The following is a 57,288-nucleotide window of genomic DNA, read 5'->3' as shown; positions in this document are numbered from 1 at the left end:
AATTCGGATTCCCCACAACCAGCCCCATTTGGAAGGCGTCAAATTCGAATACGTTAGTAATTTCCCGTAACTCCGGCCTGGCCAGTGTGGTATTATATGCCGTACGGAAATTCATGTTTTTGTTCAACGTGTACGTCGCATTCACAGAGTAGAAAGGTTTATAATCTGTTTTATACACAGAATTTGGATTGATTGGATTCAAAGGGATGCTGCCGCCATCAACAGTTAGTGAAGGGTCTAAAAACACACCGGCGGTATCAACTGAGGAGCCAATATTTGTCATTTCAAAACGCACTCCACCTGTAAAACGCAGATTTTCGGTAAGTTTTAAATCAGCCATGCCGTAAAAAGCATTCGTTTCGAAATAGCCTTTATAATTATTAGGCGATTTTTTACTGTTATATAGGAAACCACCAACCGGCATCATTCCCTCACCTTGGTTGGCCGATGGAGACTTAACACCTATGATCTGGCTGCTTACCAAACGGTCCAGGTCTCCTTCCACATCATATAGTGGAATTGCTTTATTGCCGGCAAAATTAGATCCAGGCAGAAATAATTGGTTTTCAGTAAAGGTTCTGTCTCTAAACAGGTAATTCACTCCTGTTTTAAACTGCTGTGTTTGCCCCAAGAATTTAAATGGAATATTTAAGTCAGCTTTATAGTTGTAGTTTTGTTCGTCCAGATTGCGCCATCTTCGTCCGTTTGGCTCTGCCTGCATAATGCCATAGGTACCGAAACCATTCACGTAGCCAGAAGTAAGGGCATAAAGATGCTTAGTGTAGGTAGGCTCAGGGGGTAAATTACCGGCACCTACAGTTGGCCTGTTGTACCAACCGCCACCTCTTGGCATATAATCAGCTAAACTGGCAAAACGAAAATCCGGATCATTCTGCTTAGACCGGGAGCTGGCTACATTATAGCTTAAACGGGGTGAAAGTTCTTTGCTAAAGAATTTATGTTCTCCCTGCAGGTTAAAAGTATTGAGATTGCGAAAGGTTTGCTTTAAAGAGTTCGTAGTTGTGTAAACCTCTCCTGGCAGTCCTGTGTATTCATAACGCCCTGCCAGATTGGTCGCCTTACTTTCGCCGCCCCAGCTGCCGAGGTATTGCATACTGATTTCATGTCGGGCATTAAAGCGATAACTCAAACCTGCCAGTGTACCATAGTTCAGCGTTTCAACACCCGTGTTCTCTTTATAGGTTTGATATTTCCCCATAAATAGACTGTTAGGAGTAATGTAGTTAGGGATATTGCGAGGACTGAAGACATCCGGATTTCCGGTAACTACACCCTGATAAATACTGTATTGGGTTAAATCGCCTCCGCTGATATCCGTAATCCGACTATAATAGTTGGCGCCCAGTATCAAACCAACTTTATGTTTTTTAAACACATCGAAACTGTTGCCATAAGTAGCAGAATACAATTGATTTAAAGGCGCTTTTTTATACCTGGTGGTCATTACCGGATCAAAAGATTGCATGATCTTATTGATCCTGTTAACTTCCTGGTAAGCAGTGGGACTATAATTGCTGTTAGCAATCATACTTTGTATAGACCCTAACCCCGATGGATACTGAGTGGCCAGGTTCTTAAAATCGGCACTAAGGTTTTTGTCATTAATTTTGTTTCCAAAAGCTCCCATGTTACTGTTCCAGAAACTATTAAACTGTCCGTTCATTCCTACATTAGAGTTGAGACCAGATTGTACTATAATTTCGAACGTCTCTTTTTCGGGGACAGATTTAGTTTTTAATTCAACAATACCTGCAGCCGCATCAGCCGGCTTATCCGGACTAACCGTTTTATAAATCGTAATATTATCTAACAAAGAAGCGGGTACCAGATCCAGGGGAATAGTACTACGGTCAGGATCAGAAGAAGCTAAACGAACGCCATTCAACTGGCCGATCACACTCCGATCGCCGAGCCCCCGGATAGCCACATATTTATCATCAGTGACGGTTACACCGGAAACACGTTGTAAGGCCTGGGTGGTAGTGATACTTCCTGTTTTCTCGATCAATTGAGAGGAAATTGCGTCTTGTATGATCGACGAATTTTTCCGTTCTTCCAGAACCGCAATATCTGTGTTGCTTTTTCGTCTGGCCATTACAACCACTTCGCCCAACTGGCTGGAAGAAACCGTTAATGGAATTCTTATATCTTTGCTGTCAGCATTTACCCTGACCTCCTTTACGTGGTAACCCAGATAAGACACGATTAAGGTTGCACCACCTTCGGGTATAGAAAGGCTGAATTTACCGTTCACATCTGTAGCCGTCCTTGCTGTCCCGCCTTTTACACTTATTCCTACACCAATTAATGTTTCGCCCGTTTTTGCATCTACCACAACACCGGTAACTATAATGGGCACCGTTTTTTTTGTAACGACAACATAGCCTTCCACCAGCTTATACTGTAGATTGGTATTAGCAAATATCCTGTTCAGGGCATCGGCTATCGTTATTTCGGCTGCGTTGATAGTTACCTTTTTTTGGACACCATTGAGTAGCCCTATCTGAGCATTAATTTGAATATTACTCGCTTTCTCAACTATAGATAAACTATTGCCGACACTTGCATTTTCGAGTTCTAATTTGATTTTTTGGTTGAGATTCTGTCCGATTACAGTATTGGCACAGACTAAACCAACGAACGTTAATTTGATAGCTATCAGAATAAACGAGCACTTCATAAAGAAATTTATTTTACCTTCGAGCAGATTCTTACCGGCCACCTGCATATATTTCTTTAGCATGTTTTGCACAACACAATGAGGTTGCATCCTACGCTGAAAAGAAACATGCAGATGTAATACTTTTTGCATATTTTTGATCATTATGGGTTTTCGCCTATGGCGGATATCTGTTATTATTTTATCGCTGGACTGATCCGTCGTCGAAAACAACCAGTCCTTCGATGTTATACGCGTCCCCTATATCTTTGGGGGACGTTGTTTGTTTCGGTCAAAGTTTTACATCCTCTATCCTTTCTGCTTAATTTATTATGATTTGGTTTTCATGAATCCGATAGGTAAACTGACCAGAAGTGCTAAGCATTTTTATTACCCGGTTAATGGGAATATCTGCAGTCAAGTTCACTTTCATCAGCTTTTGAGCGGTAGCCTGGTTTTTAATATCGATGTCTACATTGTACCATCGTTCAAGAATGGCAGTAACATCCGAAAGCCGGGTCTTGCTGAACACGAGCCTGCCCTTTTTCCAGCCTTCAATATCATCTACTGAAACATTCGCCAATTCCTTCCGCTGCAGCAGTTCGTCCCAGATTACCTGCTGACCGGGCAATAACAATGCAATAGCTTGTGCCTTACTACCAACCTTTCTGTCAACCCTTACCTTTCCAGTGCTAACCTGCACACTCATTGGATGTCCCTCAAAGGCCTGGACTTTAAAAGATGTTCCTAAAACTCGTGTTTGAATTGTTCCGGTTTTAATGACAAATGGTTTAGCCGGATTTTTCGTAACCTCAAAAAAGGCTTCACCTTCAAGTTCTACCGTCCTGTCTTTTTCATTGAAGTTTTGAGCAAAGCGTAGCCTGCTTGCTGCACCTAAATGCACGACCGAGCTATCAGGCAAAGTAAGGACAGTTCGCTGCCCTCTTGGATTGGTCTTTTCTATAAATGCAATGTGCGCAGGTTCTTTTTTATCTTGTTTATTGATTGCCCATATTCCTGCTCCAAGCATTACTATTAGCCATACTGCCGCATATCGCCACAGCCCCGGCCTTCTGAACATTGGCAATACTTGTGGTTGGCTTAGCTCATCCTGGTAAATCCGCTGTTCCATCATCTTTTTCCAGCGGTCCATCTGCTCAGAATCAGTTTGATCAGATCTGCTTAGTCCTGCCCAATCCTCTTCAAATACCTCGTCAAAGATGTTGGCGGTATCTTCCCTGCGAAGATGTTTACGTATTTGCTGTAACTCAGCTGGTGTGCAGTTACCATCCAGGTACTTCTTTACAAGCGATTTGTCTATGCCCGAACTCATAATATTATCCTACTTAAATACAAGACACTACTTGTATAAGGGCAGGGTGAGCCGGGAGGAAAAAAAATCAGAAAAGAATAAAAAAGAGCAGGCTGATCGTTACATCGATATGGTCATTCATGTTTTCTCTCAAAAATTTCAGAGAAACCAACATTTGGGTTTTTATAGTATTAATAGACAGGTTCATGTCTTTGGCAATTTGGGGATAGGTCATATTTTCTTCCCGGCTCAACTTAAAGATCTTTTTACGTTGGGGACTCAACTGGGCTACCTTTGACTGATATATTTTTTCGAGTTCCTTATATTCCAAATTGTGATCTGGGGCCGGAATTGCCGAAGCGGGAACTTCTGAAAGGTTATCGATGCTTACAGTTATCAGTTCATTTTTACGGATATGGTTAAAGACAACGTTTTTCATGGCACTGAAAAGATACCTGTCCACATTGCCTTTGATTTCCAGGCTGCCCCTTTTTTTCCAGATGTTGTGCATAAGATCCATAGCCAGCTCTTCTGCTACAGCACTATCTTTAACATACTTTATTGAAAAACTGTATAATAATGCAAAGTAACGTTCGAACAACTGATTAAAAGCTCTCATGTTGTCTTTGCTACATTCCTGTATCAATTGCTGGTCTGAAAGTTCGGCATAATCTATTGTCATCTGCGGTATATCCTATCCGCGTGCAAAACTATTAGTGCAAAACTTACTTAAAATTACTTTAATGTTAAGTTATAGAGAAGACAAATGTGGGGGCCTGTCGTAAATAACTTATAATTTGTCGCATGCTCCCCCCTTCAGTATTTGTTTATAGTTCCATCTTTGTTAGGCCGGTCAGTAAAGTAGATAAGGCAGTGGAGCAGCTACCACATAAAAACGGGCGAACCGAAAAGCCAGACGAGTAGGAACAACCAAAAAATGAATTTTATGTCAGACAACAAAGTTTCATTACACAGAGTAATTAAAGCTTCTCCTGAAAAACTGTACAGGGCCTTTACCGAAGCCCTGGCGATTGCCTCATGGTTGCCTCCCTATGGATTTCTTTGTACGGTACATGAAATGAACGTACAGGTAGGCGGCAATTTCAGGATGTCATTTCAGAATTTTACTACAGGTAACAGCCAATCGTTTGGCGGCGAGTATGTAGAGCTAAAACTTAACGAGTTCCTGAAGTATACAGACAAATTTGATGATCCTAACCTCCCTGGAGTAATGACTACATCCGTCTGGCTTCAAAAAACATCCGTAGGAACGGAACTGAAAGTGATTCAGGAAGGGATCCCCGATGTTATACCTGCCGAAATGTGTTATCTTGGATGGCAGGAATCCCTGGAAAAGCTGACCAGGCTTGTAGAGCCAGAAATACCGGATGCTTAAATAACTCTTTCTTAACTGGTTTAAATAGCAATCAAGGCCCCTAAGTAAACATAAACACTAAGGGGCCTTGATTCATTTTACAAGCCAGATCAAAATTTCCACTTTCTTAGTTTATGCCCATGTATAGCATAATATGCTAGGTAAGCATAACATGGGAATAACACCCAGTAGGCTTCCTGCACTCCAATTGAATCTGCAAAATATCCGTAAACTACTGGCATAATAGCATTTCCGCATAGTCCCATGATCATTATGGAGGAACCCAGTTTGGTGAATTTCCCTAGCCCGTCGAGGGCCACCGGCCATATCCCCGCCCATACCAGTGAATTTGCCAGGCCTAATGCAACCACGAACCACAGGGAAGCGTCTACCGTGTGACCAAGAAATGTTATACTTCCTTTAGCAAGAACAATCAGAAGGCTTAACACTGCTCCCAATATTGTACAGGCCCTTAATGCGTTTACCTGACTGATAAATCTCGGGATAGCAAAGACACCTATAGAATAACCAAGAATCGTTAAAGCCAGGGTATAGGACGGGAATACTTTTGCTTCTATCATATTGATCCCCATAGAGCCGGCATAAGCGATTACAGTATCTATCGCCAATATCTGTGTTCCTACATGAAGGAAAATAGCCAGGGCTCCTAATATCAGGTGCGGGAACTGAAAGATACTTGTCTTTCCCGAATTGGCTACTGCTACTGCATCACTCTCACTCTCCGTATCTATTTCAGGTAGTGGGGAAAACTTGATGAACAAACCCAATCCTATAAGTCCAACTGACACCACCGCGTATGGCAACATCACCCTTCTGATAAGTTCATCCAGAACAAGTGCTCTTTCTGCATCTCCCATGAGAGGTATCTGCCTGAACAATTCTGCATCGCTGGCCCTCAGAACTGCTGCTGCGAACAGCAAAGGAGCCAATATACCCGCGAACTTGTTGCAGATCCCCATGATGCTGATCCTTTGCGCGGCACTTTCTTTTGGTCCGAGTACTGTTATATAGGGATTGGATGCCGTCTGTAATATCGCCAATCCTGATCCCAGAGTAAACAAGCCCAGCAGGAATATCTCGTAGGTTCTGAAATATGCTGCTGGGATGAAAAATGCCGCTCCAACAGACATTACAAAAAAGGCTGTCATCATGCCTTTTTTGAAACCAACTGCCTTTAAAAGATAGGAAGATGGTACCGACATCACCAGGTAAGAAATATAAAAGGCAAATGCCACCAGGTATGATTGGAAATTTGTGAGTTCACAGGCAATCTTGAAAAAGGGTATCAGTATTGCATTTATCCAGGATACAAATCCGATAATGAAAAACACAAGGCCTATAAGTAAAATGGAAATGGTTGTATCTCGCTTAGTCAGCTGGTCGGTTGTTATTTTTTTTTCGCTCATTATATATTATCTGGCCTTGTTTCGCTATTTAAATTGCTTTTTTGGCTTTACTTATTACGTCCTGTATACTTACCCAAGCTCCATTTTGAATTTTACTCTTATCTGCTGCTTCCATGAACGCATAGATTTCTATAGTATCCTCCTCGTTAACGGGCGAGATCCCTGTTTTGAAGAATTCCACGATTTCTATCAACAAATTTTTATACCCATTTTTAGGAGATATAATGGGAACTATTTTTTTCTCGCCGAATACCACCCCTCCATATCCTTTTGCTCCGGCCCTGGTACCGCGAAAAGTTCCTATACGATCATCATCCCAAACACCCGTTACTACATCAGTATCTTTAGTATTTATCCTTGATACGGCCCTACAACCTCGTCCCAAAACAGTATAGAGCATCTCTACCCCATGAATCCCATACCAGAAAAAATCAGGATGAGAAGGCTCCAGTAATGCAGGACTATAAGTATCTGCACCAAGCACTTTCCCTATCATTTCTGATGAAATATCATTAATATTCTCAAAGTACCTTAAAGAAGAGGAGGAGAAAACGGGGACTCTATATTTTTTTGCTTCTTCATAAATAATGATTACATCCCGGAGAGATGCAGCTACGGGTTTATCTATAAACATGGGCTTTCCGGCCCTGATAACCTGTTTTGCCTGGTCCAAACGTATAGTTCCGTCATTGGATTCCAGGAGAACAACATCGACCTTTTTTAGCAGCTCCTTGACGGAAGAAACGATCTCTACTCCATACTTCTTTACTTCTGTAATATATCCTGCGATCCGGGAGGCACTGGCTTCAATCTTTTCGCTTCCTTTTGGATATGCTGCTTCTACTCTGAACCCTGCGAATAGAGGATCTGCAGGTTCAGCATTCAGCATTTTTGTGAACGCGGTGCTGTGTGATGTATCCAGGCCTATTATGCCTACCTTCAGCAGATTTTTTTGGAAAGCCGCACTCGCTGTAAAAGGCCTTAATATTCCTGATAAACCTAATCCAATACTGGCAATGGTGCCTGTACGTATAAATTTTCGCCGATCGTATATATCTTTCATTTACTTCAGTTTGTATAATTGTGTACGTTACCGAAATTAGTGATATATTTAAATAGAGACTTATTCCTCTTTTTAAATAATATAATTTGATGCTGATTTGATTTGAGTACTAGTGCAGACCACTTATGGTCTGAAATATAAAGGCACGTTCTTTCACAAAATCAGCTAGTTTTCATAAAACATATAGTTTTCCCTGCTGATAATATCAATCGGCATGAAATTAACCTTATCAGTATTTATGTTGTGTACCATTTTATTATATAAGGCCATAATGCCCCGGTACCCCTGTTCCTGCGGTTTCTGGCAAATCAGGAAGTCAATGATGTCTTTTTTAAGAAAGTCGATATTTTCAGGCAAAAAATCGAAGCCAATAAGTATGAGCCCCCTCAGCTGATGCTGTTCCACGTACCGTGCAACAGAAGAAACCCTTGAATTGGATACAAAAATCGCTTTGATCTCTTTGTTTTTTTCAAAGATCTCATCAAGGTGCCTTTCCACCGAAGCATAATCCGTTTGTCTGATATCTATCTTTACAACCTCTTGTTTCTTATTATGCTCGGTAAAATAGTTTCGAAAACCTTCCTCCTTCCTCAACAAATGGTGATGGGTATTGATCTCTTTCGAAATATTTACCAACAAGACCTTTTCACCTTCCTTTAACAAATAATTTAACAAATGCGCTCCCATATAGCCGCTATGATACAGGTTGGGTCCTATATAGCATAAGCTATCCTGGTTCGGAATATCCGAATTGATGAACACATAGGGCGTATTATACTTTTTACTGGCATTTACAAACTCGATGGATTCGTCTATAAACATAGGAGCCAACAATATGCCATCATATCTTTTATCAAGGATCAGTTTGGTTTGCTTTTCAAAGGTTGCTATGTTATTCTGATCAAAAAAATACTTTTCAATAGAGATCCCATATCTTTTTATTTCCTCCTCTGCCTTTAGTATGCCGTTTAATGGTGCTTGCCAGAAAGCCGTTTCTGCAGAAACTTCAGGAATTAAAACAGCCAGCTTCAGAACTTTCTTAGACGCCAGTCTCCTAGCCAGAATATTGGGTTGATAGTCTAATTCTTTGATGATGCTTTCTATTTTTTCTTTTGTTTTTAAGGATACGCCATTTCTTTTATGCAGCACCCTGTCAACGGTTGCGATGGAAACATTCGCTCTCCTTGCAATCTCTTTTACACCTACCAGCTCTTTTTCATCTATGTTTTTCATGGCAAAAATTTCCTCTAAGTTATTTTTTATAAACCAAAGAAACAACCAGGAAACATCTGGTTCTTATCATAAACATTTCTATTACCTGTTTAACGATGTCCGGACAAGAGGTCATATAAAACTGCGCTTCTACTATTCTCAGGTCGTTATCTATGGCTAAATTCCGGAATATAATAATTGCTTAATTTAAAATAAGAGAAGAGCTGTCTTTATCTGTGTATAAAATTGCATTTTCGTGCTTCCTTAGTATCGTAGACGGAAAATCAGCACTGATATCTTCAGTCAAAGTATGATAAATAGCCTGGGCTTTCTTTTCGGAGGGCACCATACAAAAAGCATATTTTGCCTTGGTCAAAGCCGGAACGGTTAGAGTTAATGCATGAGTTGGCACTTCCGTAATTTTCTGAAAACATCCGTCGTTAACCTGTTGCTGCCTGCAGGCCTCGTCCAGATCTACAATTTTAACCAATTTAGTATCGTTAAAATCTGCCACATGAGGATCGTTAAAGGCGATATGAGTATTTTCACCGATTCCCAGTAAAACAACATCTGCAGGATGCTGATCCAGAAGAGAAGCATATCTCTCAGCTTCCTGCTCGGCATCTTCTGCATTTCCGTTCAGGCAGTTAACACTTTTAAAATTAACTCTGTCAAATACCCTTTCTTTTAGGAAATTAGCGAAGCCCTGTGGTGCTTCGGGATGTAAGCCAACATACTCATCCATATGAAAGGCGTTAATTCGCGACCAGTCGATGTTTGACTGTACCAATGCGTTTAAAAATTCATTTTGGGATGGCGCTGCAGCGAAAATAATGTTCAGCGTGTCTTTTTCCACCAGCAATTGGTTTATCACCCTGGCAGCTTCGGCGGCAGCAACTTCTCCCATTTCTGACCTGGTATTGAAAACTTTAACGGTTAGATGGTCTTTCTTAAATTCTCTAAGCATACTAATTAGTTTTTAAATCGACTATTGAATTTTCTTTTGAATAAATCGTATTGTACTTTATACTGCCATTTACGATAGTCATCGCTATATTAATCTGCTCATCAAAAATGACTACATCGGCATCTTTACCTTTTTCTAAGGAACCTTTTCTATCAGCGATACCCATAATTCTCGCAGGGGTCAGGGAAATCATCTTTATGACATCCAACAAGGGTATTTCCGCCTCGTTCAACATCGTTCTCACTAACCTGTCTGCAGTTGCCACGCTCCCTGCAAAGGCAGATAAATCTGGTAATTTAGCTACCCCACCCTCAACAATCACTTTGAGTCCGGTATCGATATTACCCAACACACTTTCGCCTTCCGGCATTCCGGCAGCTCTCATGGCATCTGTTATCAGTGCAATCCTGTCCGGGCCTTTTATTTTATAAACCAATTTCAATAAAGGCGCTGGTAAGTGTACACCATCAGCAATTACTTCAACATCCATATCATCGATAAGATAACCTGCTTCAACAACACCCGCATACCGGTGGGCATTCCTGCGGGTCACACCTGACATTGCGGAATAGAAGTGCGTAGCGAGCGTATATCCATTGTTAAAACCTTCGAGGGCCTCTTCATAGATGGCATCGGTATGTGCCAATGCTAAAACTTTGCCTTTAGCCTTTACATAACGTCCAAATTCAATAGCTCCAGGCAGCTCAGGAGCTGCGCTCCACCTTACTATATCATCAGAATAGTCGAGGATCTTCTGATATTCTTCAGGATCAGGGTTGCGTATGTACCGTGGGTCCTGAGCTCCCCGCTGTTTTACAGCAAAGTACGGACCCTCCAAATGCACTCCTATAAACTGGGCTCCTTTCGTATTGAGCTTGTTGGCTGTTTTATATAGATCAAGTGTAACGAACAGATCTTCGACCTCGCTGGTTAATGTTGTAGGATTTAAAGCGGTCGTACCATACCTCACATGAGTTTCAGCTATTTGTAAGAATGCTTCCAATGTTCCGTCCATAAAGTCGTGCCCACCGCCCCCGTGAACATGGATATCAATAAATCCAGGGGATACAAATCTTCCCCCTGCATTTATCAGCTGCGTATCCTCTGATACTTCAAAATCTCCTTCACCAACATCGAATATGCTTTTATCCTGTATTAAAAGATAGCCTTTATCTATAATTCCATGAGGCGTAATAATCTTTCCGTTATATATTATTTTCTTTTCCACGAAGCATTTATGTTAATATCCGATGAGCCCACTGAGCAATCATGATGATTTACGTTTACGTACACGAAAGTATAAACTTTTTATGATTCCAATATATTTTATTAAAAAATAAAGAGATAACAGTTGATTCCGATTACCAAACTTCTTGTGCAAAATAGTTTCAGCAATTGCTGAACCTGTTATACTAAGAAGATTGCAGATACCATACAGGACGAGGATAGCAGAAACTGAAATTACTGTCACTTTATTTCAAAACAGATTCTGGCCTAAAGAAAAAGCCCATATCTTTAGTCCCTGATAAAACAAATTATGGCAAAGGCATCTGAAGTTAAAACAGGAAATATTCTACGATACAACGGTGAACTGGTAACCGTTGAAGAACATGTACATCGTACACCAGGCAAAGGTGGCGCTTTCTACTTAGGCAAATTTCGCAATATTAAAACAGGAAAAATTGTGGAAGCTCGTCTAGGAACAGACGAGCAAGTGGAGATTTGTCGGGTGGAAACAAATGATTACCAATATTTATATGAAGAAGGTGATTATTTCGTGGTAATGGACAATGTAACTTTTGAGCAGTTCAACATCCCTAAAGCCTTATTCGGACCCTCTGCAAAGTTTATTAAAGAAGGAATGAACGTGATCGTTTCTTTCGAGAGTGAAGAACCAATTATGGCACAAGCACCAAACTTCGTTGAATTAGAAATCACCTACGCTGAACCTGCAGTGAAAGGAGACACTTCTTCAGGTGCTCAAAAATATGCTACCACCGAAAACGGAATCGAAATAAAGGTTCCATTGTTTGTGAATGTGGGTGATAAGATTAAAGTGGACACCCGTACAGGAGAATACGTAGAACGCGTGAAATAATGTTTAGATTTAAACTTAACGGCCTAATATAAATTAAGCCGTTAGTTTAGATGCTTACTGGAAGTAAAAACAATATTCCGATCTTTTCAGAACCATCAATACTGAGTTATCCCTTCTCTCTTTACAATCTCAAGTTTAACGGTTGAACCAGACCGGCCATAATAACCGTTCATAAAACCGTTTATTACTTCATTGATATCACAGTCAGGATTCCACAATAAAACGAGAGATCAGGTAGGGGGCCGCCTGTTTAAGGCGCCCCCCATTCATAAATTAACCCAGGGCCCTACTGAACCCGCCCGTCCTTTTTATCCTGAGATCTTCCGATGACATAGCCAGCGCCTGCACCGGCAAGGCCCCCTATAACCGCTCCCCGACCATCCTTTTTATCGACGATCACACCTGTTAAAGCACCTGCTCCGGCGCCTATTACAGCTCCCTTTGCAGCTTTGCTCCATCCTTTTCTGGCAGGTTCGCTGCTGGTGTACGACTCGGAAATACCATTGACATAAGTTTTCTGAGAAGACGAATTGCCAGAGGTATTTTTTGAAGATGCCAGTTCTGCTTTTTCTTTAGCCAGCTCAACTTGCCTGACTTCAGCAACCCGAAAACTATCCAGCTTAATGCTGTCTCTGATTTGCTTAAGCGCAACTTCCCTTGCTTGAGCTTCCGTTTTTGAACCATTGTTACATCCGGCAAATAGTGCGGCAATTGCGAAAATATACTGTATACTTTTTTTCATCTGATTAATTTGTTTTTTAATGAACTTTTATTTGGTCTTAAGCCGAAAAAACATTATGGTTTAGCCGGGATAATATCTATTATTACCGTTCTGTTATAGAAGCGTTCTTCGGGCAAGTTGTTCTCAAAAGGAGCGTTGGCAATATCTTCTCCGTAGCCAAGCATTTCAAACTTAACGTTGTTTCTTCCCGCCTTTAATAACGCTTCTTCAATTATTTTTTGAGTTTTTGATGCCCTGTCTTGCGACAATTGAGTATTATAATCCGGCAGTACTCGCTTAATGTCTTTTTGCGAAGATTCCCGGATAACGGATCGATATGATTTTTGGAGTCAGGAGTTTTTGTTAAACTCCTCAAACGTTGAGTATTCCAGTTTTTACAACTTAGACTTCACTGTCATCATTCAGCAAAGATTTTTAGGGGGTATGTATATGCCCTGTATCTGCAAGGCATGTGCCACAAAAGCAAACATCAGTACTAATTATAAATAATAGCCGTTTAAAGATGTATTGGCACTCATAAATAGTTCTACAGTTTTTTCAGACTGGGTAAGAATCTTAGCAATACGGCATGAAATTAGTTATATCCGGAATAAAAGCCCTGAATTCAGGTCGCTTTGTGTAAGATAAAATTACCAAACACATTTCATTGAAGCAACGTGCTTAGCTGGCTGTTCATGAATTATGCAACAAAATGCAAAAAAGCCAAACACAGAATGTCTGGCTTTTTTGATGCTTACTCCGACGAGCCGTAACCTACTATCGGAATATGGTCATTAATTGTTCCAGCCGGCCTTGAGTTGTTGCCGCCATCGAGGAAACTGGCCAGGTTAGACAGGCCATGTTCCCATCCCTGTTGGTGTGGCTCAACCTGTTCCTGATGCTCAAAATTCTCCTGCACCACTTCGAGCCGGCATCCGGCCTCTGTTGAAATGAAATGTACCGAAAGCTTGTAATCATCTTCACCATGAGGCAAATGCCACTTCCAGCTATAAACAAGAAGTTCATTTGGCTTCACTTCAGAATATTCGCCAGTGATACTGAAGCTTTCTTGCTCGCCTGCAGTAAAGCGATACTCTATTTCGCCTCCCTCCTTTAAATCATTTTTCACCTCAGTCAGCTTTGCATTCATTGGGTGCCACCACTGCTTAAGCTGTTCCGGCTCTGTCCATGCGGAAAATACTTTTTCTGCCGGATGGTTAAATTCCTTAACCGCCTTTAATTCATTTTTCGTTTCCATAGATAATTCAAAGTTGATAGATATAATATTAAAAAATCAGGTCCAGTAAAGAATCTTTGCAGAAGGGAATCGTGCGCTGATTTCGCGGTAAAAAAAGGTTTTCAGCTCGTTCATCATCAGCTTTGGATAAACATATTTTATCCCTCCAAATTTATTGCGTTTAACAATACGCACTTGCTCGTCCATTTCCAGGGTGGTGCCCGGATACCATTTAAGCAGAATATCTTTCGAACCAGGCGTGAAGCGGTGTGTGATTAACTCAAAGGTAAGATCACACGGAAAGTCCAGCTCATTAGATAGTTCGTCTAACAATCGGCCATACTCCTGCTCCCAGTTAGGAATTGGCATAATAGGTGCCAATACTACTCCAACTGGATATCCCCCACCCCCTACTGACTTCGGCAATGCTAAGCTCCTTAATGCTCTGATCCTCGCCGACACTGCGGGCGTACCACTCTCAAGCTTACGTCCTATGGAATGAGCATTAAGACTAATTCTGCAACGGGTATTGTTATGATGCTCGAGGTCCAAAAGTGGTGCAACAGCATCGAACTTCGTGACAAAACGAAGCTGTGTATTTTGAAGCCTGCTGAAGAAATTGATAGTTTCCTGCAAACCACCGGTTAGATGTTCAAGACTAAGAGGATCTGTATAACAACTGGCTTCGAATGTTACGAACTGCGAGCGGCTTGTGTATTTTACGAGATTTTCGAGAATGGCTGGCAGGTTAGCAAACACACGAATTGCTGGGGGCCCTGTCAAACTTCCGGCTAAATAGCAATACTGGCAATGTGCCGGGCAACCTTCGGCAAGGTGAAACTGCCAGTCGGCGCTAGGAGGAATAGGACGCAAAGAAAACGCACTAGGTGGCGCTTTTACAATGGCGAGTGTGGATTTTGCATTCTGGTAGGTCTCTTTTTCAGAAGCTCCTTTTAGTCCTGTAACTCTCCTGGACACTTCGTACTTCAACCCATAAAGTTTTACCCGCTCCAAAATCTTTTGTGCATACGGTTCTTCGAAAGCGTCAGCCGTAAACACCACCAGCCTGGGCAGCCATAGCTTAAACGCTTTATTTCCAGGCCCCAACCCCAACTCTCCCGAAAGTACGTCTGTCTGTTGCATACCTTTTGGCCTGCAAACAATATTCCATGGTAAACTATTTCGTCTAAAGCTTCTGCCGGGGCTGAAATGAACTTAGCTGGGAAAACAGGGCTCTCTTTACTGTAGCTTTTTAACGATTGTAATACACAAAGTGTACTGATTTTTATTTTTTTATGGTTCTAGTGACTATGAAATCTTTATTGAAAATACAGTATCAAAACATAAGACAAGCTCTTTTCCATAATTACACCCATTACTGCAAAGGCACACGGCAGTTCATTGTTAGCTGTGACGTTTGTAATGTAGCTGCACTAAACCTGTATCAAATGTTTTTGCACTCATAAATTCCAGTGTTTGTTCGGGTCTTCCGTCTTGAAACAATTTTGTTCCATTACCTAACAATATAGGGACCACTGAAATAATCATTTCATCAACCAAGTCGGTTTTTAAAAACTCGTTTATTATTTCTGCCCCTCCATCGCAATAAATATTTTTTCCTTCTTCACTTCTCAATTTTTCAATCAAATCCGGTAAATTTCCGGTATAAAACTTTATTCTACCAACATCCGGTCTTTCGGTCCTTGTTATCACATAGATATCCCGTTCACCGTTGTCATAATGAGATACACCGATTTCTTTCACCACATAATCGTATGTTTTTCTGCCAATAATACAGGTATCAATCCTTGAAGTAAATTCGGCATAACCATAATCTTCACCTTCTTTTTCTACCAGTTTCAAAAAACTTAGGTCATCATTGGGCTTTGCAATATAACCGTCCAAACTTGTCGCAATGAAAAGTGATAATCTTCGCATATGTCTTTTATATTTAATCAAAAGTAATATATATTTCGTTGGCAACATGCGCTCTTAAACGTTAGTAGCAATCTATATTAGAAGCATGGAAACTCGCAATGTGTATCTTATCAGTGGTCTGGCGCTGACAAACGACTTTTCGGAAAATTAGAAATCCCCCCTAATTTGGCATTTTGACGAAGAAATTGGGCAACTGCTAGCAATGGCAGCCGGCACGTTGTTAGTCAATATCGATCTTGCTTCATTAGTAATTCCATAACCAGTTTAAAATTTGCTTACTTCTGTGTAGTTTTAAGGATCGGTAAAAAAAGTCATTGGTTGGTTGAATATAAAGGAATTTCGATTGCGTTATTTTCAAGTAATGAAACAATTGGTGAGTTGGAAAGCGCTTCGAAACCTTAAAAATCTTTAAATTAAAATCCTAGTACTAAAATCGGAGTTGAACATTAGGCAATAAATCGACAGAAATGTTAAAAATAATATAACCTGAATTATGATAGCAAACACACCTGACCCTCCTTACTATGCTGTGATATTTAGTTCTATCAGAACAGAGGTAAATGAGGGTTATTCTGAAATGGCTGATTTAATGATAGAATTAGCCCATAAGCAAGAAGGGTTTATCGGTATTGAAAGTGCAAGAAATGAAATTGGGATTACTGTGTCTTACTGGAAAGATATTGACTCCATTAGAAAATGGAAACAGAATTCTGACCACTTGGTTGCGCAAAATAAAGGAAGAACAGAGTGGTATAAACACTATAAAACGAGAATATCCAAAGTCGAAAGGGATTATGGTTTAGGTAAATAAGATCAGCCTTTCAATTCCAAACACTACCCCTCCCACGTTTTGCGGGTAAGGGCGGGCGTATAAATTAGTAATAAGGCCGTCATAAGAATGTGCCACTAAAATATACGGTGGTTCAAGGCTTAACGCGTGGAGCATATTTTGCAACATTTCTATAGATTTCAATCCGGCATGATAACGAAGGGTTTGAATTTGAGCTGCTCGTATTAGGGATGTCGGTTTCATTATTATGGAGTGGTTCTGGCAGCTATAATCGATAGATGGATTTTTCAATTCAAAGGCAATTTCATTTCGCAAACCCATCCTCCCATCTATGAAGTAGTCTGACTGTAGCAAATGGAACAGATTATTCGTCTATACCTATAAACACTTATGAAACGCATAGCCACAACTTTAGTATTCATCTTAATTAACTAACTAGTTAGCTGTAAAAAAGACAACAAAGAACCCGACACAGTGCAGCCAATTGAAACGGGCAAGGTTGTGATTTCAGGACTTGAGTACCCAACAGTAAAAATCGGCAATTTGATCTGGACAAGTGCCAATTATAAAGGAGATAACGGAATTTTCTACGACCAGGCCAATAGCAAGCCAGAATACGGTAAGTACTATTCATTTTCCGAGATGCAGCAGGTATCCATACCCCAGGGATGGAGAATTCCGACAGAGGCTGATTTCAGGCAATTAGCCGAATCTGTAGGTGTGGTATTTGACAAAAGAGTTTCTGCATTATGGTAAGCGGAAACCTTACGGCCCACAGGATAGTATTTTTTGCCAGCACCAACCAACCCTTAGATCGCTTTAAACTCAGGTTTGTGAAGAGTGCAAACTAGCTGTCATTGCACCCTATAATATTACGCATGAAATAGATAAAGCCGTTACACATATTTAAAGATAGCCGAATAACGGATCCAAATAGACCGTCAGGGGCTTTCAGACAAGCTTAAGCCGAATCAGTTTTAAAAGAAAACTATGCATATGATAACAAAAAAATCACAAATGATTTTAGTGGCCGGCCCATATAGGTCTGGCACAAATGACGACCCGGTACTCATTGCTTCAAACGTGAAGCATATGACAGATACCGCTTTAGAACTTTATCGCAGGGGCCACTTACCCGTTCTAGGAGAATGGTATGCCCTGCCTTTAATTGAAGCAGCCGGATCAAAAAGAACAGGAGACTCTATCTTCAATGAAATCTTCCATCCTGTTGCGATCCGCCTGATTGACCATTGCACTGCGGTACTGCGCATTGGTGGCCCTTCTGCCGGAGCTGATGAGATGGTAGAAAAAGGGAAAGCCGCCGGTAAGATCATTTACTATAGCGTAGACGAAATAAGTACTTTAGGATGAAATAAAAATTAATTAAAACCGCCATAAAGGCGAAGCCATTTTGTTTGATGAACAGGATATTGACTGGCAATGTTTGCAAACCATTTAAATTTAACCATGACTAACCTACCATAAGCTAAGATTTCGGTGATACCTCTAAACTCATCTAAAAACGCAGGTAAAACCGGATATTTTTGTTCAAATCAGCGAAAACATCACTAATTAAGCTAAAATCAACTACATTTAGAGCAAGATTATAATCAAAAACAGCAATAAATGGAGAAAGTTATCGCGTCGATTAACGAATTGGTTTGGAGCAACGCACTGATTGTGCTTTGCATGGGTGCAGGAGTTTATTTTTCAATAGTCACCCGTTTCTTGCAGGTGGGTTATTTAAAGGATATGATTAAACTGCTTTTTCGCACGAAAGCTTCCGATCGCGGAGTAAGTTCGTTCCAGGCTTTCTCCATTGCAATTTCCGGACGTGTGGGTACGGGTAACATTGCAGGCGTTGCAACGGCCATTGCCATGGGGGGCCCCGGTGCCGTGTTCTGGATGTGGGCAATTGCGTTTTTAGGAAGTGCCTCGGCTTTTATTGAAGCAACCCTAGGACAAATATACAAGCAGGTTAACAACGGGCAATACCGTGGCGGACCAGCATTTTATATCGAAAAAGGCCTTGGAATTAAGTGGTATGCCGTAGTCTTCGCCGTAGCTACCGTGCTAAGCACCGCCCTTTTTCTGCCTGGCGTACAAAGCAATAGCATCGCTCTAAGCATGCAGAATGCTTTCAATTTACCTGTATCAGTAACCGGGGTCGGTTTGGTTATTCTCCTTGGTCTGATCATCTTCGGAGGCGTAAAACGTATTGGCAAGGTAGCTGAATTGGTTGTACCCTTCATGGCCGGTGCCTATATCCTGATGGCTGTGGTGATCATGGCTTTAAATATCCGGGAAATTCCAGCTGTTTTGAGCCTGATTTTCCGTTCCGCCTTCGATCTGGAACCTGCTTTTGCCGGTATATTTGGGATGGCCGTATCTTGGGGAATCAAGCGGGGTATCTACTCGAATGAGGCGGGTCAAGGCACCGCACCACATGCCGCAGCTGCCGCCGAAGTAGATCATCCGGTGAAACAGGGATTGGTTCAGGCCTTTTCCGTATATATCGACACCCTTTTTGTATGCAGTGCTACCGCCTTTATGATCTTATTTACGGGCCAGTACAATGTATTAAACCCTGAAGGGGGCTTTCTCGTTCACAACCTGCCAGAGGCAAAGATTGGAGCCGAATATACTCAGTATGCTATAGCCCACCATTTCCCAGCTTTGGGAAGCGGATTTGTAGCGATAGCCCTTTTGTTCTTTGCTTTCACTACCATCATGGCCTATTACTACATTGCAGAAACAAACCTCAGCTATCTCGACAAGAGCGAGAACAAGTGGGCCGTTACTGCACTGAGGATACTTATCCTGGTCGCTACATATTATGGTTCGGTAAAAACTGCCGAGGCCGCCTGGGCTGTAGGGGATATGGGAGTAGGAATAATGGCTTGGCTTAATATTGTGGCTATCCTTATTTTACAAAAACCTGCTCTGCTTGCACTGAAAGATTATCAAAGGCAGCGCAGAGAAGGAAAAAATCCTGTTTTTAACGCTAAAGAACTGGGAATTAAGAACACCGATATGTGGTAACGTTGTTATCTCTCTCAGAAACGCATCAAATTTCACCGAAGGCCAAAACGGGCAAAGGATTTCAAGAAAGTCAGGTTTGAGGAGCGAAAGTTGGCGAATAACTTATAAAACACGTTATCCAACATTTGAACTTAGCACTGGTTTATATATTGGTGTGCGTTCATATTTATTTTCCAATCACGACATCAAATTTTTCGGGTATCTCGACTCCTGTAAATCCATTTGTCAATCCATAGAAAATAATCACAGTCACTACAATTCCTTTTACTAAAATTATTTTTGATTGTTGTTCTGTGGTTAGCCCAAATAACCTTCTCTTCATTTTGTGATAATGAAGAGAAGCAATGTGTCCGTAAAATGAAATAACAGCCAGTCCATAATAAGGAACAAAGAATAATTTTAAAGGCCAAGTATTTAAACCAGCTACTCCAAAGTAAAAATTTGTATCAAGATTTAAAATATATCTACCAAACAATACAGCACTTACGTGTATAACTAAGAAAAGTGCTAAATATAAACCCGTCCATATCTGCAATTTTTCATAAAAATTAACTACAGACTTGCGTTTTGAAAAAAACAACTTTATTCCTGATACAATTTGAAAAAATATTGCAGTTAAAAGTATGGTTTCTATTAAGAAATTTCTATAAACAAGCCTTAATTTGTGCATTAACTCAATGTGATCTTCTGTTCCAAAAACACTTACAGAATGATTGAGTAGATGGAATCCTACAAATATTGAAATTGTTAATCCCGAAAAGAAATGAACTCGTTTCATCTTTTTTTACAAAGGTCTGATAAGTAATTTAGTTTCATTTATATGATATATATACACCCACTTGCATATATATATCATATACGTCAGGCAATTTACTACTTAATTTCATAGGTTTAAACTATCTAAAGGGGTTATAATGCACCCAGAATGTCGGTCCAGGGAAAATTTCGGTATTGTTTACGCTGCCTCCTAATAACGGTACATCGGTGGTGATTTCTCCCATAGTCTTAGCTTTGTAAGAGCGGATTCAGTTATCTTTTCGAATGAGTAAGACATTACTTCCGGCCACCCATCGCATCGTCCAACTGGTTAGACAAGTGTCGCAGAGCGGGGTATCTAAGTTATTTGATTGGCAGGTTATCACCAATCTGTATTAGGGCCGTATTTCCCACACCACATCGTTAATTAGCCAGCCACAATGAGTCCGCAAACCATTGCTTGCTGTCTGTGAACTGCTTCAACACCTGAAATCCATGTCGGGTAGCCAAGTCAGAGATATCCGATGGAGCAAATTTTTGTGAAATCTCCATGAGAATGGCTTCATCCTGCTCGAAGCGGATAACACTTTCGCCGATGATCACGCTTTGGTTCTTACGGCTGACCAGGTAGCTTTTACACGTATAAGTTATAGGGTTATAAGTCGGAAAATGGGAAAAGTTATTCAGGTCAAAGTTACCGTCAAGCTCCCTATTAATGCGTTCCAGTAAATTAAGGTTAAAGCGCCTGGTAATTCCTGCGCCGTCGTTGTACGCCGCTAAGATTGTCTCCGGATCTTTCTTCAGGTCCATTCCCATAAGCACCATATCTCCCGGCCGTATGTTCGAGCGAAGCTTCCCACAAAATTCGCTAATTTGTGTCGCGGGCATATTGCCGATGTTCCCGCCGAGAAAAAGGATAATCTTCCTGCGTTCGGGCGAAGTGTCCATAGCTTCTCTCAGCTTCTCAAAATAATCTCCCTGGTACCCCTTTACGTTGAGACCAGGGATGTTTTTTGGGAAAACATGGTTCAGATAGTTGATGGTGCTCGTGGAAATATCGACGGGCTGATACAGGAAGTGGACTCCCTTAGAACTAAGGTGTTCCAATAGATATTTAGTTTTAGAAGCGTCGCCCGCGCCAAGTTCGATGATATCGAAGTCACTTCCGTCTCGCCGGAAGGCCTCACAAATCTGGCCTGCTTGCCCGGAAAGGATTTCCGTCTCGCACCTTGTAGGGTAGTACTCTGGGCAGGCCATAATCTCTTGGAATAACCCGTCACCTACGGCGTCATAAAAATATTTTGAATCCAGCGTCTTTGGACTGGACGAAAGTCCCTTTAACACATCCCGGTAGAATGTAGCGGAAACTGAAGCTGCTTCTTTCTGTGTTGTTGTATCGATCATATATCTGTTCGCTAGAGCTTTACTATTTGGCCAGCCTTATGCCGGTGAATTGCCACCGGGCGTTATGCGGAAAAAAGTTTCGGTAGGTACACCGGCTGTGTCCTTCGGGCGTTGCGACGGACGCTCCGCGTAATACCTGTTGACCGACCATAAATTTACCGTTGTACTCTCCGATTGCGCCGGGCGAGCGTTGATATCTGGGATAAGGAAGATAGGCGCTCGCCGTCCATTCCCATCTTTCACCCCAATCGAATCGGGAGGACGCTGCTTCCCATTCAAACTCGGAAGGCAGCCTCATTTGTTTCCAGGCTGCGAAAGCCGCCGCCTCATAATAGCTGATATGCGATACCGGCTTACCCGGATCGACAAAAACCAGTCCTCCGAGAGTATAGTTGTGGTACTGTCCGTCTATTTGGTGCCAATACATAGGGGCCGAGATCTTTTCGGTGTTCACCCACTCCCATCCCGCCGAGTGCCAATGGCGGAAATCTTGATAACCGCCGTCTTGTATAAATTCCATGTATTCTTCGTTAGTTACCAATGAACAGCTTATCTCAAAGGATTCGAGGTAGACCTTATGGTTACCTAATTCATTGTCAAAACAGAATCCCAAACCGCTATGACCGATTTTATAAACTCCCTCATCCTGCTTTATCATTGAAGGATTTTGCGACGGCTTCTCGCGGCTTTCCGACTGTTCTGATGAATAAGGGGGCATCAGCGGATTATTACCCAAAATATACTTAATGTCGGTCAGCAACAGTTCCTGATGTTGTTGTTCATGATTGATGCCGAGTACTATAATTTCAGAAATTCCGGGGTCATGAGCTTTTAGAAGAAAACTTTCCATGGCTCGGTCCACATGCCGCCGGTACTCGTAAATCTCAATTACCGTGGGTCTGCTCAAGTTCCCCCTGTCGGTGCGCACCACGCGGCGGCCTACGGTTTCATAATAACTGTTAAATACAAAGTTGTACGATGGGTTGAAGACGGTGTACCCCTTCATGTGCGGGATCAACAGAAAGGTTTCAAAAAACCAGGTACTGTGTCCCAAGTGCCATTTGGGCGGACTGACGTCAACCATGGGCTGTACCACGTAATCTTCGATTTTCAGCGGCTCGCAAAGCGCCTCAGTGCGGGCACGCATCCTGCTGTAATCTTCCAGATACTTCATACTGATCTTTTCACTAGTATTGAGCTCCGATTTCGTGTTTAAAGCACCACAGCCATCGCTCGCCTTGCTCAGCGGAGGCCGCGACCTGATGTCCTTCAATCGCAGAATGCTTCCTCATGTGTTGATTCGGCGAGGAGTCGCAGCAAAGGGCTTCACCGCAGGTTTGGCAGGTGCGCAAATGAAGCCATTGTCCGCCGGTCCTGATACATTCAGCGCATTCGTGGCTTTGAGGCTGTTTTACGGTCTTAACCGCGAGTAAATGATCGCATAACATCTTTTGATCTAGCATTTGTCTTTTTTATGGTGATTTTGTATACTTAATTTTCAGCAAGGTACCGGTGAACGAAAGAGATAGCCATCGAGCCTTCTCCTACTGCAGAAGCGATTCTGTTCATGGCGCCTGAACGCACGTCGCCGGCCGCAAAAATTCCGGGCACGCAGGTTTCAAGCAAAAACGGATCTCGCTTAAGTTTCCATTTGCTCCTGAAAAGTCTTTCATCGCCCGTTAAATCGCCACCCGTTCTCACGAAGCCGTTCATGTCACGTATTAGCATGCCATCCAGCCAGTCTGTATAAGGCTTCGCGCCGATGAATATGTACAGCGCCGCCGCTTCACCTGTTGTTATTTCGCCGGTAACGACGTTTTCTAAAACCAGCGATTCAAGCTTCTTGGTTCCCGTCGCTTCCTTTATTTCAGTTTGAGTGAGGACATGAATATTCGGCAGGTCCTCTATCTGACGGATCAGGTAATTTGACATCGTATCTGTGAGGCTTTCTTTACGTATCAAGATGTGAACCCTGTCAGCGAATTTGGAAAGGTACACGGCTGATTGTCCCGCTGAATTCCCTCCGCCCACGATATATACGTTTTTGTCGCGACAGGCTGCCGCCTCGGTGATGGCCGCGCCATAATAAATACCGGCACCCGTAAGCCCTGGAATTCCCTTGGTCTCGAGCTTTCGATAATCCACACCGGTAGCGATGATCACCGCTCTGCAATTAATCTGCTCATTGTTTGCCATGCAGAGGATCTTATAGCTGCCTTTCTCAGTTATAGAAATAACCTCTTTCGGCGAAAGAAATTCGGCTCCCAGGCGCCTGGCCTGACTGATAGCTCTGCGGGCCAGGTCGGCGCCGGTAAGTCCTGAAGGGAAGCCAAGATAGTTTTCAATTCTCGAACTGGTTCCCGCCTGTCCGCCCGGGGCTTTTCGTTCAATAACTAAGGTGTTAAGCCCTTCTGAAGCCCCGTAAACAGCCGCCGCTAATCCGGCGGGGCCCGCGCCGATAATTACCACGTCATACACCTCGGAGGTGATATTTGGAGTGGCGCCAATTTTTTCGGCGAGCGTATTAATATCAGGCTGCTTCAGGATCTCTCCGTCTTCGAGCACGACCAGGGGCAACTGTCCCTCAGTAAGGCCGTTCAGATCCAGCAGCTTGCGTCCGTCCGGGTTCTGTTCAATGTCGATCCATTGATAGGGAACCAGGTTTCCCGCCAGATAATCTTTGATATCGTGCGACAGCGGGGAGTACTGATAGCCGACAAGTCGTAAGCCTTTAAAATCAGGTTCATATCCAACCTGCCAGTCTTCAAGTAAGTCGTCGACTACTGGATAAAGCTTTTCAGCAGCCGGATCCCAGGGCTTCATCAGGTAATAATCCAGCTGTACTTTATTAATCGCGTTTATCGCTGCCTCGGTGTCTGAGTACGCGGTAAGCAGAACCCGCTTCGTTTCAGGAAATACCTTCATTGCCTGCTCCAGGAAATCAACGCCCTCCATTTCCGGCATCCGCTGATCGCAAATAAACATCGCTATCGACCTCGACTGGTTCTTTAATTCGGTTAGGGTTTCCAGTGCCTCAGCCGCTGAGGTGGTACTTATTATTTTATATCCGCGCCCGTATCTCGATTTCAAATCCCGGGCGATCGCATTCGATACCTGTTGGTCGTCGTCAATCGAAAAGATTATCGGTTTTTCCATGTGTTGTATATTATGCTATTTTTCTTCAGAGACATCACTATCTATTAGGAAGCAAACCGTAAAAGTGGTATCGCCAGGTGTTGAACTAACTTTCACTGAGCCCTTGTGCTTTAAAACAATCCGTCTAACGGTTTCTAGTCCCATTCCGGTGCCTTTACCTAGCTCTTTGGTTGTAAAAAAAGGATCAAAAACGTTAGATATAATGCTTTCAGGAATGCCCGGCCCGTCGTCGTTGATGGTCACTTTTACAAATTCCCGGTCTCTTTCAGTGGTGATAGTCATCATTCCTTTCTTATTCGCTTCCATCGCGTCAAGCGCGTTATCGATCAGGTTGGTCCAGACTTGATTTAATTCCCCCGGATATACTTTAACCGGAGGCAAACTCTCATCGTACCGCTCAATTAAACTGACGTTCCCCCTCCTGAATTTATGGCCCAGGATACTAATGGTATTCCGAATACCCTCGTGAATGTTGGCTGAAATCTTCTCGGAGCCCCGATCCATATGGGTATAGATCTTAACGGATTTGATTAATTCTGATATCCTCGACGCGGATAGCTGTATATCCAGAACCATTTTTTCCGTGACGAGAACGTTTAGAATCCAACTAAATACCGGTTTTCGGGCATTAGCGGGAACAAACTTTTTAAAGACTTCAAGGCTCTCTGTTCCAATGTTAAAATCCGCGAAGATTTCAGCCATCTCTTCTGAATCAGATATCTCGTTTTCGTCGAGCCAGTCAGCGATAAGTTCTTCTTTTTTTGTACGCTCCTTCAGGCTCAAATTGGAGGGCTGATACCCCGACATGATACGAAGAAGTTCCTCGTTGGCGCCCTCCACCTGGTACGGTTCGAGATGTATCGCTGTTAATTCCTTAAATGCCAATGGTTCTAACCGAAGGTGCTGGCGTAATGACAAAGAGTCGCTTACCAGAGCCGAAGCCGGATTGTTAAGCTCATGCGCTAATCCCGCGGCAAGTTTGCCCAATGCGGCCATTTTATCAGTTTGCTGTTGAAGCGTAGTGTAATCCCGTACACGGGTACTCATAACATGTACCAGTGCCTGGGTGAGTTCAAACTGAGTATTGATCATTTCCCTGATCCGGTCAGTCGGAAATGATAAAATTCGAACGGGACCTTGAGCTTGAGCATTCAGCGAAGCCACACTACTGCGAGAGTAAGGAAGGTAGCCGAATATATCTCCTTTTGTCAACGTAGAGATATCTCTCTTTACATCAACCTGATGCAGATAAACGCCAATTTTACCTTCAAGGACGAAATGCGGGCCGTCAATCTTGGTCCCTTCCTTTCCTACGAACTCACCGTCTGAAAATTCACGGGCGCTGCTCTGCTCGACCAGCCACTCGAGTTGTTCGGCGGGAACCGCGGACAAGCGTCCGAAACTTAGTAACTGATCAACGTATGTAGATATTGTGTTAGACATCGCTTAAATTTTAATAAAGAAAACTCTTAAAGACCTAGTCGCTTTTCTCCCAGACATCGCCATATTGATCCGGCTGCGCTTCAAAACGAGCACGTACGAATACACATAATGGAACCACCCGCAATTTATTGGCTCGGACGAAAGTCACCATTTCATGTAGCAACATGGTGGCAAAACCGTTTCCTTCCTTATCCTCGTCAACTTCGGTGTGGTACACAATCATTTTGGTATCCTTAATCTTCACAATCATTTCACCTACCTTAGTTCCGCTCTCGTAAAGGTTAAACGCATCGGTGTCTGATCTGCCGGTTTCGAATTTAATATCAATCATCTGAATTTTGTGTAATGAATATTAATCACTGTCCTTGCTATTAGATTTATTTGGGGTTTCACCGAAAGTGTACGGGCCGTATTTAAAAATCACGCCAGGACATCATGATATTCTGATACAGCGTCAAAGACATGCCTGGCGAAAGGGCAAAGAGGCAAGATCTTAATGTGTCTTTCTCTCGCGAAAAGCACTGCCTGACGTACTAAGTGCTTTCCGGCATTTTCTAATTATAACTAATAATCAATAAACAGGTTTCGGTGATATCAAAGGATAATTGTGCTAATTAAAGCTCAAGTAAACCCTCTACGTCTAACCGTTTGTTGTGCATGGTTATTTTACCATTGTTATCGTACCATTTCTCTCGGGAGCGGTCCCAGTACAGTTCAACTCCGTTCTTGTCAGGATCGTTAAGATAAATGGCTTCGGATACGCCGTGATCCGATGTCCCTGTTATAGGGTAATTTTTCTTTATCAGTCGGCGCAAAATTGCTGCAAGATCTTTTCTTTCAGGATAAAGAATGGCTGTATGGTATAAACCGGGAGCACGTTCGGGCGCCGGACCGCTATCTTTACTATGCCAGGTATTTAAACCAATATGATGATGATATCCTCCCGCTGATATGAAGGCAGCCTGATCGCCATAGGTGTTGATCAGTTCAAAACCTAATAAACCGCAGTAAAAATCAAGCGAGCGTTGCAAATTGCTTACTTTCAAGTGTACGTGGCCTATACGGGTTTCGGCGGGTATGTTGTAGTTGTCCATGATTCAAAAATAGTTTAGGTTCTTTATGAGGTTGATAAGCTTTGCAGAAAAAGATCTTGGTCAGCCTGCCTTAGAGTATTTTTAACCTTTGCTTTTCGTAATCGATATTTCCGTAATCGCCATTATAAAAATCCCGGTAGGCAATGGCGATATCCAATTTGGAATTCATGACGAAAGGCCCCTCCGCGTAGATGGATTCCTGATAGGTCTCGCCACCGAACAATAAGAAGTCACCAGCCTCCTGGTTGTCATTTTCCAATTTAATGCTTCCTGCCTTCCTGTCAAATTCTATGAATTCACCAGCATTAAACTTTTCGTCATTTATGGTGGCCGGAAGTACGGGCAAATAGGCTGCTACTTCTAACTTTTCAGCAAAATCTGTCGTGAAGCTGGCACCCGGCTCCAAATGGATATGGTAGAGAAATTGTTCTGAATAGTTGGGTATCGCAGAACTTAGTTCGTCAAATGAACCGGCGACAACTTTGATCCATCCTGTTCCTTCCGGCAAGTCTTTATAGGGCACTTTATTGCCTTCAATAGCCAAATATTCTGGTTTTTCAGCTTTTTCCTTTGCCGGAAGGTTGATCCAGAATTGAAAGGCATGGACCATCTTGGAATCTGTCCGAGAGTCATAGTTGAGCGTTTCATCGTGGATGATCCCGTTCCCGGCCTTCATCCATTGGATTCCGCCCGAATGTACCATGGCATAGTTCCCGGCACTGTCGAAATGTTCGTCCTCGCCATTTAAAATGTAGGTTAACGTAGCGATGCCCCGGTGCGGATGCGCGCCGGTACCCTCCTTGTTGACCCTGGTTTGGATCGTAGGAACGATATGGTCCAGGAATACGAACGGGCCTACCGCGTCTGCATATCTGTTGGCCAGTATGCGGTAAATTTTCAGGTCGCCTATATCTGCCCTTTGCCCCTGGGTAGAAAAGCTGCTTTTCTTTTTCATATTAAATATTAATCTTGAATAGTTTAATTCAATTAAATGGTGGTCGGGACTTAGCATTATGTCTAACAAACGGTATAACTTTTGAACCAATCAGTTCAATGGCTTGCATCGACTGCTGATGAGTAAGGCCAGCAATATCCATCTGGAACATAAAACGGTCCACCCCCCCAAGTGCTTCGCTGTGGTGCAACAGCTTCGCAGCAACCGTTTCCGGTCCGCCGACCACAAGGACACCTTTTTCCGATATCAGATCGTCGAATTGACTTCTTGTGACAGGCGGCCATCCGCGTTCGAAGCCTATTTTCGTCCATGATTCTTTATAGCCCGGATAGTAATCATCGATCGCCGTTTGATCGTCCACACCAACATAGCCGGGCGAATGCAGGCCCACCCTTAGCTGTTCCGGGCTAAAACCGGCTTCGGCGCCTGATTTTCGATAAAGGTCGACCAGCGGCCGGAAGCGCTCGGTTTCCCCGCCAATGACGGCCACCATTAAAGGAAGCCCTAGCATACCAGCACGCACACTCTGATTAACCTCAGAGTGTCGATTGACTTTGGTTATTGTGCCGGAACTGGCGTATTTAATAACTGCTGTTCCCAAGCATAAGCAACGCCGGTCGCTCCGCAATGCTCGATCATCAAACCGGCCAGCTGGGCAGCTGTATCCAGACGTGCCCAATCACGCTGCCATTCAGATATGACCGCAAACCAGTTAATTGGCGTAATACCATGTTGTACCATACGACGTACAGCCATTTCGTGCGCTTCCAGGGAAGACGACCCGCACGCATCTGTTACAACAAATACATCATAGCCTTCAGCTGCTGCCTGTATGGCCGGCATAGCGACGCATATATCGGTCCATAATCCGGCAATAATCAACTGCTTGCGGCCGCTTTTCGCCACAATATCGGTCACATTGGGGTCTTCCCAGGTATTGATCCAGGTACGGTTAATCGGTTTTTGCTCCGGAAATACATCCTGGATTTGTTTGATGATCAACCCGCCACGCTCCTCCAGAACCGTTGTCAGGATGGTTGGCACATTAAAGATCTTTGCGGCTTTTGAAAGACCTGCAACATTGTTAATGATCATCGTTGGCTCGTGGCTGTTAAGATTAGTGAATTGAAATGGCTGGTGATCGATCAGCACAACGATACTGTCCTCAGGACGCAACAGGGCCTCAAGGCCTTTTTTTTGAATGTTTGACATGTTTGATATTTCTAATATTAATTAAGAATTGCAATGCGCCTAAGAAATAATGGTTAGTATAATCCTCTCTATTTCGAATGTCTTTCGCCGTCCTTCTCTGCCATTCGCAATTGGAACAGCCATAAGCAGACCTGTAAGGCAAATCAGGGATCGTATAGCCGATAACGCAAATCATGATAATTTTTAACTATTGACAGAGCAAATTTCGAGATCCCGCCAGAAGGAAAAGATGACATTTGTAGAAAAATAATGTAGATAATTGTCTATAAAATTCAGAATGCTATCAGGTAAAACGAGTAAATACTTCGTAACAACCCACCACCAGCTGGTTATATCAGACATATTGACTCCAGCTCGTAAGAATCTGCTTTTACCATATATTTGCAATACGTACGATAGTAATAATAAAGTGATAAGAGAGACTATATGCATGAAGTTTTTTTTGACTACCTGAAGAAATTCAGATCTGAGCCGCTTACAGCCGAGGAAAAGGAATTGATAAGACAGACATTTACTCCCTCCAAACTAAGGAAAAGACAATTTTTATTACAAGCCGGGAATCAGTGCAAGCATTTTGCATTTATCGTCAAAGGTGCAATGCGAAAGTATACCGTAGATGACAGAGGGGTTGAACATATTATACAGGTCGGTATCGAGAATTGGTGGATGGGCGACCGCGAAAGTTTTGTAGAGTCCACGCCAAGCCTCTACCACATTGATGCCTGGGAGCATTGCGAACTGCTTTGTATTACATTGGAAGGCACGCTTCAACTACAGGAAAGGGTACCCGCGTTCCGTGATATGAAAATGAAGCTTGACGAGCGTAATATGATGGCCAACACCCGGCGTCTTGCATCCGTAATAAGTTCTCAGGCAGATAAGCGTTATACCGATTTCGTAGAATGCTATCCTGAACTTATCGCACGTTTCCCGCAGCATATTATCGCATCGTTCATCGGTATCAATAAGGATACGCTAAGCCGCGTCAAACGTCAGTTAAATCTTAAATAACACGTCTGCGATTTGCAATAGATATTTATCTACCACCTTTTTCGATAAATGTCATCTTCCTCTTTGAGCTCCGTTGCAGAAATTTGCGTGTCAACTTATTTCGTTGAAAATGAAAGCATGTATTCACTACGGCGTTGTGCGAGGACGCTGCTCCAGGTCTGTAACCTAAGGCACGTAAACGGATACGGCCACAAAATGCAAACCAGCTGGGAACTGGTCGGCCAGGTCGCCCCATGCTCAGGCGCTTTAAGTATCAAAGAGGATGTCCTCAATAAACGAAAGACAAATAATGGAAAATACAAAAGTTGTTTTTACGGACCGTGTCCACGCTGAAGTCCAGCTGTTCTCAAACGATGTCCAGGCGGGTAAAATGAACCTGGCTATGACAGGCGGAAGACTGGCGGTCTTCCATACCGAGGTCTATCCGGAGTTTGAAGGCCGTGGCTTTGCAAAATTGCTATTAGAGCAACTAGTCAGCTATATTGGAAACACCTGTCAAAGGGGCGATCGGCAGCGATAAATTCAGAACAGCTATCCACTGGAGGAATGGTGTACTGATCACGGACGAACCCGAAAAATTGGGCGGAAAGGATATTGGTCCGGATCCTTACACACTCTTATTGTCATCTCTTGTTTCCTGCACGCTGGCGACACTCCGGATGTATATCGATCATAAAGGACTGGAGATCCCGGAGATCAAGGTCGAAGCCAATATGTTCCAATTGATTGGGAACAACGGCACAGCCCTGCGCATTGATCGTACGATCTCCATCAAGTATGATACTGGTCCGGAGTTACAGCAAAGGCTGATTCGGGTTGCCGAGAACTGTCCTATTTCCAAGATGCTGAAAGGAAATATCAACATCCAGACGGAATTTAAGTAAGAGCCGAATAAATGCAACTAAAGACCTTCCCACTGGTAGACTTGTCACTCTCAGCACAGATTTCCCGTGATTTTTGGATATAAATCGGCCAAACATTTTATTGAATATTTGGACGCTTGGCTTCCGCCGCCTTCCTTAAAGCGTCACTATCCCAGCCACTATCTCTTTCAGTGATTTCTGTATCTTTCATATCACTTAATATCAGTTCTTCAAGTTCAGTGATGCGTTCTCTTGCTACTTTGATGTAAGATGAGGTGTTATTACGATAGTTGAGAAGTTCAGTAAGTGCTCTTTCATCATGACGAAGAAATGTTCGGGCTGCCCGATGCGTATTATAGGCCCTCAAACCTAGCATGCTTAAAGCATCTGTGCCCATTCGTAACGATGAATCAAGTGTTTCTCTGTAGATATTATCTACACCGGCTTCCATCAGGTCGTAGGCATCTTTGCGGTCGTAAGCCCTCGAAAGAATCTTCAGATGCGGAAAATGACTCTTTACCATACTTACCATCTGAAGGCACTGTTCCGGTGTATCCATGGCAATAATAATTAGTTTAGCGCTTTCGGCGCCGGCCGCTTTCATCAGGTCAAAACGTGATGCATCGCCATAATACACTTTAAATCCGAATTTTCTAAGGAGATCAACCCGGTCAGAATCATTGTCAAGAATGGTTGCTGAAATGCCATTAGCCTTTAAAAAGCGTCCAACGATATTTCCATACCGGCCAAAGCCGGCTATTATTACGGGATGCGTTTCGTGGATATCGTCGCTTTCGCGCTTCGTTTTCCGTTTAGTGAAGAAGCGTGGCATGATCAGGCGCTCGTTTAATACAAAGATAAGCGGACTTAGTGCCATGCTGATTGCCACCACCGCAACCAAAATACTGATGGTGTGTTCGTCAAGTAATTGATACTGTCCGGCAAAAGAAAAAAGAACAAAGGCAAATTCTCCCGACTGTGCCAGAGCAACGGCAAAAAGCATGTTTTGGTCACCTCTGATATCAAAAAAGTACCCCAATACATACAGAATAACACCCTTGATAATAACCAGACCGAGTACAAGCGCCAAAATAAGACTGGGATTAGTGCCAATGAGTCCAAAGTTGATAGAAGCACCTACAGCAATGAAGAAAAGGCCCAACAGTAGCCCTTTAAAAGGTTCTATATCACTCTCCAGCTCATGCCGGTACTCGCTGTTGGCCAGCACTACCCCGGCGAGAAAGGTTCCCAGCGCAGGACTTAGTCCAACCACAATCATCAGTTCTGCAATAGCAAAAACCAGCAGAATAGCAGTGGCCATAAATAATTCTCGCTGACGGGTTTTTGCAACCCATCGAAACACCGGCCCCACCACATATCGTCCTGCAAGAATGATTCCTCCAATGGCAGCTAAAACAAACAGCGTTTGCTGCCACCCTGGAAGGTGTCCAATGAAACTTGTACTGACCACATTATTTTGCTGTGTGGCGAGTAAGGGAAAAATAGCCAGCATAGGGATAACGGCAATATCCTGCGAAAGCAGTACGGCAAAAGAGGACTGTCCGGCTTTGGTTTTTAATAGGCTCTTCTCGCTCAGGGTCTGCATTACGATAGCAGTAGATGAAAGTGCAAGTATCAGGCCGATAACTAAAGATGATTGCCATACCTGACCGGCCAACCAGGCGATGCTGCCCAATACAATTGCCGTAACCAGAATTTGTACGCCGCCCAAACCCAGGATCAGTTTCCGCATACGCCAGAGGAGGTTGGGTTCTAGTTCCAGGCCGATTACGAACAACATCATTACCACACCAAATTCGGCAACATGCATTAGCTCCTTCCCTTCTTCGCCTACAAAGCCCAAAAGATATGGGCCGATGGCTATGCCTGCAAACAGATAACCAAGGACAGAGCCTAGCCCTAACCGTTTGGCCAGGTTTACCCCCACCACTGCGGCAGACAGATATACTATTGCTTGTATCAAAAATGATTCTTTACCCATATCTATAAGGAATAAGGTTTCTGTATCAGGTTGTTCATATAAGATGAACTTACTAGGTCGCCTTCGCTAAATCGGCCATCACGCAGTCCGGTGATTATTTCCCGGTAGTCGTTTGCGAAGGCTGCTGCTGCTTCTGGCGACAATAAATGCGAATTATGAACTACAAAGGGAGGATAATAGGTCATTTTACATAGAAACGCTGTTTGGTCGAATGGTGCCATTAATTCTGTAATGGTATACCTGTTGTGACCTTCTTTTTGATAGGCTGCGAAACTGCCACCTGAACTGAAAGCATTGAAGATCTTTTTATTTCTGAGTTGGGTACCTCCTCTTCCGTAGGCCCAGCCGTGTTCGAGCACCAGATCGATCCACTGCTTCAACAAAGGAGGAACGCTGTACCAGTAAAATGGATGATGGAAAACGATAATATCATGTGCCAGAAGCAAAGCCTGTTCATGGGTCACATCAATATCGAAATCCGGATAAACTTCATACAGGTCGTGTATGGTAACCTGTTCAAGATCGGCTATATTATCTATTAATTGCCTGTTGATTTTTGATTTTTCATACACCGGATGGGCAAATAAAATAAGTACAGCGGCCATGTCTTAAGTCAGAAAGAGTAATCGGTTAAATATATTACTAATTATTGAAAGGAACAGACGGTTCGGTTTTTTTCTCCGGCAGAGTGCCCCTCCACATCTGTACTGTTTTTCTGAAGATTAAGTAATTCGTCCCGGCTAATATTTAGCCGCAGTTTCCATTCTGCCAAAAACTCACCCTTTTCTGATCCCTGGAGGATCTATAAGGTTATACTCAATCACTTTCCGATACAGAAAGTGAAACACTATTGATAGTCAGCCACATGTATATCAAGAGATACAAATAAGAAACAGAAAAAATTCGATAACTGGCCCTGTTTTTTCACGTACTTATTCTTACAAAAATCTTACCTTTGTTGAACATTGAAAACAACCATCTGCCATATGGTTCTTGCATATATGAGCCCTATTCTTCCAAAGATTAGGGTTGTCAGTGTTATTCATTCGTGCTAGAAATAATCACCAATTTTTAGTAGTCAAAACTCAATACTTTAACAAACAGCCTTTATTCCTGTTAACCAGGAAAAGTGTGCATCACATTAGTTATGCTTGTTTGCGAATGACTACTTCACAGGAATGTTCAAATGATCGCTGTTAAAAATGTTGGCCGGGAAGAAAGTGATCCGAAAGCTGTTGTTACCTGGTTCAATAAAGCGAAAGACCGGAATGGCATGCTCGTCCAGATTGTTAAAGATTTAAAGGCCTGGTGTGATTTTAAGCGGAACAAAATGCCAAGCGGACTTGCGATGGCGATACTAGCAGTAAACGCTAAGGAGGAAATTGTTCTAAACGAACGGGAAGACATCAGCCTCCGCGATATCCTCTAAGAAATTAAAAGAGCCTTGAATATAAAATTTGTTGCCCTTGCCGGGACAATAAGCTTATACGATGAATCTGGGACCGGCGGCCATCTTAAACCTTGTTTCTCCGATGTTAACAACATATAGAATATCTCCAGCTATAACTTGGTTGAAGTTCGCCGGTATATGGAATTTAACTTAATAGTTTTCCATCCTTCCCTCATAAGCAAAGCTTTCTCAGTTTCTATTTCAATTGTATTATCATTTTTGTATGATACAGATGATGGAATTGTATGCCTTTTCCCGTTGGGTACTTCATTTTCCTCAATGACTTCAATAATGCGTAATTCCTCCTTGATATAAACATTTCTTGGGAGACCCTGGACCTGATAACTTATGTTTATCGAAGAATCGAAAATTTCTGGCTCCTGAAGCTTGCCATCAATCGTAAAATATTGCTCAGGCCAGAACTGCTCAAAAATTCCCGAATACTTGTTTTTTAATACGTCAGTGCTAATGCGAATTTCTACTTTACTCTCGTTAAGAAAAGGAATTTCGTTAAGCAAATCATTAGACTTATTTCCATCGCCGTTTATATCAACAGGTTCACTTGATGTAGACGAAATTATTTCATATTTCCCATTAAATTTTTCATAAAGCGCCTTATATGCCGGATTTACAGAGCTATCTTCAATTCCTGTTTTACAATTCGTCATTAACCCAACAAAAGCTGTAACCAAGATGATGTTTATTTTTCTCATAGTGTTTGTTGTGTTTAATCGTGTTTTAATGTGAATTTTCCTATTTTTTTCAAGAATAAATCTTTGAATCCTTTTCCTATAGAAATCTGCGTTTTGTCTTCCATAAAGATAGTATTGAATTGCACAAAATCAATCCTATTTATATTGACAACGTAAGACCTGTGAACTCTAATAAAAGAAGGAAGATCTATAAGTTTTTCCTCGATCGACTTAAGGCTCATATAACATAGATGCTCCGCATTGCTTAAACGAATAGTTATATAGTTTAATGCTGCACTTATGAAAATAATTTCTTGAGCCCGAATTTGAATCAGCTTTCCTTTAATTATGCTGTTAACGAAAAAGCTCTCCGGTACCACTTTTTTAATTCTATAGCTGTTTATTAGAACTAATGAACGCAAAAATATTTCATAGCTAATCGGTTTGAATAGCACGTGTGATGAATTCATCCAACGGTCTTAACATGGAATTCGAAGCAAAGTTAATTCTTGATGTAAGACAAATCATTGTACCCTACGACCCGACCCAACGAGATTCATACGGTAGATTTGCTTTGGGAAATAATATAGACTATAATACTTGGATTGAAGATATAACTAACGGAGGAAAGGCAGTCCCAACCGACTTCGAGCCTATGAGATTAAAATATTTTGAGTACTTAGACTTATTTTTACCCAATAACCCTTATTACAGTTATATGTCAAAGGATAATTCGCTTGCACCTAAGGTCCTTATTGATTTGTTGAAAGATTCAAAGTGTCTTTAAAAATTCGAAAAATGAAAAAGCTATTAGTAATTATATATCTGCTGATTTCCAGCATTGCATATTCTCAGTCTCAATTTGATAACCAAACTGCAGTTACATCGGCTGATGGAGTTGTTTACAATGTCTTATCTATTGGTGGTGGTAATAAGGTTAGAGTTATGAACAGTGCAAATACTTTACATAACGTGGTTAAAAATTATCCAATAAAGACAACTGATGATCTCGTAATAAGTAATATTTTAATGCCGCTGACCCCATTGAATCAAAATTTTAGTAAGGAAAAGTTGCTAGCATTCAAAAATGACCCTGCCAAAGTTAGAGTATTTGTCATTTTCGACAGAAACAATGTGATACGAGAAGTATCCTTCTTCCTTGCAAAAAATACTTCTTTTTTAGTTGACGATTTACAGAAGCTTGAAGCAATATTAAAAACTTGCACTATGTATTTTCATCGACTATCAGATCAAGTTAATGGCAGACCAGCACCTTCGCGAAACGCGGACTATTACCCAGAACTTAGCGGTATTCCATACTTTTCAGCATACGTGACTTTAGATTTTTCTGATGCATATAATGCCGTGTATACAAGAGATCGTCGGGGTAATCTTGTTTGGACCTTTCCCAGCAATTAATTCTAGGTACGAGTTGCGGTTAATGGGTTTTTAGCCAATAACCACGAAGGAAAGCCGTCTTATTTTTTAAGTTATGAGCGGTTTTCCTTTTTTACGACTAGACAGGGAATGGTGAATTTTAATAAAGGCACAGGTGCACTTAAATTAGATAATTTAGAATGAGCTGAACTACAATAACAGTTGGCAATTCGGATAAGTGAGTGTTTTTGGCCTGGAGAAAAAACCTTAGCTGTCTTTTGCAAAAAGAACTCTATTTTATTCTCATGCTGAGGAAGGATTCACATTGCTGGATATTACGGTTCGAATAGTGCCAGTCATTTGGGTTAGATGGGTTCTCCGTCACTTTTGGTGAAAGTTCACTAAATAATTACACCTTTAACGTCAAGCCTACCTTCTTTTCGAAGTATGCGCCCGACCAACTACATGTTTTCTTTCTAAATTAAGTTTTTATTGTTCTGTGGAAACAGCTGCCTAATGTCCTTATGGTTAATGGTCATGATATTCTGCAGTGCGTATTTTAGCCATTGGAAAGGACTCTTAACTACACCCAAAATATAAGAAATAAGCAGATCACAATCTGGTTATTTCTTATATTTGTTTAAGAACAAGCAAGATAATGAAATTAACAAGTATTATTCCTGCAGAAAACAATAGAGCGGTTACATTATGAAAACCCATGGTGGGTGAACAGACAGGTACACCACCTTTTAAAGTGATGCAACGGCGCTTGTACTTCGACTTGTTTTATCCCTTCGTCAAAGAAAAAGACATCAGAAGAGCAGTAGTCCTGATGGGACCAAGACGTGTAGGAAAGACTGTTATGATGTTCCATGCTATAGATGAACTTCTTCATGAAGGAGTTAATCCGCAGAAAACATTTTTTGTAGGAATAGATAATCCTATTTACCTGAGCTTAAGTCTGGAAGATCTCCTTAGTGCTTGTGGATTCTTATCCTGATACCAAATTTATTGTTTCAGCTTCAGCAGCAGCAGCGTTAAAATGGTACAGCATAGAAAGTGGAGCTGGCAGGTTTACGGATTTCATGTTACCGCCACTGACATTTCAGGAGTATATACATTTGAAACAAATGAATCATTTAATTTACGACGGAGTGATTCAGTACGCAGGAAAAGCGATAAACTATAAATTGAGTCACGATGTAAAGACCCTTAATAAAGAATTTATAAATTATCTGAATTTTGGAGGCTACCCTGAAGTTGTTTTGTCTGAAAAAATACAAAGTGATATGGGGCGCTATGTAAAAAATGATATAGTTGATAAAGTTCTTTTAAGAGATCTGCCAAGTTTATACGGAATAAAAGATGTACAGGAATTAAACCGATTCTTTAGTTATATTGCATTTAATACCGGAAACGAGTTTTCCTATGAAACAATGTCCAAAGAAAGTGGCATATCCAAAGACACTTTGAAAAAATACCTGGAATACCTGGAATCAGCGTTTCTGATTAAGGTTTTAAATAAAGTGGACATCAATGCAAAGAAACTCAAACGCGTTACCAGCTTCAAAGTATATCTTACCAACCCCTCACTAAGAACCGCCTTATTCTCACCAATCAACGAAACTGATGCAGCCATTGGAAATATGGTTGAAACAGCCGTCCTATCACAATGGATGCATAGAGAAAACCTCGATCTTACCTATGCCCGCTGGAAAGACAGAAGAGAAGGAGAAGTCGATCTTGTATTGCTGGATGACAAAAAATTCAAACCAGTATGGGGAGTTGAAATAAAATGGAGTAATCGCTATTTCGATAAGCCACAGGAACTTACAGGCCTGATCCAATTTTGCACTGCAAATAATTTCAATTATTCCCTTATAACAAGCATTGACAAACATGGGCTGAAAGAAGTAAGTGATCTGGTATTTACATTTATCCCCTCCTCAATTTATGCTTTCAATATTGGAGATATTACGTTAAGGAAAAAAAGTGTCGGATATGATTGATGCATCAATAGCGTCGACCAGAATAAAAATGAGGATGTTTGAAAGTGAAATTATACTTAGTCTGTTTTTTTAATCTTAAATTTTTCGGGGCGCAGTCTGTATATAATGTATCAAATGAACGCTGATTGACCGGATGTTAAGCTAAGCAATAACAGGGTTTTTTATATTAATAACGCCATGCTCTGAAAGCCATCGTTCAAATAATTCCTCTTCCTCGGGGGTGAAATGAACGATCTGGCCCGAGCGGAGCATGATAGTAAAAATATTTCCTGCCTTGATGTACTTCGCTAAGTCTGAAAAGGAATGCTCAAATCCAGGGAATAAGGAGTCTAAGGTTGGTTTCATGTTTAGGTTTTTACGATTTCTGAAAAGTACGCTCAAAAATAATAAAATGTTTGATAATCAGATGGTGAGCAAAGGGACTGAAGCCGCACCTGTGTGACCATAACCTTCGCGTCAGAAAGAACGAAAAAGACGAGACAGCAGTCATTGAAAAGCTGAAAGATGCTTCTGGAAAACTGGTGAGTAGCCTGATGGCTGCGGCCGCAATGATATGGGCCTCCTGTAACGTCCGTAAAATCCCCCCGTTATCCTTCACACTAAATACTCTTCTTATCAATCATAATCCGTTCCCCTGTTTATCACCAACACCTTATTTAGCGCTTCTAACACTACTTGAACATTTTGGTCGTCGGATGCTAATTGGAGCTCTCCGGTGTAATAATTTTCATGAAAATCATCGTATAACTCATTGGGTGGCTCTGTAGAAAAAGCGAGCTCCCAAAGTGCTTCATAAACGCGGTTTAAATCTCCAAAAATCTCTACCTTATGATAATCAAGGTAAGTTTTAAGGTATCTATCATGTTCTTCCTCGGATACATTATTAGAATCTGGGTCATCGCTCACTTCCAGCTCCTCTTCCGAAAGACTATTCAGGTTCGACAGGGACTCCCTCGCATCCGCCAGGATCTCAATCATCTTAATAATATCGGGTATTGCCCGATGATTTAAGGATTTAAAAATTTCAATGTCTATGGGAAGCGTGTCTCCATCCTTCAGGGTTACTTTCCAGTCCTGCCATTCCTCTTCCAAACCAATAGAAAAACCTAAACTATAAAAGTCCAGGGCGGCATCGTCAAGCAGGTGATATAGTTCGACCAGTTGCTGGCGGTAATTAAATTCATTTTCGCTCATTTTAAATCAGCTAGTGTAGTTCTGAAATGATCAATGGTGTAAACAAATATAAAATTCCCGGTGAAATTAGGGGCGCATGCGGCCCCTAAAAAACAACCAAGTAAAAACAGTTATTGCAGCCCCGACCCAAATCCACATATGCCATTTCACGTTCTTTTTGATCTTTAACAGCGCTGTGGATGTCACTTACAGCCACGCTTGTTTTTGTCTCCTTTTTACCAGCAGAGTCAATTTTCACAGACTTGTGCGCTGATAGAGAAGCAATCCCCTGGTGCCAAACTCCTCCATTGCCAGAAATCCTCACGATTTTCGCCTTACCACTAAATCCCGTAGCCAGAGAGAAAGGAAACTCACCATCTGGACTTATCTGAACCTGGTAAGTGTGTTTGCCCGAATCGGCATATATCAACTGTATATCACTGTCTGTTCTTTCCTTTAACGACACCGACCTTTCCAGATCTTCCCGCTGAACAAAACTGCTGTCTGCTTTTAATTAGCGACCGACTTTTTACCACCGAGCATCCAGGAACAAGCACAATAATCACAGAAAAGATTAAAGTTTTCATAACTCCTTCCCTCCTATGTAATCTGAAACTTTGTAAATCGAGCTGGTCATCCTTCGCCTTCGATGCACCCCATCACCTTCAATACTGCCAGAAATATTGGTATTTCCCTGGACCGAAACAACATATTTATCCGACCACTGATCTATGAAACCAACATGGGCAATTCTTCCCTTGTCAGGGAACGAAATGCCAAACACATCTCCGATCTCCGGAACCTGCCCCTCTTTCAATAAACCCCGGCTGCGTTGCCAGATCAAGTTTGAATTTTGGAAAAGGTCAGGTGACCAGGCACTTCTGGGGTTAGCGATGCCTGCCTGCCCCAGAGCCCAACATACAAACGCCGCGCACCAGGGATTTGAAGCTTTAAGATGAACATAGCGAAGGTAGGTTTCTACCCTTGTACCATCATTCCTCCCAGTTTTCTCTCTTACCCCCACTTCTGTACTGTAATCTTTTGGAGGAGGAGGCGCAAAGACTTCGTATTTTTGTCGCTTCTAACAACAGCAACACTAACATTGGCCGCTGTAGGCAAGGCTGTGGTTACATCAGCGCTGCCAGTGTAAACACAAACGCAAAAAGCAGCAACAAGTAGAAACTTAAGAATATCATTAACTTTTGCCATGGTAGTAATTGATTAAAAGTTTGCTCAAAACCGAATTCAGAATACTCTGCCATTATCGGCCAGATGGTTCGAATGATCCACCAGGTCATAAACTGGAAGAAAAACACCGCCAGTGAAGCCAGGATAATGGCACTCAGTACACCCGCATCAAAAAGTGCTGCCGAGCTATCAAATAGCCGAATCGCTCCTGGAAACAGCAGGAACATCAGTAACCAAAGAAGAAGATTAACCAGTTCCCGATTAAAGATAACCCTCGGAATATGTGGCCACTTAAGCCACTTCTTTAAAAGTATCGTTGTCATAATTTTTAAATTAAGTGTTAGAAACAAACCCAGATAAGTAGTTGCGGACGCTTAATGCCTTATCTAAAAACATAGCAATGTGCTGGGATGAACACCTCATCGACAGATATATACAAAAAATTGACAAAGAAAGATTAATTAACAATCCCGGTGTTTGTTGGACTAAAAACATGTTGAATGTTCTTTCCGATTGGCTAAATCAAAGGACCCTAAATTATGACAACGGCTGGGGTTGCATAGCACGTGCCGACGGGAAGTGGAAAACTTTAGAGATTCTCACAGAGTTTAACGATAAGATCGCATGGAAATTTCTTTCCACTAATACTAACATTGACTGGCGGGCAATATTAAGAACCTCACTATCTGAGTATTTCTTCCGGACATATTACTCCTACAATACTGTTTATGTTGGACTAATGGGAATAGCTTCTAACCCTTCCTTTCCCTGGACAGAGGAGCTGCTGTCAGAAAAAACAAGCATCATCGAGAACAATAAGGATTTCTGGGGATATTTCAACTCAAATTACGGCCTAAAAAAAGACATTTCGATAGTTCGGAAGTTTTCACAATATTTAAGCTTTAAACATCTGTCTTATAACGATTCTGTGGTCTGGTCTGAGGAATTATTGAGTGAATTTATTGATCATCCCTGGGATTGGAGCAGCTTATCTAAATCAACTACTCTACCTTGGTCTGACGAATTGCTGAGCTCTGGAAAAGATTTCAATTGGGAGTGTATTGCAAATAATGAGGGGGTTTTCAAAAGAATCATCCAGCCAAGAATAAATCCTCTTTTCATTAACGAAATAATGAACATGGAGTAGATGTTAGGAACTGTGTTAGAATAATAAACCACATAAGTATACTAATTACAAATGAAAGAGCAATAGCTAGTGTGTGTGTCTTACAGGATTCGAACCGCCCGCTTACACGGTTTCACCAACGAAGTATCACACACTTACGGCATCTCTCATTATCTTATTAAAAGGGTAAAAATCAACAAGTGAAACACACCTTTCGGTGTTTCCTGCTCTGACCAACTGAGCTACATTGACCGAAGCCAATGGCCGGACTCGAACCGGCGACCTGGACGTTAACTGCGAAGTAACACTCATTTACGACACCTCTTATATCAATTTCTTTTAAGAAGGGCGAAAAGTAACAAGCCACCGGCATTGACCGGTAATGATTCTTTGGACGAAGTAAGGCTTATTAACGGCACCTTCTTTATAATAAGGAGCAACAGGCGAACGCGGGACGGGGGCTCGCTATAGGGACTCGAACCCTCAGCATGATTTGCATCACACTGCCCTCCCCCTTCATGCAGCGAAGTAACCCGTTTCTACGGCATCCTTATTTTTTAAATATCTTTTAAAGTATGGGGCATTAGCATCCCCGTACTATTTATAACTCTATGTTGTTGATAGCATCCAATGCTGAACCTCCGTTTTCCAGTGCAGCTAAAACAACGAAAACTTTATCGCTCCAGCCAGCTACCAGAAACACATCGTTGCGCATTACTTGCAATGGTGCTTGTCCGTAACCTTTTAAGTCGAACAGGTATAACTTTGCATTTGGTGCAACCTCCCGCTTGTAACGGTCCCAGTAAAACTGGATGCTTGCAGAACCACTGCCTTTGCTATTATACAATTGCATATCAGTAAACAAAAACACCTTATCCATTTTTACCCTTCGGGATAAGAGATCTTGTATTACCAGATGGCCGTTAGTAGCATACCCAACCTCACCTTCGCGGCGATAAAACTCCTGAACGTTATTTAAAATGTTGTTACGAGGCACCGTGATAGTTTTCCAGGTATCGCCAAACATACCCACCTCTACATTTTTGCACCGGCTTTGTAACAGCATAGCCAGCATCAAACCTACATCGTATAATAACACTTTCGATTTTGCCGAAACAGGTGTTTGCATAGAGCCGGAAACGTCGCAAGCCAATAGTACACGTGTTTCGTAACCGAAACCTTGTATGTTAACGGCACTTGCCTGTACTGCTTTCTCCAATGCATCTAACAAACTGCCGGTATAACCTTTGTTTCCCGATAAAAAGGCGCTAAATTTTCTGGTTAAACCTCTTACTAGTGATTCGTCAGCTGTCAACAACAGTTCGCGGTAAGCCGCTAAATAACGGAAGGGAAACTGCTTTGCTTTAGCAACTTCATCCGCATCAGCTAAACGAGCACATATCTTTTCAAAATGTGCATAGCTCACGCCTGCTTCCTGTATGTTCCGCAGATTCCGCAATAACGCCATGTAACCCAACTTGCCGCTATCAATCAGCTCTTCCCACTTGGCACGAAATGCCACAGCTTTGGCTTCATCGCTATCGTAATTCAGCTGGCCTAATGCCGACAACTCAGTTTCCCAGGTATAAGGTGTTTGCAAAGTGCCTTTCGCTATTTTGTTAAACAGCTCCTGCTGTGCATTATCTTTCGCCTGTGGGTGAACCAGGAACAACGCATCACGTAATTTAATTTGACCATCCCGGTTGTATTTGGCAAACTGGTACTCGTCGAAACGATTAAAGCTTGCTGATAAACCTTTTTGCAATTGCTTGGATAAGCGATTCAGCTTTTTAGTGCCGGTTCGTTCATTCAACAACTCATAGCAAGCCAATAACTCCGTGATCTCGTCTGCACGGTTAACCACGCCTTTTGTAGCCCGAGCAACCAAATCATCGCCAGAGTGCTGTTTAGCCAGTTCGGTTACTAATACCAGTGGGACTGAACGCATATACATTTTAGTACGGGCATATACTGCCAGTTTAGCTACAAATATTGGATCGCAAGCTGCTACTAATATCTGCAAACGGTTTAAGCGCTCCTGGTTTTTCTCATAAAAGGAATCGTTTAAGCTCCAGGTTACTACGGCGGTATATAACTCCATTTCGGGACTTAGCATAAATGCTTTTGCTCCTTCGTAGTTAACGGTCTGATTTTTGAATTTGCTTAACAGGTTGAATTTCATTTTTAACCTCCTTTTTTGTTTTGTTGATACAAAGATTGGGAGGCAGTGCGCAGTCTTTTTGCGTAGTGAAAATTATTTTACTTTTTGGCGATTTGTGTTCGCTAGGAAAAATCAGGCTTTATTCTAGCACGGGTTAGGGAATGGAATTTTAATAGCAACATACAGGTTCTTCTGTTCTATGATCCATTAGTTTTTTCAGTTATATGACCGATATAAAAAAAAGGGTAATTCCCCCTTATTATTTTGATTCTTCCAATACTTAGCCTAAATTTGAGGGTAATTACCCGCACTCATGGAAAGATTTGATGTAAACAAATTACTTAATGAAATTTTCAATAAACAAACTGACATTGATTTAAAGGCTGCATTTGAAGAAAAGCTTTTTGAATATAATCTAACAAAGACCAAGGCATTAAAATTACTGAAGATCGATAAAGATGTTTTCGAGCAGATAATAACCGGAACAGCTAAACAGCCTAACCTTATCCATGTTGTAAAGATTGCTGAATTCCTGGGTATTGAGATTAGCAAACTAATTTCTGTTGTGCTAAAAAACCAAAGCGAGGAAAACATAGCATCAATTGATAGTGCAAGAAAGACTGCATTTCTTTTAAGAAACTTTGATGTTAAAACGCTTACTGCACTAGGATTTTTTGACACTGATGATGATACAGACAATCTTGTTAAAAGGGTACTTGACTTTTTCGGCTATGAAAGCATCCAAGACTTTGAACAAGAATTAGAGCAACCTCTTTATAGTCGTACCAAAAGAAATTTTTCTGAAAAGATGAAAGATTTTTGGGTTAAGTCTGCATATCAAACTTTTAGAATAATCAATAATCCAAACGAGTATGATAGGGTGCGCCTTAAAGAAATTATTGTAAAGATCAAACCTTACTCGCAGGACGAAAACAACGGTCTTTTTACGGTATGTAAGGCGCTTTATAACATTGGAGTTACCGTAATATTTCAAGATTACCTTTCCACGACACAAGTACGGGGAGCAACGTTTATAATCAATAATAAGCCTTGTATTGTTATTACTGATTTCAATAAGAAATATCCCACTTTATGGTTCACTCTCCTGCATGAACTACATCATGTTTTGTTTGACTTTGATACAATAGCAACAAATAACTTTCATTTAACAGGCGATACTGACCTGTTTCTGATTGAAGAGAAGGCTGATGCATTTGCAAGAGATTTTTTTATGCCCGTAGAGAAATTTCAGTTTATTAAGAAATACATTAGCAATGCCTTTATCGTTTCCAAATTTGCAAAAGAGAACGAAGTACACCGCTCGATGGTCTATTCTTTTAATGCCTGGTATCAAGAGAACCTTTACGGGAAAAACTATCATGCGTTAGGCAGGGAGTTTTATCCTAGTTATCAAGATGCAATCAAAAAGTTAAATCCTATTAGTTGGCATGACGCTAGTATTAAGGAAGCTAGCGAAAAGATCAAGACAATTTTAGAGATCAAATAATTATTAAATATGAAAGAAGATAAAGAAATAAAAAAGCAGGAGGGACTATCTGAGGCCGATCGTGAAAGAATGGAACTTTTACAAAAGGCAAATGAAAAAGTAGGAAAGCAGCTTTCCATTAATTCTCAAACAGGTAATTTGGAAGAGATTGATGAATTAAAGCAGCTAATTGGTAAAGAATTTGAAAATCCGGAAGAAAAATATAACATATATTATCAAGGGATTAGAAGACTACTGATGAACTACTTGCCTAAAGGTAGAGAGTTTAAAGAAGTAAGAGATATTATCTATGACGAAAAGAATATTTTCTTAAATCTTGGCAAGAAAAAATCAGACAACAATGGTATCCGTAAATCAGATGGAAGAATGACCTACCAGCCTGTAATGAACGAAATCTTGGATATTATTGTCGATTGGGTTGCAAGTTCTCAGAATGCATTTGATATATACCGTGAGTTCTATCAATTGAATGAAAAACATGGATATGGACATGAAGACTATGATGTGACCACTGCCAGTGTAGCCAGAGCAATGCTAGAATTATCAGAAGATAAAAGATAATAAACTTACCCATTAGCTATTCCAGGTTTATAATCTGGAATAGCTATCGAAAGATTTTTGATCCGAAGTAAACTACAGATCTCACGATCTCCAGCTCCTATCCCTAAAAGTTCTCCACTCAATCTTCCGGCTTTTCCCTCGGGTCTGCCATTCTCACAATCCTCGGTTCAAACTTTGCCAATACCTCCACTAAATTTTCCTGAGCAGCCATTACCGCATGAATATCCTTGTAAGCCATCGGTGCTTCATCCATATCGCTTCCCATCAGGGTGATACGCTTATCAACTAGGTTCGCTGCAATAACAGATTTGTCTAAAGTTTTAAAAGCAGCACTTCTGCTCATCAACCTGCCTGCACCGTGGCTTGCAGAATTAATACTTGCCGCATCCCCTTTACCACGGACAACAAAACCTGGTGTACTCATCGATCCTGGGATGATACCCAGCACACCTTCACCGGCCGGAGTTGCACCTTTACGGTGAACTATTACTTCTGTACCGTCTGCCAGTTGTTCTTTCCAGGCAAAGTTGTGGTGATTCTCAATGACCATTAATGGTGTATGATTTAGAGCACGGGCAATTTTGTTATGGATTTCATGGTGGTTTGCACTTGCGTAGTCGCCGGCAAGGTTCATGGCAATCCAGTATTCTTGTCCTTCATCTTTATCCAGGTCTAGCCAAGCTAAGTGTTTAGCTTCGGCAGGAAGCTTGGTTTTAGTCATGGCAATTTTGCTGTAGTGATCAGCCACGCTCCCCCCAAACCCACGAGAACCAGAGTGAGATAACAGGACTAAATACCTGCCTGCTGGAATTCCTGCTAAAGCACCATCTGCAATACTTAATTCGCCCCATTCTACAAAGTGGTTACCGGTTCCGCTGGTTCCTAATTGTGCATAAGCTTTATCCTTTAAAGAGCGGATGACTTTAGTTTCGCTCCATGTTTTGCTATCGAACAATGAACTGTCAAAATAGGATTTGGTGGTACACCCCATTCCGAAATAGGTATTATCAACCAATATATTTTTAAGCATATCGTTTTCGTTGTCAATAGTTTCTGCCGGAAGGTCAAAGATGCTTAAACACATCCTGCAGGCAATATCAACTCCAACTGCAAAAGGAATAATGGTATTTGCCGTAGTGGCCAACACTCCGCCGATAGGCAAACCATAACCCTGATGCGCATCGGGCATTAATGCACCTGCCACCGCGATAGGTAATTGGATTGCTGTTCGCATTTGCGCTAAGGCACCTACCTCAATATGTTCAAATCCCCAAACCGGGAAGTCTGCTATCTCCTCTTTCAGTTTAAAATTTGTTCGTTGTTGCTTTAAAAACTTGCCTTCTTTACGTAAGGCAATAATGCTTTCGGCAAGATTCTTAAACTTTCCGCCTTTCTTTAAAGCATAGGGCATCGGGTCATCGATCAGGGCTTCCATATTAGCCAGAATATCCTGTTTAGACATTACAGCATGTTTTAATAAACCATTTGCTACACGACTAAAGCTTACCAGAATCTCCACATCGTTAATACCTAATGCTTTCAATTCATTGTTGCTGACCTTCTCTTTTTCCATGATTGTTTTAATATTTAATGACACAAAGAAATTCTGCTCCTGCGCAATCTTTTTGCGTAGTGAAAAATAATTTATACATTTCTAAAAATTATTTCTGATGCCTGTCAACCGCAACGCCCTTATCCGTTACCGGACTATTGATAACTGCTTAAAAAACAGATATAAAAAATGGACTTTAGAGGACCTTATCGAGGCCTGTTCTGATGCTCTATATGAATATGAAGGTATTGATAAAGGTGTAAGCAGGCGTACTGTGCAGGCGGATCTCAAAATGATGCGCAGTAATAAACTGGGTTACGAAGCTCCGATAATTGTGATGGATAAGAAATATTACACGTATTCGGACAAGAATTACAGCATCACTAATATTCCTCTTACCAATCAGGACATGCAGGTTCTTACTGAAGTTGCAGATCTGCTGAAGCAGTTTAAAGGCTTCAATCATTTTTCTGATGTAAATGAAATGGTGAGCAAGATAGAAGATAAGATCTATGTACAGAAAACACATAGCCCCTCAGTAATTGATTTTGAAAAGAATGACAATCTAAAAGGCCTTGAGTTTATAGAGATCATCAGAAAAGCTATAATTTCAAAGACAGTACTCTGCATCACCTATCAATCCTTTAAGGCAAGGCAAGCAAGTACATTTTGTATAAGTCCTTATTTACTTAAAGAATATAGAAACCGGTGGTTTGTACTATGCCTATCGCATCAGAAAAACAAGCCCCTGTTAACTATGGCCCTTGATCGGATAGTTGCTGTAGAAGAAGCTGCAAAAGAACACTACATTGAGAATACATTAGTAGACCTAAGTACTTATTATTCTGACGTACTTGGAGTAACGAAATCTCCCAACCAGAAAGATTGTGAGGTTGTATTTAGGGTTGATCACGAAAACGCTCCATACGTAATCACAAAACCCTTACACCATACACAGAAAATATTATCAGAAAATGCCGAGGGAAAGATCTTTAGCATCAGAGTAATTATAAATTTTGAGCTGGAAAGGGAACTATTGGGATTTGGCTGTAAGCTAAGAGTATTGGGACCACGAATCTTGGTAAAGCGAATACGAGAAAATTTAAAAAAGGCGTTGGAGTGTTATGACTTAGGAAGTGGAGTTGAAAAAAAGGAATATGAACCAGAAAGCGAGAGTGAATGATTCCCAGAGGTAGATTGGATATACATTATCGGGATCTTTTTGCGGGGCTATATTACAGTTGCTCATTATCGCAAAACTATCCTATGCAGTTTGCCTGGCCTAATTCTTTATGCTGTCTTTCAGTTCGGAGTGGTTTTGATTTGGTTCTTAAGACGTTAAAATTACCCGCAGAAAGCGAAGTCTTAATTGCCGACATTAACATTCCAGGAATGTTTGAGATTATTAAGGCGCATAAACTTGTTGCTATACCGCTAGCTGTTAATAAGCACAACCTATCCATTAGTAGTGAGAGCTTTAAAGCCAGTATCAATACTTCAACAAGGGCGGTAATCTTTACCCATTTGTTTGGTAGCATTTCAGAGATATCCTCACTCGCTGAAATAGCAAAACAGAAAGGATTGTTTATTATTGAAGACTGTGCACAAGCATTTACAGGAAGCTACCAGGGAAATAAACTATCTGATGTGGTCATGTTTAGTTTTGGAATGATAAAAACTAACACGGCATTAGGAGGGGCAATATTAATAATTAAGGATCAGCAGCATTATAAAGAGGCTCTATCTCTTCAAAACTCATATCCCATACAGAAGAGAAAAATATTTATTAAAAAGTTGTTGGTTGCTCTGGTAATTAAAATTCTTTGTACAAAGTTTCTTTACTCGGCATTCTATAAGTTAATAAAGATTGGAGGAAAAGATCCCGATGAAGTTTTATCTAGCTTTACCAGAGGATTTCCGAAAGGAGACCTATTTAAAAGAATTCGAATCAAACCCTCTTTGCCCTTGATTTTATTGATTAAAAGAAAAATTAAGAATTTCAGGACTGAATCTATAGATCTAAGAAGTGGATATGGATCTGAAATCCTTAATAATCTTCCAGACCAAGTTAAAGTTGGGAATACTAATCTTCAGCATACGTTTTGGGTGTTACCAATTAATGCTCCATACCCTGAGAAGTTAATTAAGACTTTAAGATTGAAAGGCTTTGATGCGACATCGAAAGCTTCGAGTTTAGTTAAATTAAGCAATAAGCCAACAACTGATATTCATTCTGATGAACTACAGTTCGAAAAACTGGTCTATCTTCCAATGTATCCGGCGATGAAGACAAAGGATCGCCTAAGGTTAATAGAGCTTATTAACAGTAATATTTAATCAAAACAAGTGTATTTAGTAAAGGATTCAAAAACAATCATCTTTACTATTATATTCGTTTTGGGAATTCCTTCCAAACCTATTCCTGTATGATGGACTTTAAACAAAAACTTCCTGTTAGTTATCTTCTTTTTACATTGAGAGGAAGAATATCCAGGTCTGTATTCTGGACAGCTATGCTATTTGCATGCTGCACATTTTACGTAATGTATAATTTGTTCCTTGGGGTTTTAGGACTTTCTATAGGATGGGTTTTATATCCAATGCTATTTTGGGTATGCGCTGCTGTTTCAGCAAAACGGTTACACGATACCGGTAAATCTGGCTATTTGTTATTAGCATCCCTGATTCCCGTTTTTGGTCCGCTATGGCTATTATATATGCTGGGATTAAAAAAAGGTGATGTTACACAAAATCGCTACAGTAATGTTCCCGGAACCAAATCCGACTATTTAAAAAATGATGAAGGCAAAAAGTTAGTGCATTTAAAGAAAGATGAACGCATTATTGATGATGTTACCAAATTAAATCCTATACTGGTAAATAAAGTAGCCCGACCAGAAACAGTAATGGAACTTTGCGAGCTTATCAAAACTAGCATTGGTCCTTTAAGTATCGGAGGCGGACGTTTTAGTATGGGCGGGCAAACGGCCAGTACTGATACCCTCCATATCGACATGCGTCGTTTGAACCGAATTCTTAGTTTTTCTAAAGACGCGAAAACCATCAAAGTTGAAGCCGGAATACGTTGGTGTGATATTCAAAAACACATAGACCCCTTTGATCTAAGTATTAAAATAATGCAAACCTATGCCAATTTCACAGTTGGAGGGGCCTTAAGTGTAAATGCCCATGGGAGATATATGGGACTAGGACCTGTAGTTTTATCTGTTCTATCCATTGAGGTCGTACTGGCCGATGGTTCCCTTATAGAAGCTACTAAAAATAAAAATGAAGAGATTTTTTATGCTGCTATTGGCGGCTATAATGCAATCGGTATAATCGTTAGTGCAGAACTCCAACTTGCCGATAATGTTGCTATTAAACGAGTAAACAGGCAAATGAATTACACGGAATACCTTAACTTCTTTTTCAATAATGTAAGATATAATCCCAAAGCTGTTTTTCATAACGGAGATATTTATCCTCCTCATTACAAAAAGATGAGAGCTATAACATGGGAAGAAACTACAGAGAAGCCTACGGTTAAAACAAGATTAATGCCGCTAAAAGAATCTTATCCGCTGGAGCGCTACTTTTTATGGGCATTTACCTCCACTCCTTTCGGAAAATGGCGTAGGCAATATCTAATCGATCCGCTTCTTTATCTAAGTAAAAAAATTCATTGGCGAAACTATGAAGCCGGGTATGATGTAGCAGAGCTTGAACCAAAATCCCGTACTGCAAGCACATATGTTTTATTGGAGTACTTTGTACCGATGCATAATTTTGATGAGTTTACAAAAAGTATGGCAGAAATCTTCATTAGGCACAATGTAAATGTATTAAACGTTTCCGTTCGGCATGCGCTGGCTGATCCCGGAACTTACCTTGCCTGGGCCAGAGAAGAAGTGTTTGCTTTTGTGGTTTACTACAAGCAAGAAACTCATGAAGCAGCTAAACAAGCGGTTGCGGTATGGACAAGAAAACTGGCAGATGCGGTAATTGCAGTAAAGGGTTGTTACTATTTGCCTTACCAAATTCATCCTACTGCAGAACAATTTCATAAAGCTTATCCTCATGCTGTGAAACTTTTTGAATTAAAGTCCAGGCTGGATCCCGAGTATAAATTCAGAAACAGTTTATGGGATACCTATTATAAACCTTTATACCATCACCAAAATGAAAACTAATTCATCTGAATTTAAAGCTGTATTTTCCGACGTAAAATGGAGTGATGAGTTTTATCGTTTTCTCCAGGTTGTTTTTCATTTATACCCTGAGGATAAATTTCATCATCTGCTTAAAACCCGCACCATGGAGTTAGCAACCGATGAGCAGATTTATAAACAAGTTCAAAAAGAGCTTCCAACAATAAAACCTTTCTTATCCGAGCTAACCTATGCTTTACCAGCTCTCAAAAAACAAAAGAAAGAAATTGCCAGGCAAACTCTATCGCTAATGCCTGGCAGGAAGAGTTTACAAGGGTATATGGAAATTGGTTCTACCGGGCGTTATATCAGCGAACTAAGAAAACATGTGCTGGTAAGCAATCCTATTTATCTTCTAAATGATATTGCCCCAACTAATTCTCCTGCAGACATTATGGAGCGTGGGCAGCTAAGCCGTATAGGGAAGTTTGTGAATATACACGGGTATTCTCCTATAAATGAAAGTGACATTGCTACTGAAAGTCTTGATTTAATTACCTGCTATATAGGACTACATCATTGTCCGGAAGATAAGCTCTCCCCTTTTATTGCATCGCTTTATCGCGTAATAAGGCCTGGAGGATTATTTATAATAAGGGATCACGATGTTAAAACTCAGGAGATGGCAACATTTGTTTCCTTAGTACACACCGTATTTAACCTCGGCTTGAAAGAATCCTGGGAATTTGAGTTAAATGATTTTAAGAACTTTAAGCCCGCTGACGAGTGGAGCCGCATCATTTCATTAGCAGGATTTAAAGATGCAGGTGCACGAATCTTGCAAAAGAACGATCCCTCTGATAATACCTTAATGTCATTTATTAAATAGGTATGGGAAGACTACGGATACTAACACTAGTTGCAGTACTATTAGCGCTTCTTACCTACAATTTAAAACACCCAGAGCCTGCAACAATTGCGGAAGGTGAAGAGTTGGTAGTTCCTAAGGCGTGGTTAGCTAATAATAAAAGATCAAAGACCGGCAGACCAAACGTTTCTTACTTATCCTGAATGGTTTTTGGTTTTCAGTCCTGCCGAGCAAGCAGCATATTTTAAAAGCAGTACCTCAACATCTTTTCCCTATTTAGAACATGTTCATCAGCTTTGGGACGGCTATAGTCTTGTTTATAATCAGATAAAAGGCCACTACAAGTTTAATACAGGATATCATGTAATGATTTGGGTTATTGCAGTTAGTACTACTGTGGAGTATGGATTGAAATCTTTATACGAAACTTTGCTAGGAAATTTCACAGATACAGGAGCTAGTTTAACCGAAGAAGATAAATTTAACGCCCGTTATACGCAGAGCTATGTGGATTTTATAGAAACTACGCCTTGGTACGACTTTGATTTCATGGCACAGCTTAAAAACTTGTGGGCAAATACTTCTCTTTCCGGTGATCATCTCATTAGAAAGCTGGAGCGCCGGTATTATTTAACAACAGAACTTCTTATAAAAGCTGGCTATGGATGGCTTATCGGACTTGGAACAGAATCGGCTTATGAAGAAGCTCTATTAAACACTGCAGTAATACTGGATAAACCTTTTGTTAAAGGTGATGACATTGGTGGAGTGAAATCAGTAAAAATATTAGAAAGTCGAATATTAACTGATTTTCCAAGGTACGCTCCATTTAAAGAAGCAGCCATTGCAGCTGCCTACAAAGGAATTAACTTCAAAGAGATTGCGGGAAACAGGTCGGCAATATTACTTACAGTTCTAACCAAAGAAGGAAAGAACATAGGTTCTCCCGATGTAAAGCTTGTCTTCACTCAGCCTATCCTTACCCAGCCGGGGATGGAACGAATTGCTATTGTTACTACTGTTCCGAAATTATCTGCTGTATTGAGGTCGTTTGAAGATAATGGTATAGTTGTAGAACATATATATGATTATTGAGAAAACGCTACCTTGAATATCCTATATTTTGAGGATGAACTATATCTGGAAGAAGCGGAAGCATAATGTACCTAACATTTTTTTATATTCAAACTAGATTAATCCATTTAACAGCAGAAGCAGAATGATACCCTTTGAACTTACTAATGAACAACGCCAGTATTTTGGACTTGACGCAATAAAACCTGAATGGGAAAAAGTTTCTTTTAAAGGAGATACTTACAGGCCTGAAAGTATTCTGTATTTTGAAGGTGCTATCATTAAACGACACATTGTTTCTACGGAAAAGCAGTACATAGAGAAGCAATACAACGAATTAACCAGTGATCGAACCATTCTTCTTCCTAAAACTGCTAAAGGCAAAGAAAAAAAGCTGACAGCATCTGTGTTAGAACAGCAACGGCCTACAGGAGTCTACTTAGATGTTAGTTGTGGTTCTTTAATGATTGGAAGCTATGCTACTCAGACTACTTTTTATTCTACTCTTTGGGAAAGCAACAAACAATCAGAGAAGGATCCTAAAGAGCTCATAAATGAGTTTATTGAGACCTCGCCCGAGAATCATTTGGAAGATATCCTACAATTTAAAAATGCAAAAAGAAAAAATGTAAAGTTTAAGTCGGGGGATTATTTTGCCTTTAAACTCAATAGAACTAACTATGGCTTTGGCAGAGTTCTGCTTGACATTAATAAGATTAGGAAGAAGGGACTTATACCAAAAGAACATGGCTTATTTTTGCCCATGGGGCCTCCTGTTTTTGTTGAATTATTCATTTATCAATCTTCCACAAAAGATGTTAGCATTTCTCTTCTCGATGCTCAACCCAAATTGCCCTCGGACCTAATGATGGATAACTTGCTTCTGTACGGTGAGTATGAAATTATAGGATACCGCGAAATTAAAGACGAAGAATTTGATTTTCCAATTTCTTATGGAAGAAGTATTGACCAAAGGCGAGTAGTGTTTCTTCAATGGGGATTAATTCATAGGGAATTGCCTTATGAAAAGTTTTACAAATATATAAGCGCCGACACCCCAACTTATCAAAATCCATATGGCTATTACTCAATTGGCTTTAGACCTCATTACGACACAACAGAAATAATTCGATCTATTGAAAACAAAGGCAGGTTTGAGTTTGACAAGTCTGAGCATTACGCAGCTAAATGGGATTTACGAAATCCGGCCAACAAAGCCATAAAGGATGAACTATTTGAGGTGTTTGGCTTATTTCCAGATAAAAGCTATTTTGAGAACTGCAAGCTAACTGGAACTTCACTTACCACAGAATTTGTAAAAATACCCTAAAGTAGAATTTCAAAACTGCTTTATTTGGAGTTCGAGATACACTGCGATAAGACCTCGAATAGTAAGGAGCATAAAATCTGCCTTATTTAGTTACTTGCTGTCTAATAAAACCACTCTTAAATTAGAATAATAAATATTATTAGGAGAATGAATTACAGAAGTAGGAGTAATATTGAAGATCAGTTAATTTATAAAGCTGTACAGGAACTTAATAGGGTTTTACAAATAGAACATTTTGATAAAAAACTCAAGGATTATTTTCAATCTCAAATTTTTACCCAAGAGCATGGTACTTTCTTAAAAAACCTTATCCTGTTGTTAAAAGAAAACGGGATAAAATATCCTATACTAATTGAAGAAAAAGATGAAATAGAAATAAATTTTCTTCAGCTCCTCCTGATCCATGTCTTATTTACTAAGCGTCCAGAGGGAATTAAAGATTTCGGCTCTCTTCAAAAAGTGCTAAATGAACTAACGGAAGAGTATAGTAATATATTGCCAATAGAAGATCAATGGAAGTTTTTGATCTACCTTCAACAGTATGACAGTAGGACTTGGCGAAGGTTGATTGAAACATCAAACGGCGACTGGTCACACTTAGATTTAATGGATGCTGCACTAATTTATTTAAATCTGTCGTGGAAGGACATATTGGATTATATTGAATTAATTGTTACTAACCATCCAAATGATTTAGGTGTAAACTACCTTGTAAAAAGTATAGTAAATAAAGTAAAAAGTGAGTCCGAATTAAGAGAGCAATTTGACTTTTATTTAAAAGGAGTGACGGACAATGAATCGTTACGTAGATTTTTGCCCGGATTGCTTTATGCTGTAATATCAGAAGATCTCTTACTATTTGATCAATATTTTAATAGGTTGACAACGGATACCTTCAACGCCCCTATTGAGGAAGTACTATATGCATTAGCCTCCGCCTGTCCCAAGCAATTGGAGTATGAAAATTCCTTTTTCCAACACGTTAATAAAAAAGTGAGAAATGGCGTCCTTAGCGACTCAGGCTATATTAAGATTTTGAACCTTAAAAATTATCAAACAAGAGAGGTAATTAACTATCTAAAAACTAAATCAGCAACCCCACAGTCTGCTACCGAAGTAACAGGCATCTTTCAGTACCTTCTAAATAACATCGATGACAGCTATAAAAAAGAGTGGTTTTTAGAGATTGCGCGAAACCTAATGAGATGTGTTGATGAAGAAAATGTAACATATGCCGACGACCTTATGCTTGAGATTGTTGAAAAAGAGATTTCATTGGTTTACATCCTTTTATCCGAATTATTTAACCACCAA

General features: G+C 41.0%; 60 protein-coding genes and 1 pseudogene (2 of these 61 only partly in view). 24 read left to right on the top strand and 37 right to left on the bottom strand.

All coding sequences use genetic code 11. The features are described from left to right. The 3 genes from J3P37_RS04565 to J3P37_RS04555 all read right to left on the bottom strand — a co-directional run. Nucleotides 1–2,764, bottom strand: the 5' portion of a protein-coding gene (locus J3P37_RS04565) for a TonB-dependent receptor domain-containing protein (protein ID WP_256009823.1). The gene continues 731 nt to the left of window position 1, outside the view; 2,764 of the gene's 3,495 nt are visible here — the first part of the coding sequence; the start codon lies at nt 2,762–2,764; the stop codon falls past the left edge of the window. 238 nt (nt 2,765–3,002) lie between these two features. Beyond that, nucleotides 3,003–4,013 (bottom strand): FecR family protein, encoded by a 1,011-nt coding sequence (locus J3P37_RS04560; RefSeq protein WP_256009822.1) that lies wholly within the window; start codon nt 4,011–4,013, stop codon nt 3,003–3,005. A gap of 67 nt (nt 4,014–4,080) precedes the next feature. Then, nucleotides 4,081–4,674: an RNA polymerase sigma-70 factor gene (locus tag J3P37_RS04555; RefSeq protein ID WP_256009821.1), complete on the bottom strand. Its 594-nt coding sequence runs from the start codon at nt 4,672–4,674 to the stop codon at nt 4,081–4,083. 264 nt (nt 4,675–4,938) lie between these two features. Here J3P37_RS04555 and J3P37_RS04550 point away from each other — a divergent pair, with 264 nt between their 5' ends. Continuing rightward, nucleotides 4,939–5,388, top strand: coding sequence for an SRPBCC family protein (locus J3P37_RS04550; protein ID WP_256009820.1), 450 nt, complete (start codon nt 4,939–4,941; stop codon nt 5,386–5,388). 89 nt (nt 5,389–5,477) lie between these two features. On the opposite strand, the gene J3P37_RS04545 is transcribed toward J3P37_RS04550, so the two are convergent. The 5 genes from J3P37_RS04545 to nagA all read right to left on the bottom strand — a co-directional run bounded on the left by J3P37_RS04545 (nt 5,478) and on the right by nagA (nt 11,264). Continuing rightward, nucleotides 5,478–6,794 carry a sugar MFS transporter gene (locus J3P37_RS04545; protein ID WP_256009819.1) on the bottom strand — a complete coding sequence of 439 codons (1,317 nt, stop codon included), beginning with the start codon at nt 6,792–6,794 and terminating at the stop codon, nt 5,478–5,480. A 28-nt stretch (nt 6,795–6,822) separates the two neighbouring features. Beyond that, nucleotides 6,823–7,857, bottom strand: a complete 1,035-nt coding sequence (locus J3P37_RS04540; protein WP_256009818.1) for a Gfo/Idh/MocA family protein — start codon at nt 7,855–7,857, stop codon at nt 6,823–6,825. Nucleotides 7,858–8,022: 165 nt separating this feature from the next. Beyond that, complete coding sequence (locus J3P37_RS04535) at nt 8,023–9,090, bottom strand: LacI family DNA-binding transcriptional regulator (protein ID WP_256009817.1); 1,068 nt, start codon at nt 9,088–9,090, stop codon at nt 8,023–8,025. Between the two features lie 181 nt (nt 9,091–9,271). Beyond that, entirely contained in the window at nt 9,272–10,036 is a 765-nt protein-coding gene (locus tag J3P37_RS04530) for a glucosamine-6-phosphate deaminase (RefSeq protein ID WP_256009816.1), read from the bottom strand. A gap of 1 nt (nt 10,037) precedes the next feature. Further along, nucleotides 10,038–11,264: an N-acetylglucosamine-6-phosphate deacetylase gene (nagA, locus tag J3P37_RS04525; protein WP_256009815.1), complete on the bottom strand. Its 1,227-nt coding sequence runs from the start codon at nt 11,262–11,264 to the stop codon at nt 10,038–10,040. A gap of 309 nt (nt 11,265–11,573) precedes the next feature. Between nagA and efp the strand changes: the two genes are divergently transcribed. Beyond that, a complete protein-coding gene (gene efp / locus J3P37_RS04520; RefSeq protein WP_256009814.1) occupies nt 11,574–12,134 on the top strand; it encodes an elongation factor P in 561 nt (186 codons plus the stop codon). Between the two features lie 286 nt (nt 12,135–12,420). Here efp and J3P37_RS04515 read toward each other — a convergent pair whose 3' ends face one another. The 5 genes from J3P37_RS04515 to J3P37_RS04495 form a co-directional block, all read right to left on the bottom strand. Then, the gene (locus J3P37_RS04515; RefSeq protein WP_256009813.1) at nt 12,421–12,876 is read right to left on the bottom strand and encodes a YMGG-like glycine zipper-containing protein; all 456 of its coding nucleotides are present in this window, start codon (nt 12,874–12,876) and stop codon (nt 12,421–12,423) included. A gap of 53 nt (nt 12,877–12,929) precedes the next feature. Continuing rightward, nucleotides 12,930–13,124 (bottom strand): hypothetical protein, encoded by a 195-nt coding sequence (locus J3P37_RS04510; RefSeq protein ID WP_256009812.1) that lies wholly within the window; start codon nt 13,122–13,124, stop codon nt 12,930–12,932. Nucleotides 13,125–13,609: 485 nt separating this feature from the next. Continuing rightward, nucleotides 13,610–14,113, bottom strand: a complete 504-nt coding sequence (locus J3P37_RS04505) for an SRPBCC family protein (protein WP_256009811.1) — start codon at nt 14,111–14,113, stop codon at nt 13,610–13,612. Between the two features lie 36 nt (nt 14,114–14,149). Beyond that, nucleotides 14,150–15,235, bottom strand: a complete 1,086-nt coding sequence (locus J3P37_RS04500; protein WP_256009810.1) for a spore photoproduct lyase family protein — start codon at nt 15,233–15,235, stop codon at nt 14,150–14,152. A 261-nt stretch (nt 15,236–15,496) separates the two neighbouring features. After that, on the bottom strand, nt 15,497–16,030 hold the full coding sequence (locus tag J3P37_RS04495; protein WP_256009809.1) for a dihydrofolate reductase family protein: 534 nt from the start codon (nt 16,028–16,030) through the stop codon (nt 15,497–15,499). A gap of 493 nt (nt 16,031–16,523) precedes the next feature. On the opposite strand from J3P37_RS04495, the gene J3P37_RS04490 reads away from it, so the two are divergent. Next, nucleotides 16,524–16,841, top strand: coding sequence for an antibiotic biosynthesis monooxygenase family protein (locus J3P37_RS04490; RefSeq protein WP_256009808.1), 318 nt, complete (start codon nt 16,524–16,526; stop codon nt 16,839–16,841). On the opposite strand, the gene J3P37_RS04485 is transcribed toward J3P37_RS04490, so the two are convergent. Then, complete coding sequence (locus J3P37_RS04485; RefSeq protein WP_256009807.1) at nt 16,830–17,141, bottom strand: hypothetical protein; 312 nt, start codon at nt 17,139–17,141, stop codon at nt 16,830–16,832. The genes J3P37_RS04490 and J3P37_RS04485 overlap by 12 nt on opposite strands. Nucleotides 17,142–17,294: 153 nt before the next feature. Here J3P37_RS04485 and J3P37_RS04480 point away from each other — a divergent pair, with 153 nt between their 5' ends. The 3 genes from J3P37_RS04480 (at nt 17,295) to J3P37_RS04470 (ending at nt 19,862) form a co-directional block, all read left to right on the top strand. After that, nucleotides 17,295–17,576, top strand: coding sequence for an FISUMP domain-containing protein (locus J3P37_RS04480; protein WP_256009806.1), 282 nt, complete (start codon nt 17,295–17,297; stop codon nt 17,574–17,576). 240 nt (nt 17,577–17,816) lie between these two features. Continuing rightward, nucleotides 17,817–18,191: a DUF4406 domain-containing protein gene (locus J3P37_RS04475; protein WP_256009805.1), complete on the top strand. Its 375-nt coding sequence runs from the start codon at nt 17,817–17,819 to the stop codon at nt 18,189–18,191. Nucleotides 18,192–18,446: 255 nt separating this feature from the next. Further along, nucleotides 18,447–19,862 (top strand): alanine/glycine:cation symporter family protein, encoded by a 1,416-nt coding sequence (locus J3P37_RS04470; protein WP_256009803.1) that lies wholly within the window; start codon nt 18,447–18,449, stop codon nt 19,860–19,862. A 166-nt stretch (nt 19,863–20,028) separates the two neighbouring features. Here the strand turns inward: J3P37_RS04470 and J3P37_RS04465 are convergent, their stop codons facing one another. From J3P37_RS04465 to J3P37_RS04410, 12 genes and pseudogenes are all read right to left on the bottom strand, one after another. After that, the gene (locus J3P37_RS04465) at nt 20,029–20,640 is read right to left on the bottom strand and encodes a succinate dehydrogenase/fumarate reductase transmembrane subunit (protein ID WP_256009802.1); all 612 of its coding nucleotides are present in this window, start codon (nt 20,638–20,640) and stop codon (nt 20,029–20,031) included. Nucleotides 20,641–21,041: 401 nt separating this feature from the next. Continuing rightward, a complete protein-coding gene (egtD, locus tag J3P37_RS04460; RefSeq protein WP_256009801.1) occupies nt 21,042–22,022 on the bottom strand; it encodes an L-histidine N(alpha)-methyltransferase in 981 nt (326 codons plus the stop codon). Nucleotides 22,023–22,044: 22 nt separating this feature from the next. Further along, entirely contained in the window at nt 22,045–23,196 is a 1,152-nt protein-coding gene (gene egtB, locus J3P37_RS04455) for an ergothioneine biosynthesis protein EgtB (RefSeq protein WP_256009800.1), read from the bottom strand. A gap of 13 nt (nt 23,197–23,209) precedes the next feature. Further along, nucleotides 23,210–23,470: a UBP-type zinc finger domain-containing protein gene (locus J3P37_RS04450; RefSeq protein ID WP_256009889.1), complete on the bottom strand. Its 261-nt coding sequence runs from the start codon at nt 23,468–23,470 to the stop codon at nt 23,210–23,212. 43 nt (nt 23,471–23,513) lie between these two features. Beyond that, complete coding sequence (locus tag J3P37_RS04445; protein ID WP_256009799.1) at nt 23,514–25,178, bottom strand: NAD(P)/FAD-dependent oxidoreductase; 1,665 nt, start codon at nt 25,176–25,178, stop codon at nt 23,514–23,516. A gap of 15 nt (nt 25,179–25,193) precedes the next feature. After that, nucleotides 25,194–26,621, bottom strand: coding sequence for an ATP-binding protein (locus tag J3P37_RS04440; RefSeq protein WP_256009798.1), 1,428 nt, complete (start codon nt 26,619–26,621; stop codon nt 25,194–25,196). Nucleotides 26,622–26,655: 34 nt separating this feature from the next. Then, a complete protein-coding gene (locus J3P37_RS04435) occupies nt 26,656–26,952 on the bottom strand; it encodes a GNAT family N-acetyltransferase (RefSeq protein WP_256009797.1) in 297 nt (98 codons plus the stop codon). Between the two features lie 89 nt (nt 26,953–27,041). Next, nucleotides 27,042–27,158 (bottom strand): annotated as a pseudogene (locus J3P37_RS04430) (GNAT family N-acetyltransferase); the annotation flags it as partial. A 77-nt stretch (nt 27,159–27,235) separates the two neighbouring features. After that, a complete protein-coding gene (locus J3P37_RS04425) occupies nt 27,236–27,715 on the bottom strand; it encodes a VOC family protein (protein ID WP_256009796.1) in 480 nt (159 codons plus the stop codon). Between the two features lie 70 nt (nt 27,716–27,785). Then, nucleotides 27,786–28,670: a pirin family protein gene (locus J3P37_RS04420; protein ID WP_256009795.1), complete on the bottom strand. Its 885-nt coding sequence runs from the start codon at nt 28,668–28,670 to the stop codon at nt 27,786–27,788. 28 nt (nt 28,671–28,698) lie between these two features. Next, nucleotides 28,699–29,181: an LLM class flavin-dependent oxidoreductase gene (locus J3P37_RS04415; RefSeq protein WP_256009794.1), complete on the bottom strand. Its 483-nt coding sequence runs from the start codon at nt 29,179–29,181 to the stop codon at nt 28,699–28,701. Between the two features lie 47 nt (nt 29,182–29,228). Next, complete coding sequence (locus J3P37_RS04410) at nt 29,229–29,882, bottom strand: hydrolase (protein WP_256009793.1); 654 nt, start codon at nt 29,880–29,882, stop codon at nt 29,229–29,231. Nucleotides 29,883–30,308: 426 nt separating this feature from the next. Here J3P37_RS04410 and J3P37_RS04405 point away from each other — a divergent pair, with 426 nt between their 5' ends. From J3P37_RS04405 to J3P37_RS04395, 3 genes are all read left to right on the top strand, one after another. Next, nucleotides 30,309–30,893 carry a Crp/Fnr family transcriptional regulator gene (locus tag J3P37_RS04405; RefSeq protein WP_256009792.1) on the top strand — a complete coding sequence of 195 codons (585 nt, stop codon included), beginning with the start codon at nt 30,309–30,311 and terminating at the stop codon, nt 30,891–30,893. Between the two features lie 262 nt (nt 30,894–31,155). After that, a complete protein-coding gene (locus J3P37_RS04400; RefSeq protein ID WP_256009791.1) occupies nt 31,156–31,413 on the top strand; it encodes a GNAT family N-acetyltransferase in 258 nt (85 codons plus the stop codon). Beyond that, nucleotides 31,376–31,777, top strand: coding sequence for an OsmC family protein (locus tag J3P37_RS04395; protein WP_256009790.1), 402 nt, complete (start codon nt 31,376–31,378; stop codon nt 31,775–31,777). Before J3P37_RS04400 ends, J3P37_RS04395 begins: the two co-directional genes overlap by 38 nt. Before the next feature lie 97 nt (nt 31,778–31,874). Here J3P37_RS04395 and J3P37_RS04390 read toward each other — a convergent pair whose 3' ends face one another. Beyond that, nucleotides 31,875–33,758, bottom strand: a complete 1,884-nt coding sequence (locus tag J3P37_RS04390; protein ID WP_256009789.1) for a monovalent cation:proton antiporter-2 (CPA2) family protein — start codon at nt 33,756–33,758, stop codon at nt 31,875–31,877. Between the two features lie 2 nt (nt 33,759–33,760). Next, nucleotides 33,761–34,363 carry a glutathione-regulated potassium-efflux system oxidoreductase KefF gene (kefF, locus tag J3P37_RS04385; protein ID WP_256009788.1) on the bottom strand — a complete coding sequence of 201 codons (603 nt, stop codon included), beginning with the start codon at nt 34,361–34,363 and terminating at the stop codon, nt 33,761–33,763. A 581-nt stretch (nt 34,364–34,944) separates the two neighbouring features. Between kefF and J3P37_RS04380 the strand changes: the two genes are divergently transcribed. Next, nucleotides 34,945–35,187 (top strand): hypothetical protein, encoded by a 243-nt coding sequence (locus tag J3P37_RS04380; RefSeq protein ID WP_256009787.1) that lies wholly within the window; start codon nt 34,945–34,947, stop codon nt 35,185–35,187. A 131-nt stretch (nt 35,188–35,318) separates the two neighbouring features. Here J3P37_RS04380 and J3P37_RS04375 read toward each other — a convergent pair whose 3' ends face one another. Together J3P37_RS04375 and J3P37_RS23050 are read right to left on the bottom strand one after the other, a co-directional pair. After that, complete coding sequence (locus tag J3P37_RS04375) at nt 35,319–35,921, bottom strand: hypothetical protein (RefSeq protein ID WP_256009786.1); 603 nt, start codon at nt 35,919–35,921, stop codon at nt 35,319–35,321. A 14-nt stretch (nt 35,922–35,935) separates the two neighbouring features. Next, nucleotides 35,936–36,370 carry a LytR/AlgR family response regulator transcription factor gene (locus J3P37_RS23050; RefSeq protein ID WP_369414048.1) on the bottom strand — a complete coding sequence of 145 codons (435 nt, stop codon included), beginning with the start codon at nt 36,368–36,370 and terminating at the stop codon, nt 35,936–35,938. Nucleotides 36,371–36,698: 328 nt separating this feature from the next. Between J3P37_RS23050 and J3P37_RS04370 the strand changes: the two genes are divergently transcribed. From J3P37_RS04370 to J3P37_RS04360, 3 genes are all read left to right on the top strand, one after another. Further along, nucleotides 36,699–37,319, top strand: coding sequence for a hypothetical protein (locus J3P37_RS04370; protein ID WP_256009785.1), 621 nt, complete (start codon nt 36,699–36,701; stop codon nt 37,317–37,319). Between the two features lie 676 nt (nt 37,320–37,995). Continuing rightward, nucleotides 37,996–38,277, top strand: coding sequence for an AAA family ATPase (locus J3P37_RS04365; protein ID WP_256009784.1), 282 nt, complete (start codon nt 37,996–37,998; stop codon nt 38,275–38,277). A gap of 130 nt (nt 38,278–38,407) precedes the next feature. After that, the gene (locus J3P37_RS04360; protein WP_256009783.1) at nt 38,408–39,286 is read left to right on the top strand and encodes an ATP-binding protein; all 879 of its coding nucleotides are present in this window, start codon (nt 38,408–38,410) and stop codon (nt 39,284–39,286) included. Between the two features lie 141 nt (nt 39,287–39,427). On the opposite strand, the gene J3P37_RS04355 is transcribed toward J3P37_RS04360, so the two are convergent. The 5 genes from J3P37_RS04355 to J3P37_RS04335 all read right to left on the bottom strand — a co-directional run bounded on the left by J3P37_RS04355 (nt 39,428) and on the right by J3P37_RS04335 (nt 41,970). Then, nucleotides 39,428–39,631, bottom strand: coding sequence for a hypothetical protein (locus tag J3P37_RS04355; RefSeq protein ID WP_256009782.1), 204 nt, complete (start codon nt 39,629–39,631; stop codon nt 39,428–39,430). 270 nt (nt 39,632–39,901) lie between these two features. Beyond that, nucleotides 39,902–40,480 (bottom strand): hypothetical protein, encoded by a 579-nt coding sequence (locus J3P37_RS04350; protein WP_256009781.1) that lies wholly within the window; start codon nt 40,478–40,480, stop codon nt 39,902–39,904. 85 nt (nt 40,481–40,565) lie between these two features. Then, nucleotides 40,566–40,925, bottom strand: coding sequence for a hypothetical protein (locus J3P37_RS04345; protein ID WP_256009780.1), 360 nt, complete (start codon nt 40,923–40,925; stop codon nt 40,566–40,568). A 117-nt stretch (nt 40,926–41,042) separates the two neighbouring features. Next, entirely contained in the window at nt 41,043–41,483 is a 441-nt protein-coding gene (locus tag J3P37_RS04340; protein ID WP_256009779.1) for a CHAP domain-containing protein, read from the bottom strand. Between the two features lie 103 nt (nt 41,484–41,586). Continuing rightward, entirely contained in the window at nt 41,587–41,970 is a 384-nt protein-coding gene (locus J3P37_RS04335) for a hypothetical protein (RefSeq protein WP_256009778.1), read from the bottom strand. A 77-nt stretch (nt 41,971–42,047) separates the two neighbouring features. Here J3P37_RS04335 and J3P37_RS04330 point away from each other — a divergent pair, with 77 nt between their 5' ends. Further along, nucleotides 42,048–42,794 (top strand): hypothetical protein, encoded by a 747-nt coding sequence (locus J3P37_RS04330; RefSeq protein WP_256009777.1) that lies wholly within the window; start codon nt 42,048–42,050, stop codon nt 42,792–42,794. 580 nt (nt 42,795–43,374) lie between these two features. On the opposite strand, the gene J3P37_RS04325 is transcribed toward J3P37_RS04330, so the two are convergent. After that, nucleotides 43,375–44,955, bottom strand: coding sequence for a TROVE domain-containing protein (locus J3P37_RS04325; protein ID WP_256009776.1), 1,581 nt, complete (start codon nt 44,953–44,955; stop codon nt 43,375–43,377). Nucleotides 44,956–45,247: 292 nt separating this feature from the next. On the opposite strand from J3P37_RS04325, the gene J3P37_RS04320 reads away from it, so the two are divergent. Together J3P37_RS04320 and J3P37_RS04315 are read left to right on the top strand one after the other, a co-directional pair. After that, a complete protein-coding gene (locus tag J3P37_RS04320; RefSeq protein WP_256009775.1) occupies nt 45,248–46,441 on the top strand; it encodes an ImmA/IrrE family metallo-endopeptidase in 1,194 nt (397 codons plus the stop codon). 9 nt (nt 46,442–46,450) lie between these two features. Next, nucleotides 46,451–47,002 carry a hypothetical protein gene (locus tag J3P37_RS04315; protein WP_256009774.1) on the top strand — a complete coding sequence of 184 codons (552 nt, stop codon included), beginning with the start codon at nt 46,451–46,453 and terminating at the stop codon, nt 47,000–47,002. Between the two features lie 118 nt (nt 47,003–47,120). Here J3P37_RS04315 and J3P37_RS04310 read toward each other — a convergent pair whose 3' ends face one another. Beyond that, the gene (locus tag J3P37_RS04310; RefSeq protein WP_256009773.1) at nt 47,121–48,575 is read right to left on the bottom strand and encodes an RtcB family protein; all 1,455 of its coding nucleotides are present in this window, start codon (nt 48,573–48,575) and stop codon (nt 47,121–47,123) included. Between the two features lie 97 nt (nt 48,576–48,672). Here J3P37_RS04310 and J3P37_RS04305 point away from each other — a divergent pair, with 97 nt between their 5' ends. The 8 genes from J3P37_RS04305 to J3P37_RS04270 all read left to right on the top strand — a co-directional run. Continuing rightward, a complete protein-coding gene (locus J3P37_RS04305) occupies nt 48,673–49,737 on the top strand; it encodes a helix-turn-helix transcriptional regulator (protein WP_256009772.1) in 1,065 nt (354 codons plus the stop codon). An 83-nt stretch (nt 49,738–49,820) separates the two neighbouring features. Next, nucleotides 49,821–50,891, top strand: a complete 1,071-nt coding sequence (locus tag J3P37_RS04300) for an aminotransferase class V-fold PLP-dependent enzyme (protein WP_256009771.1) — start codon at nt 49,821–49,823, stop codon at nt 50,889–50,891. 89 nt (nt 50,892–50,980) lie between these two features. Continuing rightward, complete coding sequence (locus tag J3P37_RS04295; RefSeq protein WP_256009770.1) at nt 50,981–52,744, top strand: FAD-binding protein; 1,764 nt, start codon at nt 50,981–50,983, stop codon at nt 52,742–52,744. Beyond that, nucleotides 52,734–53,591 (top strand): methyltransferase domain-containing protein, encoded by an 858-nt coding sequence (locus J3P37_RS04290; protein WP_256009769.1) that lies wholly within the window; start codon nt 52,734–52,736, stop codon nt 53,589–53,591. Before J3P37_RS04295 ends, J3P37_RS04290 begins: the two co-directional genes overlap by 11 nt. 2 nt (nt 53,592–53,593) lie before the next feature. Further along, entirely contained in the window at nt 53,594–53,773 is a 180-nt protein-coding gene (locus J3P37_RS04285) for a hypothetical protein (protein WP_256009768.1), read from the top strand. Between the two features lie 7 nt (nt 53,774–53,780). Beyond that, entirely contained in the window at nt 53,781–54,665 is an 885-nt protein-coding gene (locus J3P37_RS04280; protein ID WP_256009767.1) for a hypothetical protein, read from the top strand. A gap of 124 nt (nt 54,666–54,789) precedes the next feature. After that, nucleotides 54,790–55,974 (top strand): immunity 26/phosphotriesterase HocA family protein, encoded by a 1,185-nt coding sequence (locus J3P37_RS04275; RefSeq protein ID WP_256009766.1) that lies wholly within the window; start codon nt 54,790–54,792, stop codon nt 55,972–55,974. Between the two features lie 147 nt (nt 55,975–56,121). Continuing rightward, a protein-coding gene (locus tag J3P37_RS04270; protein WP_256009765.1) for a hypothetical protein crosses the window boundary here: on the top strand, nt 56,122–57,288 show its 5' portion. It continues 879 nt past the right edge of the window; only the first 1,167 of its 2,046 coding nucleotides appear in the window; the start codon lies at nt 56,122–56,124; its stop codon lies off the right edge, out of view.

Source organism: Desertivirga xinjiangensis, assembly GCF_024436435.1.
GTDB classification, from domain to species: domain Bacteria; phylum Bacteroidota; class Bacteroidia; order Sphingobacteriales; family Sphingobacteriaceae; genus Desertivirga; species Desertivirga xinjiangensis.
The sequence above is the reverse complement of the archived record's forward strand: the minus strand, read 5'-3'. Positions and strand labels throughout refer to the sequence as shown.

Excerpts from the sequence above, each read along its gene's own strand:
- J3P37_RS04560 (WP_256009822.1), bottom strand. The coding sequence starts at position 4,013 with ATGAGTTCGGGCATAGACAAATCGCTTGTAAAGAAGTACCTGGATGGT.
- J3P37_RS04555 (WP_256009821.1), bottom strand. The coding sequence starts at position 4,674 with ATGACAATAGATTATGCCGAACTTTCAGACCAGCAATTGATACAGGAA.
- J3P37_RS04550 (WP_256009820.1), top strand. The coding sequence starts at position 4,939 with ATGTCAGACAACAAAGTTTCATTACACAGAGTAATTAAAGCTTCTCCT.
- J3P37_RS04545 (WP_256009819.1), bottom strand. The coding sequence starts at position 6,794 with ATGAGCGAAAAAAAAATAACAACCGACCAGCTGACTAAGCGAGATACA.
- J3P37_RS04540 (WP_256009818.1), bottom strand. The coding sequence starts at position 7,857 with ATGAAAGATATATACGATCGGCGAAAATTTATACGTACAGGCACCATT.
- J3P37_RS04535 (WP_256009817.1), bottom strand. The coding sequence starts at position 9,090 with ATGAAAAACATAGATGAAAAAGAGCTGGTAGGTGTAAAAGAGATTGCA.
- J3P37_RS04530 (WP_256009816.1), bottom strand. The coding sequence starts at position 10,036 with ATGCTTAGAGAATTTAAGAAAGACCATCTAACCGTTAAAGTTTTCAAT.
- efp (WP_256009814.1), top strand. The coding sequence starts at position 11,574 with ATGGCAAAGGCATCTGAAGTTAAAACAGGAAATATTCTACGATACAAC.
- J3P37_RS04515 (WP_256009813.1), bottom strand. The coding sequence starts at position 12,876 with ATGAAAAAAAGTATACAGTATATTTTCGCAATTGCCGCACTATTTGCC.
- J3P37_RS04505 (WP_256009811.1), bottom strand. The coding sequence starts at position 14,113 with ATGGAAACGAAAAATGAATTAAAGGCGGTTAAGGAATTTAACCATCCG.
- J3P37_RS04500 (WP_256009810.1), bottom strand. The coding sequence starts at position 15,235 with ATGCAACAGACAGACGTACTTTCGGGAGAGTTGGGGTTGGGGCCTGGA.
- J3P37_RS04495 (WP_256009809.1), bottom strand. The coding sequence starts at position 16,030 with ATGCGAAGATTATCACTTTTCATTGCGACAAGTTTGGACGGTTATATT.
- J3P37_RS04490 (WP_256009808.1), top strand. The coding sequence starts at position 16,524 with ATGATAGCAAACACACCTGACCCTCCTTACTATGCTGTGATATTTAGT.
- J3P37_RS04485 (WP_256009807.1), bottom strand. The coding sequence starts at position 17,141 with ATGGGTTTGCGAAATGAAATTGCCTTTGAATTGAAAAATCCATCTATC.
- J3P37_RS04475 (WP_256009805.1), top strand. The coding sequence starts at position 17,817 with ATGATAACAAAAAAATCACAAATGATTTTAGTGGCCGGCCCATATAGG.
- J3P37_RS04470 (WP_256009803.1), top strand. The coding sequence starts at position 18,447 with ATGGAGAAAGTTATCGCGTCGATTAACGAATTGGTTTGGAGCAACGCA.
- J3P37_RS04465 (WP_256009802.1), bottom strand. The coding sequence starts at position 20,640 with ATGAAACGAGTTCATTTCTTTTCGGGATTAACAATTTCAATATTTGTA.
- egtD (WP_256009801.1), bottom strand. The coding sequence starts at position 22,022 with ATGATCGATACAACAACACAGAAAGAAGCAGCTTCAGTTTCCGCTACA.
- egtB (WP_256009800.1), bottom strand. The coding sequence starts at position 23,196 with ATGAAGTATCTGGAAGATTACAGCAGGATGCGTGCCCGCACTGAGGCG.
- J3P37_RS04450 (WP_256009889.1), bottom strand. The coding sequence starts at position 23,470 with ATGTTATGCGATCATTTACTCGCGGTTAAGACCGTAAAACAGCCTCAA.
- J3P37_RS04445 (WP_256009799.1), bottom strand. The coding sequence starts at position 25,178 with ATGGAAAAACCGATAATCTTTTCGATTGACGACGACCAACAGGTATCG.
- J3P37_RS04440 (WP_256009798.1), bottom strand. The coding sequence starts at position 26,621 with ATGTCTAACACAATATCTACATACGTTGATCAGTTACTAAGTTTCGGA.
- J3P37_RS04435 (WP_256009797.1), bottom strand. The coding sequence starts at position 26,952 with ATGATTGATATTAAATTCGAAACCGGCAGATCAGACACCGATGCGTTT.
- J3P37_RS04425 (WP_256009796.1), bottom strand. The coding sequence starts at position 27,715 with ATGGACAACTACAACATACCCGCCGAAACCCGTATAGGCCACGTACAC.
- J3P37_RS04420 (WP_256009795.1), bottom strand. The coding sequence starts at position 28,670 with ATGAAAAAGAAAAGCAGCTTTTCTACCCAGGGGCAAAGGGCAGATATA.
- J3P37_RS04415 (WP_256009794.1), bottom strand. The coding sequence starts at position 29,181 with ATGCTAGGGCTTCCTTTAATGGTGGCCGTCATTGGCGGGGAAACCGAG.
- J3P37_RS04410 (WP_256009793.1), bottom strand. The coding sequence starts at position 29,882 with ATGTCAAACATTCAAAAAAAAGGCCTTGAGGCCCTGTTGCGTCCTGAG.
- J3P37_RS04405 (WP_256009792.1), top strand. The coding sequence starts at position 30,309 with ATGCATGAAGTTTTTTTTGACTACCTGAAGAAATTCAGATCTGAGCCG.
- J3P37_RS04400 (WP_256009791.1), top strand. The coding sequence starts at position 31,156 with ATGTCCTCAATAAACGAAAGACAAATAATGGAAAATACAAAAGTTGTT.
- J3P37_RS04390 (WP_256009789.1), bottom strand. The coding sequence starts at position 33,758 with ATGGGTAAAGAATCATTTTTGATACAAGCAATAGTATATCTGTCTGCC.
- kefF (WP_256009788.1), bottom strand. The coding sequence starts at position 34,363 with ATGGCCGCTGTACTTATTTTATTTGCCCATCCGGTGTATGAAAAATCA.
- J3P37_RS04380 (WP_256009787.1), top strand. The coding sequence starts at position 34,945 with ATGATCGCTGTTAAAAATGTTGGCCGGGAAGAAAGTGATCCGAAAGCT.
- J3P37_RS04375 (WP_256009786.1), bottom strand. The coding sequence starts at position 35,921 with ATGAGAAAAATAAACATCATCTTGGTTACAGCTTTTGTTGGGTTAATG.
- J3P37_RS23050 (WP_369414048.1), bottom strand. The coding sequence starts at position 36,370 with ATGAATTCATCACACGTGCTATTCAAACCGATTAGCTATGAAATATTT.
- J3P37_RS04370 (WP_256009785.1), top strand. The coding sequence starts at position 36,699 with ATGAAAAAGCTATTAGTAATTATATATCTGCTGATTTCCAGCATTGCA.
- J3P37_RS04365 (WP_256009784.1), top strand. The coding sequence starts at position 37,996 with ATGGTGGGTGAACAGACAGGTACACCACCTTTTAAAGTGATGCAACGG.
- J3P37_RS04360 (WP_256009783.1), top strand. The coding sequence starts at position 38,408 with ATGAATCATTTAATTTACGACGGAGTGATTCAGTACGCAGGAAAAGCG.
- J3P37_RS04355 (WP_256009782.1), bottom strand. The coding sequence starts at position 39,631 with ATGAAACCAACCTTAGACTCCTTATTCCCTGGATTTGAGCATTCCTTT.
- J3P37_RS04350 (WP_256009781.1), bottom strand. The coding sequence starts at position 40,480 with ATGAGCGAAAATGAATTTAATTACCGCCAGCAACTGGTCGAACTATAT.
- J3P37_RS04335 (WP_256009778.1), bottom strand. The coding sequence starts at position 41,970 with ATGACAACGATACTTTTAAAGAAGTGGCTTAAGTGGCCACATATTCCG.
- J3P37_RS04330 (WP_256009777.1), top strand. The coding sequence starts at position 42,048 with ATGTGCTGGGATGAACACCTCATCGACAGATATATACAAAAAATTGAC.
- J3P37_RS04325 (WP_256009776.1), bottom strand. The coding sequence starts at position 44,955 with ATGAAATTCAACCTGTTAAGCAAATTCAAAAATCAGACCGTTAACTAC.
- J3P37_RS04320 (WP_256009775.1), top strand. The coding sequence starts at position 45,248 with ATGGAAAGATTTGATGTAAACAAATTACTTAATGAAATTTTCAATAAA.
- J3P37_RS04315 (WP_256009774.1), top strand. The coding sequence starts at position 46,451 with ATGAAAGAAGATAAAGAAATAAAAAAGCAGGAGGGACTATCTGAGGCC.
- J3P37_RS04310 (WP_256009773.1), bottom strand. The coding sequence starts at position 48,575 with ATGGAAAAAGAGAAGGTCAGCAACAATGAATTGAAAGCATTAGGTATT.
- J3P37_RS04305 (WP_256009772.1), top strand. The coding sequence starts at position 48,673 with ATGCCTGTCAACCGCAACGCCCTTATCCGTTACCGGACTATTGATAAC.
- J3P37_RS04300 (WP_256009771.1), top strand. The coding sequence starts at position 49,821 with ATGCAGTTTGCCTGGCCTAATTCTTTATGCTGTCTTTCAGTTCGGAGT.
- J3P37_RS04295 (WP_256009770.1), top strand. The coding sequence starts at position 50,981 with ATGATGGACTTTAAACAAAAACTTCCTGTTAGTTATCTTCTTTTTACA.
- J3P37_RS04290 (WP_256009769.1), top strand. The coding sequence starts at position 52,734 with ATGAAAACTAATTCATCTGAATTTAAAGCTGTATTTTCCGACGTAAAA.
- J3P37_RS04285 (WP_256009768.1), top strand. The coding sequence starts at position 53,594 with ATGGGAAGACTACGGATACTAACACTAGTTGCAGTACTATTAGCGCTT.
- J3P37_RS04275 (WP_256009766.1), top strand. The coding sequence starts at position 54,790 with ATGATACCCTTTGAACTTACTAATGAACAACGCCAGTATTTTGGACTT.